A 57,093-nucleotide genomic window follows, 5' to 3' on the forward strand; every position below is an offset into this window, starting at 1 on the left:
TTCGTAAGCCACCACCACTTCGCTGATGCAGTGACCATTGAGGTGGATCACAGCCGCCAGTTGACGCTTGACCACAACCTCGGTCTGCCCAGCTTCGCGCTCCTGAAGAGTCTCGCCCACGCAGACGATAGGCGTGATACCTGCCGCCAGTGCGCGCTGCGCTTTCTCGGCGACCACCACGTCGGTTTCACCATGGTATTGGCGGCGCTCTGAATGCCCCACCAGCGCGTACCGCACACCAAAGTCTTTCAACATGGCGGCCGACACCTCTCCGGTGTAGGCACCTGCTTCGTGCTGCGATACATCCTGGGCAGCCACCGCCACCAAAGACCCCAACGCAGCAGCCTGCACCTGCGCCAGATAGGGCGCCGGCACCGCAACGGCCACGTCACAAACCGCGTCAGCCAGCCCCGCCAAGATGCCTTTCAGCAAAGCATCGTTGGCAGCCAGACTGCCGTTCATCTTCCAGTTGCCTGCGATGAGTTTTCTCTTGTTTTTCATGATTACCACGTCAAAACAATCTTGCCAATGTGCTGATTTGACTCCATCAGCGCGTGGGCCTTAGCAGCCTCTGTCGCCGCAAATGTGCTGTGAATGACGGGCCGCACACGCCCCGCCACCAGCAGAGGCCACACATGCTCGCGCAATGCACGCGCAATCGCCCCCTTGAATGCCACAGAACGCGGACGCAAGGTGGAGCCAGTAATGGTCAGCCGGCGGCGCAGCACCAAACCCGCATTGAAGTCGCTCTTGATGCCACCCTGCACCGCAATGATGACAATGCGGCCGTCCTCAGCCAGGCACTGCACCTCGCGCGCCACGTAGTCACCTGCCACCATGTCCAGCACCACATCCACGCCTTTGCCCTGCGTAATGCGATTGGCTTCTGCCACAAAATCCTGCGTCTTGTAGTTGATGGCCTCGTGGGCCCCCAGCTGCAGGCATGCCGCACACTTTTCGTCGCTACCTGCAGTTGCAATGACCGTTGCCCCAAAGGCCCGCGCCAATTGAACAGCCGTCACACCAATACCACTGGTACCGCCTTGCACCAGCAGGCTTTCACCCGCCTGCAGATGCCCCCGGTCGAACACATTGCTCCACACGGTGAAGAACGTCTCGGGCAGTGATGCAGCCTCGACATCGCTAAAGCCATCAGGCACCGGCAGGCACTGCACCACAGGCGCCACGCACCATTGGGCATAACCACCACCCGCCACCAGCGCACAGACGCGGTCACCCACCCGGATACCCGCGTCGGCCATGGCTGCAGCATCCCCCGACTCCACCACTCCCGCGACTTCCAGCCCCGGCAGGTCAGACGTGCCGGACGGAGGGGCATAGTGCCCCATCCGCTGAAGCACATCGGGGCGATTGATACCGCTGGCAGCGACACGGATCAGCAGCTCACCGACACCCGGCTGCGGCACGGGGCGTTCACCCAGGCGCAAGACCTCGGGCCCGCCAAAGGAAGTGATCTCGACAGCACGCATATTGCGATTCATGGGACGGTTAATTTTTGAGTGATTTTGGCTACCAGCGCTTTATTTAAAAGCGCAAGCAGCTACAAAATCAATAGCAAAAATCCGATCAGCCGACGATCTGCCCTGAACCGCTGTCCGAAGGCAAGGACTGTTGCTGTTGCTGCTGATCCGCTGGCTGACGCCCCCCGTCACGACCGTGGTCGCGGCGTGGTTCGCGGTCGCCGCGCTCTGCTGGAGCAGGACGGTCGCTGCCGCCGGCAGGACGATCGGCCAGCACCTTCATCGACAGCTTGACGCGGCCCTTCTCGTCGGTTTCCATGACCTTGACCTTCACGATCTGGCCTTCGGTCAGGTAGTCACCCACGCGCTCAACGCGCTCGTGGGCAATCTGGCTGATGTGCAGCAGACCATCCTTGCCGGGCAGCAGATTGATCAGTGCGCCGAAGTCCAGGATCTTGGTCACAGGGCCTTCGTAGATCTTGCCAATTTCAACTTCGGCCGTGATCTGCTCGATGCGCTTCTTGGCCTCGTCGGCCTTGGCTGCGTCAGTGGCGGCGATGGTGATGGTGCCGTCTTCCTCGATGTTGATCTGGCAGCCGGTTTCTTCGGTCAGCGCACGGATCACCGCGCCGCCCTTGCCGATCACGTCACGGATCTTCTCGGGGTTGATCTTCATCGTGTAAAGCTTGGGTGCAAAGTTCGACACCTCGGTCTTGGCTTCACCCATGGCCTCTTGCATCTTGCCCAGGATGTGCATGCGCGCTTCCTTGGCCTGGGCCAGGGCTACCTGCATGATTTCCTTGGTGATGCCCTGGATCTTGATGTCCATCTGCAGCGCGGTAATACCGGCCGTGGTGCCCGCCACCTTGAAGTCCATGTCACCCAAATGATCTTCATCACCCAGAATGTCGGTCAACACGGCAAAACGGTTGGCATCCTTGATCAGGCCCATGGCGATACCCGCCACATGCGCCTTCATCGGAACGCCCGCGTCCATCAGCGACAGGCAGCCACCGCAGACCGATGCCATCGACGACGAGCCGTTGGATTCGGTGATTTCGGACACCACGCGCATGGTGTAGGGGAATTCTTCCTTCGTCGGTAACACGGCAATCAGAGCGCGCTTGGCCAGACGACCATGGCCGATTTCGCGGCGCTTGGTCGAACCCATGCGACCCACTTCACCGGTGGCGAAGGGAGGCATGTTGTAGTGCATCATGAAGCGGTCTTCATACTCGCCAGCCAGCGCATCAATGCGCTGAGCGTCGCGCTCGGTGCCCAGCGTGGTCACCACCAGCGCCTGGGTTTCGCCACGCGTGAAGAGCGACGAGCCATGGGCGCGAGGCAGTACGCTGCCACGGATTTCGATAGGGCGCACGGTGCGCGTGTCGCGGCCATCAATGCGGGGCTCACCAGCCAGGATCTGGCTGCGAACGATGCCGGCTTCGATATCGAACAGCATGCCTTCAACCTTGACAGCGTCAAACTCGACACCCTCAGCCTTCAAGGCTGCCATCACGGCCGCATAAGCTTCGCGGCAAGCCTGCGTGCGGGCTTGCTTGTTGCGGATCTGGTAGGCAGCGCGCAGCTTGTCGTCGGCCAGGGCCACCACCTTGGCGATCAGTGTTTCGTCCTTGGCAGGGGCTTCCCACTGCCATACGGGCTTGCCAGCATCGCGCACCAGTTCGTGGATGGCGTTGATGGCCACATTGCCTTGCTCGTGGCCAAACACCACGGCGCCGAGCATGATTTCTTCGGACAACTGCTGGGCTTCAGACTCCACCATCAGCACGGCGGCCTCGGTACCCGCCACCACCAGATCCATCTGCGAGTTCTTGCGCGCAGTCTGACCAGGGTTGAGCACGTATTCGCCGTTGATGTAGCCCACGCGTGCGGCGCCGATAGGACCGTTGAACGGGATGCCAGAGATGGCCAGGGCTGCACTCGTAGCGATCAGGGCTGCGATGTCAGCGTCCACCTCTGGGTTCAGCGACACCGTGTGGATCACCACATGCACTTCGTTGAAGAAACCTTCGGGGAACAGCGGGCGGATCGGACGGTCGATCAGACGGCTGGTCAGGGTTTCGTGCTCGCTGGGCTTGGCTTCGCGCTTGAAGAAGCTGCCAGGGATCTTGCCTGCAGCGTAGGTCTTCTCGATGTAGTCCACCGTCAGGGGGAAGAAGTCCTGTCCTGGCTTGGCACCCTTGGATGCCACCACGGTGGCCAGCACCACGGTGTCATCAATGTTCACCAGCACAGCGCCGGAGGCTTGGCGGGCGATCTCACCCGTTTCCATGATGACGGTCTTGTCACCCCACTGGAAGGTCTTGGTGACTTTGTTGAAAATGCTCATGTTCAGCTCCTGTTTTAATAGCTGGTAGTGCTCTACCAGATTGGCTTGGAGAGCAATTCAGAACACGATGCCATTCCAGGGAACCTGCACACCAACCCATGGCGGCAACTTCATTGGAATGACACAGCTTCGCTCTGTTTTGCGACTCCGAAGTAAAAAACGCCTGAGCTAGCGGACTAACCCAGGCGTTTTCGCATGCGATTGCAATTACTTGCGCAGACCCAGCTTGGCGATCAGCGCGGTGTAACGGTCAGCGTCCTTGGCCTTCAGGTAGTCCAGCAGCTTGCGACGACGGCTCACCATGCGCAGCAGGCCACGGCGACCATGGTGGTCCTTGGCATGCGTCTTGAAGTGGGGGGTCAGTTCGTTGATGCGGGCGGTCAGCAGGGCCACCTGCACTTCTGGGCTACCAGTGTCATTGGCAGCACGGGCGTTCGCCTTGACGACTTCGGCCTTGATAGAGGATGCGATCATTGTTTTTCCTTGATAAGGCCCGCAAAGGAAGCTGGGCCGTGGTTTTTACTTGCGCCAGCGGCTGGAACGGCTGCGAGCGTGCATTTTGCATGGTGCAAAACCATATGATTATAGCGTCTGGACAACAGGCCTTGCAAAGCTGCCAGCAATCCCGAACACTTGGCTCGCCCGCACCATCCGAGAATTAAGAGGACATCATGACAAAAAGCCGTATTCCTCGCCCATACATCCACATCCGTTTTTTAGGCCTGCCCTCGAACCTCCTGCCAATCCTGGCTGCCAGCGCTGTCGCCCTAAGCCTCGCATCGCACTCTGATACGACATATGCCAAAGGCGCCACGCACAACAACAATTCCGCACCCACCGCGCCCGGAAAGAAAAAAGGCGTGAGGAAAGTCACCTACCAACGCAGCACGTCCGAAGAGTCCAACTCGGAACGCGACCGCCGGATGTACCGCGAATGCAAAGGACTGCACAACGCAGGGGCCTGCAGAGGGTATACACGCTAGGCCAGTAGGAGGAAAGATCGGATAGCAAGCTTGGCGACGCGGCCCACCGCCTCAAGACTCTTCAGATGACCCCTCAGCCAAGCCATATTGCCGCTCATCCCTATCACACTGCCATTTGTCACCGACGCCGTCGCGGCGCGCCAGAATACTCCGTAGGATCCCAGCTATGCATATGCTGCGCCCATCTTTGGAAACGCCACACAACCTGACACAAAATGGCTTCACGGCCATTGAGTTGATGGTCGTGGTTTCGATTGTTGCCATCTTGGCGGCGCTAGCAACCCCGAGCTTCACGCCACTGATTGAACGATGGCGCGTCCGCAGTGCTGCTGAAGACCTGACATCAACAATTTACTACGCACGCTCAGAAGCTATTAAGCGCGGCGGCGGCATTACTGTTGAAGCGCTTGGTGAATGGGGGGATGGCTGGAGAGTTGTACATACTCGGGGTGGTATGACCACCAACCTGCAAACTAGCCCCGCCGCCCCAAAAGTCACTATGACGCAAAGCAGTGCCGCGAGCACGCTCTATGCGGATCGTTGGGGAATGATTTCTGAAACCAGCGGTGGCGCCCCTGTCATTGGGATGAATTTTTCGCTTCACCCCAGCGGTAAAAGCACCACCGACACCAGCGCCATCCGGCTTTGCGTTGGGGGGAGCGGGCGCGTTGCACAAATCAAACAAGGCGCTTCCTGCCCCTAAACTGAAAATTCTGGCGTTCATGCACACGCACTTTCAACCATTGGTACGGGCTCCACGCTTGGTGGGGGGCTTTACCGCCATTGAACTCATGGTGGTCGTATCCATTATTGCTATCTTGGCCGCTTTAGCTGTGCCGAGCTTTAACCCTCTCATCGAGAGGTGGCGCGTACGCGAATCTGCAGAACAACTTCAATCCACTTTGGCTTTTGCGCGGTCCGAAGCCATCAAGCGCGGCGGTCGAGTGGCAATCCAGAAGATTCCAAACAACACAAACGGATGCTCTACGGCCAGTAATGCCGCAGACTGGGACTGCGGCTGGATCGTTTGCCACGACGCCAACAGCAATGGCACTTGCAATGCTGCGGAAACCGTGCTGCAACGCGTGGAATCCGCTGCCAAGGTGCACGTCTCCCGCACGAGCGGCGGCGCAAGTATCAAACTGAACCGCTGGGGTCTTGTGGATGGGGCGTGGCTGGGTTTCAACCTGGTCCCACTGAACAAGACCATTTCCCATGCCGCCGCGCGTGGCGTCTGCATGAGTTCCGGCGGCCGCGTACGCATCATCCCCCAGGAAGCAATTCCATGCGACAGCTGACATCCATGAGCTCCTCACAATTACCGCGGCAGTCCCAGAGGGGAATTTCGCTGATCGAGTCCCTAGTAGCCATTGTCATCGCTGCTTTGGGCATCCTGGGTGTCTTGGGTGTGCAGATGCGCACCATGAGCGATACCAGCACCACCGTGCGCCGTGCGCAAGCCATTCGTCTAATCGAGGATCTGGGGGAGCGCCTGAAAACGAACCCGAATGCGTTATCTAATATCGCCAGCTATACCAGTGCGTTCGGGAACACCCCCCCGGTTCCCACAGGCCCTGCGGGTTGCCAGACTGTTGGGAACGGCTGTAACGCCACACAACTGGCTGCTTACGATGTTGCTATCTGGAAGCTAGCCGTCCGTAATGCGCTTCCTCTAGGTCAGGCGAGCCTCTTCGTACCTCCTTCAGAGGGCGGCGTTGCCGCCGGGCAAAGACGGCAATTGGGGGTGATGATTGCTTGGCGGGAAAACGAGCGAGCCACAACTACGGGGACCGGCGGATACAAGGATGACATCGACGCCACTAAGGTGCGTGCAGCCGATGGCTCCTTGAGTATTGGCGGCGGGACAGACACCACAACAAACGCCTGCCCCGACAATTTCACCTGCCACCTGCAATACATCCCGGTGCCGGGCCGTTGCGCACCCTACGCCCCCGGCGCCAACACACCGGTCTACTACTGCCCTGGGCCCTGATATGTCATCCAGAATCACAGCTTCGAGCACCAGCTCTGCGGGACTCTCACTGAATAAATCACGTCGGAATCCTCATGCTCACCCGCGTGCGCAGCAAGGCATCACGCTGGTAGAGCTCATGGTGGGCATCGCTATTGGCCTGCTCGTAATTGCCGTGGCCATGGGTGCCCTTATGGTTTCGCGCAGCGTTTCGGGCACAGTGAGCGACGCCAGCAGTATCCAGCAACAAGCCGCTTTTGCGATGCGCACAATCGGACTCCAACTGCGGCAAGCGGGCTCCCTGCGTCTTAATCTCGACCCCGGTACCACCGTTACGCCAGAGCGCTACATGGTGCCGGTGGCGTTTGAAACTATCGTGCCAGGGGGATCGTCGATGGAGAGCTTTGATCCCGCCAGTAACACAGTCCTGGGCACATCTACTCCGATGACATTGACGGCAGGCTTTCGGCGGTACACCGAACCCGTATTCGGGAGCGCAGCCGAACAATCGCTATCGCGCAACTGTCTTGGTGGACCCGGAGACGGCGCCTCCGTTACAGACCAACGCCTGGAAAGCATCTTCGAACTCAATGACTCTATTCTGCGCTGCACTGGCAATGGCACAGGACCTCAACCTATTGTGCAGAACGTAGCCAATTTTCAGGTGCGTTACCTACTGCAAGACAGTGCCACCACGCCCGGCATCCCCACAATTACACGAGTCACTGCAGACGACATTGATGGCTCGGTAAACACTTGGGCTCGTGTACAGGCAGTAGAAGTGTGCCTCGTGCTCTATGGCGCTGAACCTATTGATCTACCCGTTGGTAGCAACTACACCGATTGCGACGGCAGCGCAGTAGACATGAGCACCTTGACCGGCCCTCGTGCCAAGCGCATGCACATTGCCTACCGAAACACCTTCCAACTGCGCAGCCAAGGGCTGATCGGCTCGGTGCTCTAACATTCTTCGAGAAACCATCATGCAAGGCACGTCCTTCAGCCGCCCTCGCCCACAAGAGCGCGGGGTAGCATTGTTCGTTGTCATCGTCTTCGTCATGCTCTCCATGCTACTGGCACTGTGGGCATCACGCACTTCGCTTTTCAACGAGTTACTCGTCGGCAACGACGCTGACTACCAACGCGCTTTTGAGGCTGCGCAAGCCCTTTTGCAAGACGCCGAGCTGGACATTCGCCGTGAGAACGCTGATGGAACTGCTTGCACAACGTTGGCCGATCCCAGTAGGTGCCGTGACGTTATCGCCTCGGCCCCCAAAATCCCAGTGAGTCTTTCTGAAACTCGACAACTGCTTGACGATCTTGACCAAAAAGCCACGAAGTGTGACCGAGGCCTGTGCACGAAGCGTGTAGGCCGTCAAGACTTCTGGAACTACACCAGCGCTACCACCCCCGTACCTGCAGCGCTACAACCCGGCGAGGTCAAGCTCGAAGATATGACGCAACCAACCGTTGGTGCGCGTTATGGGCAATATACCGGGGCAACCCTGGGAACCACTAGCTCCCCTTCAAACCCCATCCTAGCGGATACAACTAGCAACAGTAGCGGTGGATGGTATTGGATCGAAATATTGCCCTACGACGAGAGCAGCAAGAACAAGGGACTCATCGTTAGCGCATCGGGCATTAGCACCGACAACCTGCTGAGGTTGAACTTGGTACCTAATGTGGTGTATCGCATTACCGCTCTTGCTTATGGCCGCAAGCCGGGAACCATGGCGGTATTGCAGCAGACTTATGCCCGTCAGCTCCACAAGGGAGACCATCCTGAATAATTTTCAAAAATATAGCCTGTATCGCTTTCCCATTAAGCGCGCACGCTTCTTTTGACCAGCATCCCTCTTCAAGGAGCAGCTATGCCCCGCCGCAATTTACCTCATTTTCGGAAAACCGTCCTCGCTCTTGCTGTCACTGCTGTGTTGGCACCCCATGGAGTCTGGGCATTGGATTTGGCGCAATCTCCGCCTGGCAGCGTTGAGCCGTATGTGCGGCCCAATGTCATCATTTCTGTGGACGATTCAGGCAGTATGGGTTGGGCAGTTGGAACGGGTAGCAATACAGGCTCCACCACTGCTCCCAATCCCGACGGCAGCTGGTACAAGAACGCACCCCGCATGAACGTGCTGAAATACGCAATGCGCGCCACGTTCGACCCCACGCACCCAAAATTCGATCCGTCGTTGTTGCCAGACAAGAAAATTCGCGTGGCATGGCAGGCAATGTGGAGTAAACATGATACGGGTGCAAAGAACGTCGACAGCACAACGATGAAGACGAACTCTATGCGCACCCTGGAGGGGACGCATCGCAGTAACTTGGTTAACTTCATCAATGGACTGACGCCCTACGACAATACGGCCTCGCACCTTATGTTTAAGCAGGCAGACGGTTACATGCGCCGTCCCCTCGGTACGAATAGTGCGTGGGCCAGTGATCCCGGCACCAAGGGAGCTCCATATCTAGCTTGCCGTCGCACGTATCACATCATGATGTCCGATGGACGCTGGAATAATGCTATATCCGATGTTACTGACACCAACTATCGCGATAACGCGACAAATCTAACCTTACCCGATGGAGTTGTGTATGGCGGCACTTCTTCGGATCAAGCAAAAACGCGTCTGTATCGCGATACGACTAGTCAAACGTTAGCGGACTGGGCTTTTCATAGTTGGGCCAAACCCATGCAAGCCACGGGAATGACGGGCACGATGGAGGCGGCTGCCGATTACCGGAAAGCACCCTCCACCGAAAATTTTGGTAATGACCTGACGGGCAAACCCGCAATCCTCGATCGCTACTGGAACCCGCGCTACAACCCCGCTACTTGGCCTCACATGGTGACTTACACCATCGGCTTTAGTAACGATGCCGTTACTTGGCCCGGAGCACCCACCATTGTGGCGCCTACACAGAAACTCCCCTTTGGCTACGACAACAGCTTTCTGGACTTGGTGACGGGCAACAAGACTTGGCCCAATATGGGCGACGAAAATAGACGCGCTCTCGATATGTGGCACGCGGCTCTAAATGGTCGAGGCCGATTTTATGCAGTCGAAAAAGGTGAGGACTTACAGAAAGCGTTTCGTGAAATTTTTCAACAAATTAACACCGCCACAGACCCCGACTTAAGCGCCAGTGCCACAAGCGGTTCCAATGTATCGCGCAGCGAAGTTGGGAAATACACAGCTTCTTACGAACCCAGCAAGGCTTGGAAAGGCGCCATTACTGCCGACAGGGTGAAAACCGACGGCACAACCATCCCCGACCCCTCATGGGATGGAAAAACCACCGCTGACAGGCTTGACACGCTTGCCAGTGTGGCTAGCCGCCTCATCTTAAGTTGGAACGACAAATGGGAAACCACCAAGCCCAAAGGTGGCATGCCATTCAAGTGGGCGTCCGACGAGAGCAATCTGAGCACGGCACAAAAGCTCTGGCTACAAAAGGATGTGACAGGCACTGACGGTGGAGCCTCTAAGGGTCAGGAACGCTTGGAATACATTCGCGGCGAGCGCAGCAAGGAAGGCTCAGAAATTAGCGGTTACACCGTCACAAAACCCTACCGCGAACGTCAAAGCCGCCAAGGCGACATCATTAACTCTGACGTGTGGTATGTCGGCGCTCCCACCGGCGACTCTCTGCTCAAAGGGTATGCCGCGTTTGCTCGTACTAATAAAAATCGCCCTGGCATGCTGTATGTCGGCGGCAACGATGGCATGCTGCACGGCTTCGCAGCTAACGAGAGTGCTACAGGAGCCAAAGACGGTGGCGCCGAGAAAATCGCTTATGTTCCACGAGGCGTTCTGCCATCTCTGACGCAACTGACAGACCCCTCCTACAACAACTCTCACAAATATTTTGTTGACGGGTCACCGATGACAGGAGATGTGGATATGAATGGAGGGATCCAGGACCCGGCCGATCCCAACTATGCGACCTATGTCCCTGACTGGCGTACGCTGCTGGTGGGAACCCTGGGGCTGGGGGGTAAAGGGTACTATGTGCTTGATGTGACGAACCCCACTGCCACTGGTACGCTCAGCTTTACGGAAAGTAATGCGTCGGCATTGGTAAAACTGGATCGAACCCGTGGCAGCAGCGAACCAGCACCTAACTGCGCAGCGATGACTGGCGCCGAGAAAATTGCTTGCGAAACTGCTGTTGAAGAAGATAAGGACATCGGTTTCATCGTAGCCAAGCCCGTTCTTGACGATAACGATGCCATGCGAACCACGCAAATTACCCGCATGAGCAACAACCGTTGGGCTGCGGTGATGGGTAATGGCTACAACAGCACCAATCAACGTCCAGTGCTGCTTATTCAGTATCTGGACGGCGCCAAGGAACTAATACGCATTCCCACCACCACCGATGCACCCGGCACCGGCAACGCAGTAGACAATGGCTTGGCCGCCCCCCGCGTCGTGGACATCAACGGCGATGGCCGCGTCGACATAGCTTACGCCGGAGACAACAGGGGCAATTTGTGGAAGTTTGACCTCACCAGCGCAGCCCCTGCCGACTGGAAAGTCGCCTTTAGTGGGAGTCCGCTTTTCACAGCACGCGGCCCGGCGGCTTTGAATGGCGTAACTCGCACGAAAATCCAGCCTATCTCTGCCCCGCCCACAGTACGCGCAAACGACCGCACCATGCAGATCGGTAGCGGGGCATCCGCCAAAACCGTCCGCGTAGGCGGCATGATGGTGGCGTTTGGAACTGGCCGTAATGCCGGCAAGGACGACCCGTCTAGCGTAGACGTACAAAGTCTTTACTCAGTGCTCGATAACACACGTTACCGCGAAGTCTCAACTGGCTTGGGTAAGCGTTTGGAGGTGCATCCTGGTGGTATTGGAACTTGCCCTGGACCCGACTGCGTGCCCGTACCCGCAGCCCTGGGTACTGGTGTCACCGTAGCCAAACTCGCTCAACGCCAATTCATTGAAGTAGATGGTGGCGACTACGGAGCCATCGAAGAAGTGAGCGCTCTGAAGAGGGATACATGGGCAGAGTTCAATGGTTGGTACATCGACCTCCCCGCCGTCGGAGAGCGACTGCTCAAACCGATGCCGTACTACGATGCCAGCAACCTATTGACTGTGTGGTCGCAAGTGCCAGCCAAAGGATCTGATGTTGACCCGAACGTGGAGAGCTGCGACTCCACTTCAGTAGACGCCGAGCGGCAATACCGCACATTCATCAATATCATGGACGGTAAGAGTCCGGCCGTGCAAATTGTGGACAAGAACAAAGATGGCAAGTTCAATATGGCTGATGGCGACGGTGTCATGGTCGGATCTGGACCCGATGCCAAGTACATCAGTATTTCTCGGGCGAAAGTTGCCAAGGGACCACACAGCATCATCAAGAAAGATAAATTCGAAAACGTAGATATTGACGCGAAGAACAATAAAGAAAATCTTGCCGCCATGCCCGAACAGTCGTTGCGTCCGAGCTGGCGCCAGATACAGTGACGAAGAACGTATGACACACCAAGTGAGCAAGACCACCATGCGACAAAATGGCTTTACTATCATTGAACTCATGATTGTGGTGGCCATTGTGGGCATACTGAGTGCCATTGCCATCCCCAGCTACACCGAATATGTGCGTCGCGGTCATCGGGCAGATGCCCGGGCAGGCTTGTTGCAAGCTCAACTGTGGCTAGAGAGAGCTGCTACCGCCACGGGCGTCTATCCCACTGGGGCTTTGCCAGCCAATTTCACTTGGACTGCCGATCCTCAAAAGCGCTACACCATAGGGTTTCAGCCCGGCAATACCAATTCCACATTCACATTGGTGGCTACTCGCAAAGCTGGGCCGCAGGCAGGAGACCAGTGTGGCGACTTCACATTGACTCACACTGGCACACGAAGTGCGATTAACATGGGCCCGGGCATTACTGCCGCTGAGTGCTGGAATAAGTAGCCCTAAGCTACCATCTGGGGTGTAATGCAATCTTCGGTGCCTTCCCCTATGACCCATGCGCTTGAGATCGCCACTCAAGCGCTTTTTCTTTCAACCCCGAATCCCCGCGTGGGCTGTGTGCTCGCAGGCCCCAATGGTGAAGTCATTGGCCAGGGCTTTACCCAGCAAGCGGGTGGGCCGCACGCTGAAGTCATGGCCCTGCGCGACGCCAGCGGCAAGGGGTTCGACACGGCAGGCGCCACAGCCTATGTGACGCTGGAGCCCTGTTCCCACCATGGGCGAACCGGCCCCTGCTGCGATGCACTAATCCAAGCGGGTGTTGCCAAAGTGGTGGCCTCGTTGGCGGACCCAAACCCTTTGGTGGGCGGGCGCGGGTTTGACCGGCTGCGTGCGGCAGGGGTGGAGGTCGTGGTCGGCCCGGGGGCTGAAGAATCCCGAGAACTCAACATTGGTTTTTTCAGCCGCATGATCCGGGGCACGCCATGGGTGCGGCTGAAAGTTGCAAGCTCGCTGGATGGCACCACCGCCCTGAACAATGGCGCCAGCCAGTGGATCACGTCACGCGCTGCGCGGGCGGATGGACACGCGTGGAGGGCCAGGGCGTGCGCTGTATTGACGGGCATTGGCACCGTGCTGGATGACAACCCCCGGCTAGACGTCCGCGAAGTTCCCACGCCACGCCAGCCCCATGTGGTGGTGGTGGACAGCCAGTTGCAATTGCCTACCGACGCCAATCTGCTGATGAAAGGGCGCGATTGTTATGTCTACACAGCCTCCGACAACGAAACCAAGAAAGCAGCTTTGCAAGCCTGTGGGGCTACGGTGATCCACCTGCCCAATGCGAACGGCAAGGTCGATCTTTCGGCAATGCTCCAGGACCTGGGCCAACGGGGCATCAACGAGCTGCATGTAGAGGCTGGGCACAAGCTCAATGGCTCTCTGGTCCGAGAAGGCCTGGTCGATGAGCTGTTGCTGTACCTAGCACCACGGCTTTTGGGTGCGGGACGGGGAATTGCAGACTTTGGCCCGTTGACGGCCTTGGCCGATGGGCTGGCGCTGGAATTCAAGTCCGTAGAGACCTTGGGCGCGGACTTGCGTGTTGTGGCACGGGTGCAGGGACGCGACAGTTTCTAACTCCCCCACCCCACACTCCCGGCAGGCACGGGCTTCGCCATGCGGAAGGTAAAAAATGGGTGGGGCAACGACCGAACAACAGCAGCTGGTGGGCTCTGCGGGCGCAGCCCAGTGGGAAGTGCCTGCAAAACAATGCAAGCCCCCAGCCGCAAGGGGCGCTCACCCGCGCAGCACAAAGATGACCCGCCACCACCACCCAGCTCAGCCCACCTCAGCAGAAGACGACAGCCTCGGCAAGGCGGCTGCGTTTTGATACTAAAAAAACTCTCACAAAGACACCAGCGCCAAACTCGCTCAAAACTTGGGCTTTGCACAAGCCAGATACCTCGCAACTTTCACTGGATGGCAGTTGCGCGCTCGCGCCGTCGTCATCCCTGCTGGGCGGCGACGACCCTCGCGGCACGGCCCATTGTCACCTCTCCTCCCCAGTCCTTTTCGCACCACACCAAAACAGTGCAAAACAACGCACCATTCTTTGGCGCGATTTTTGCTTCAACTTGGTGCAAATCTGGTAGCTAGGTTCGAAACGCACCAGAACAGATCAACCAATCGCGCGAGGACGTTATGGAAGCACTCAAACAGGGCACTGATGCCCTGTTCATTCTTCTGGGGGCCATCATGGTGCTGGCCATGCATGCAGGGTTTGCCTTTCTGGAACTGGGCACGGTTCGCAAAAAGAACCAGGTGAATGCGCTGGTCAAGATCCTGGTGGACTTTTCGGTGTCCACCGTGGTGTATTTTGTGGTGGGCTACAGCGTGGCCTATGGCACGCATTTCTTCGTGGGTGCGGAATCGCTGGCGCAGCAGAACGGCTACGCACTGGTCAAGTTCTTCTTCCTGCTCACTTTTGCGGCTGCCATTCCGGCGATTGTGTCGGGCGGGATCGCGGAGCGGGCCAAGTTCTGGCCCCAGCTGATGGCCACGGCGGTCATTGTGGGGTTTGTGTATCCGTTCTTTGAAGGCATTGCCTGGAACCAGCACTTCGGGGTGCAGGCCTGGATCAAGGGACTGACGGGCGAAGAGTTCCACGACTTTGCGGGCTCCATCGTCGTGCATGCCATGGGCGGGTGGATCGCCCTGCCGGCCGTGATCCTGCTGGGCTCGCGTTCCAACCGCTACCGTAAAGATGGCGCCATCTCTGCCCACCCGCCTTCCAACATCCCGTTTTTGGCGCTGGGCGCCTGGGTGCTGGTGGTGGGATGGTTCGGCTTCAATGTGATGAGCGCACAGACCGTGGACAAACTCTCCGGCCTGGTAGCGGTGAACTCGCTGATGGCCATGGTGGGCGGCACGTTGGCGGCGTTGGTGCTGGGCAAGAACGACCCGGGCTTCGTGCACAACGGCCCGCTGGCCGGGCTGGTGGCTGTGTGCGCGGGGTCGGACCTGATGCACCCGCTGGGAGCGCTGGTGGTCGGTGCCGTGGCAGGAGCAATCTTTGTGGTGATGTTCACGCTCACCCAGAACCGCTGGAAGATCGATGACGTGCTCGGCGTGTGGCCGTTGCATGGCCTGTGCGGCACATGGGGCGGGCTGGCAGCAGGCATTTTCGGCAGCAAGGCGCTGGGTGGGCTCGGTGGTGTGAGCTTCTCGGCCCAGTTGATCGGCAGCACCCTGGGCGTGGCCTGGGCGCTGGTGGGTGGCCTGGTGGTGTATGGCATTCTCAAGAGCACGGTGGGCCTGCGGCTCACGCAGGAAGAAGAATTTGACGGGGCTGACCTGTCGATCCACAAGATCAGCGCCACGCCAGACCGCGAAGTGAGCTGGTAAGCCCGGTGAGATGCTGAGGAGGCGGCTACCAGCCTGGGCAGCCACTGTGGCGGAGTTGGCGCCGCGTCTGACAAGCGCAGCCACCGCCACACGGTCACAATCGCGCCATGCATTTATCGACCCCTGCCATTCCAGCGTTTCTGGGCAACACGGCCCGCTACGGCTGGCTGGCGCTTTTGGCCGCCATCGTCGCAGGCGCAACCAGCGGCTGCGCCGGCCTGCCCAAGGACGTGGAGCGGCCGGTGTCGAGCGCCCTGGCCTCCCCCGCAGGGACGCCCCTGGGCCAACTCGTGGAGGATCGCCGGGCATCGGCAGGCGGCCGCCACCCCTCGGGGTTCCTGCTGCTCAGCGGGCCACAGGCAGCCTACAGCAGCCGCCTGGCGCTGGTAGATGCCGCGCAGAAAACGCTGGACCTGCAGTACTACGCCATCCATGCCGACGCCAGCACCGAGCGCCTGCTACTCAGCGTGGTGGCCGCAGCCCGGCGCGGCGTGCGGGTGCGGGTGCTGCTGGACGATTTTCACAGCGTGGGCCGCGATGCGCAGGTGATGCGCTTGGCCTTTGTACCCAACATCGAGATGCGCATGTTCAACCCGCTCACCGGGGCACGGGGCTCGCCGCTGGGGCGCATGTTCAGCGCGTTGAGCGACTTTTCGCGGGTGCAGCAGCGCATGCACAACAAGCTCTTCATCGCCGACAACGCCATGGGCGTCACCGGGGGCCGCAACCTGGGGGACGCCTATTTCGGCAATGCCGACTCCGGCAATTTTGTGGACCTGGACGTGCTGGCAGCAGGGCCTGTGGTGCAGGATCTCTCCCGCAGTTTCGACAGCTATTGGAACAACGAGCGCGCCTACCCCGTGCAATCGCTGGTCACGCGGGAGGAACTGGACATTCTGCGCGAGCGCATGCGCAACTCGGATGCCGTGCAGCGCGAGCGTATCGCAGGCCAGGGTGGCGCCCTGGCACTGGACAGCCAGCCCGTGCAAGACGGCCGGCGAACCACCGCCGCCCAGCGTGCGCGCATCTGGGACTACCAGCCCATGGACCTGGCGCAAGCGCAGTTCACCTGGGCCCCTGCGGCGGTGCTGGTGGACAAGCCTGCCAAGATTCCGCCCGATGGCACCTCCCTGGCCGCGCTGCCTGAAAAGCCCCCGGCCCGGGCCACCCCCCTCGCCGTCGTGTCGCGGGGCGCTGCGCGTGCGCCAGCCAAGGCCCCCACCGAAGCCCTGACCGTGGCGGCCGGTGCCGCTGCCACCCCCGAATCGTCAGCGTCCAATCCCGCCAACGGCATCCCATCGGCCACTGCAGCAGTGTCTACCCCCGACCCTGCAACTCTTGATGCCCAGACCGATACCGTGGTGGATGGACTGCTGCACCTCATGGGACAGGCGCGGCGCGATCTGCTCATCATTTCGCCCTACTTCGTGCCAGGGCCCGACATGAAGCAGGCCTTTGCAGCCGCACGCGCGCGGGGCGTTCGGGTGCGGGTGCTCACCAACTCGCTGGCCTCCAACGATGCACCCATTGCCCACGCAGGCTATGCGCGCCACCGGCCCGATCTGCTGGCCATGGGCGTCGAGCTGTACGAAATGCGCAGCGAGCTCACGGGCGTGCTGCGCGGAGCACTGGGCTCCACGGGCAGCACGGGGGGGCGTGATGGGACCAGCGGTGCGGCCAGTTCTGTCGGCAGCTCACGCGCCATGCTGCACTCCAAGATTCTGATCATGGACGGCCGCCTGCTGGTGGTGGGTTCGATGAACCTGGACATTCGCTCGCAGCGGCAGAACACGGAGATCGCGCTGCTGATCCGCAGCAGCGACCTGTCACGCCGCGCCACCACGCAGATCGAAGCGGCATTGCGCGAATCCGCCTGGCATGTGCAGTTGCGCGATGGCGGCCAACTGGTGTGGCATGCCCCCGAGGGCAGCGGCCTGCCAGATGCCACCACCGAACCCGATGCCAGCGCGCCACTGCGGCTGATGCTGCAACTGCTGGGCCCGCTGGCGCCGGATCACCTGCTCTAGGGATGGCCTGCATAACTCCCTGCGGTCGGTGATAGCGCGGTCTCGGGCGGTCCGCTGCGTTGCTTTTCTTGCCAATAGCACCGCTATTGGCTGCAAAAAGACGCCTTGCGGTCTGTCCCGATCCGCACTACCACCGACTCGCGAGGGTTATGCAGGACATCCCTAGATCAACCCTCGGCTGGCTGCAATGCATCCACCCACGCGGTGATCGCCCGCTGGTCCGTCATCGTGCGCACGTGCTGGTAGGCGACCTCAGCCTCCGGGAAGCGCCTGCGCAGGAGGTTGAGCCATTGTTTGAGCCGCCCCGCCCGCTGGCGCGGTTCCAAGTCGTCACACACCAGTTGCCAGAAGGCCGCCAGGTGCGGCAGCAGGTCGGCCCAGACCACCGTGTCCGCGCCGGGCAGCCCCGCATCCGAAGCGCGGATGGCCCGGGCCAGGCCGGGGTCAGCCACCATGCCGCGCCCGAGCATCAGCGCATCGCAGCCCGACACTTCGCGGCAGCGCTGGGCGTCGGCCACGGTCCAGATCTCGCCATTGGCCACCACGGGGATGCCGACCGCAGCGCGGATGGTGGGGATGTGCTCCCAATACGCTGGGGGCCGGTAGCCATCGGCCTTGGTGCGGGCATGCACCACCAGTTCGGCAGCGCCACCCGCCTGCATGGCCTGCGCACATTCGCGCATCAGCCCGGTGTCGTTGAAACCCAGGCGCATCTTGGCGGACACAGGCAAATGCGAGGGCACTGCGCGACGCACAGCGGCCACCACGGTGGCGATGCGTTCGGGCTCCTGCAGCAGCGCCGCGCCCCCGCCGTGGCGGTTGACTACCTTGGCCGGGCAACCAAAGTTCAAGTCGATCCCCTCCGGCCCCAGGGCTGCCAGGCGTGCGGCATTCTCAGCCATGCAGACGGGATCAGAGCCCAGCAGCTGCGCACGCACCGGTACACCGGCCAGCGTGCGGCTGCCGTTGTGCAACTCCGGCACGTAGCGCAGAAACACCTTGTCCGGCAGCAGCGTGCCAGTAATGCGGATGAACTCCGAGACGCAGCGGTCCACCCCGCCCACGCGGGTCAGCACATCACGCAGCACAAAATCCAGGAGCCCCTCCATGGGGGCAAGCAGCAAGGTCATCGCGAGAAAGGCCGCCGGGCCCAGCACCCCAGCACAGAGCGCGGCCCGCACACAGCCAAAATATGAATCACAAAGGGCCCTAGCGCTTGATGGATAAGCGCAAGAAGCTATTAAATATATAGCAAACGCCGCTTTCGCAGCCATGCTACGACCAGGGGCAGCCCGCCATTGTGCGGCAGCGAGGTCATCACAGCGTCATGGCGGCTTGCTGCAATCACCGCCATTCACCCGTGAATGGAGAACCCCATGCTGCTACAAAAAACCGAAAAAGCCCGCCTGGAACTCTTGCCCGGCGTCCGCACCCTGAGCCTGCGGGAGCGTTCTCTGCTGCTCCTGGTGGATGGCAAGCCGCTGTCCGACTTGCAGGCCATGTACAACGGCATCGGCGCTCAGATTGTCGACAACCTCATGCGCCAGGGTTACCTGGCCGGCCCGGCCGAGCTACCGCCGCCCTCCGCCGCGCAAACCGCTGCACACAACAAGCCATCCATCCAGCGCCCGGAGCCCGGCGATGCCCTGCGCTCGCTGGCCGGCGCACGCATGTACCTGTTCGACACCTGCGAGCGTCTGTTTGTGCGCCGCGACCCCGTGCTGGCGCAGCAGTTTCGCGAGGCGCTGCGCGCCGCCAAGGACCGCGCGAGCATGCTGGACGTGGGCGAAGCCATGTTTGAAGAAGTAGCGCTGGCCGCGGGGGCCGAACGTGCTGCCAGCCTGCGCGAAAGGTTCGAGCAGTTGCTGCCTTCTGCGCCTTCGGCCTCCGAGCCGTTTGACTCGACCCAACCCTCAGCACTGGCTTGAGGGGCTGGGCGGATTTTCTGAAAGTGATACCGTGATCAGGCCGCAGCCAGCCGCCACAACGAAGTGACCTCCGCAGCACGGGCAGCGTGCAGGGCATCCCCCGCATCGGCCGCCTTGGCATGGTGCGGCTTCACATCGTGCCGGCCACGCACCACCAGCCCCGCATCGGCAATCCATTCGAGCAGTTGCGCGCGTGGGCGCAGGCCCAGGTGTTCGGCCAAGTCCGACAGGATCAGCCAGCCCTCGCCGCCAGGCTCCAGATGGTCGGACAAACCCGCCAGAAAGCCTTTGAGCATGCGGCTGCCTTCGTCGTACACCGCGTGCTCAATGGGCGAACTGGCCCGTGCGGGCACCCACGGGGGGTTGCACACCACCAGGGGTGCGCGGCCAGGCGGAAACAGGTCGGCCTGCAGCAGCTCAATCTGTGGCATGACACCGAGGCGCTGCAGGTTCTCCCGCGCGCAGGCCAGGGCGCGCGGGTCCTGGTCGGTGGCCACCACGCGCTGCACCCCACGGCGTGCCAGCACGGCAGACAGCACCCCCGTGCCCACACCAATGTCAAAGGCCAATGTCTTGCTAGGCAGAGCCGTGTCGGCCACCAGGCCCACGTATTCGCCGCGCACGGGCGAGAACACGCCGTAGTGCGGGTGGATGCGGTTGAGCGGTGGAGCGCCAAGCGCTGGCACTTCTACCCCCTTTTTGCGCCATTCGTGCGCGCCCACCAGGCCCAGCAGCTCACGCAGCGTGGCCACCGAGCGCTCGCCCGTGGCCGTGCCCCAGGCTTCGGTACAGGCCTGGCGCCAATCGGGCGCGCGGCGCAGGTCAATGGTGTAGTCGCCTTCGAGCGGGATGAGCACCGACGCCAGCACCCGCGCGCGCTGCGCCTGCGCCTGGCGGTGCAGGTGAAAGGCCTCGGCGGGGGTGGCGGCAGCAGCTTTTTCGGCGGCCTTGGCGGCGGACTTGCGGGGTTTGGCCGATTTGCCCGCCTTGCCGGACTTGGCATCGGCCCGGCGCATCAGCGCCTGCAGCAGCATGCGGGCGTTCTGGAAGTCGCCCTGCCACAGCAGACCCGAGCCTTCACAGGCCATGCGGTAGGCTGTGTCGGCGGCCAAGGTATCGTCGGCGGTGACAACCCGGCGCGGGGCCGGGGCACCACTCTCAGAGCGCCACTGGGCTTGTTGAATCTGGCCCTGGCGGCTCCATTCGATCATTGAGTGCCTTTGCGTGACTACGCGTTGATGGGGCGCTTCAGGCGCACTTCTTCGATCTTGACGCCCCCCACCACAGCCGTCTTGGCGGTGGAGAGTTCGCGCTTGAAGCCCGCCAGTTCGTGGAACCGGATGGCGCGCTCGTTGCGCAGCGGCACCCACGCCGTAACGTTGGTGCAACCTTCTTCCTGCAGGCCGTCGCGGGCAGCATCCCACAGAGCCAGACCCACGCCTTGGTTCCAGTGGGTAGGTGCGGCGTAGATGGCCCAGATTTCACCAGTGGTGGGGCGGGATTTTTCATCGCGCGAGCGGTCGTAGCCGACAAAACCGACGATCTTCTCGCCGTCCACGGCCACCTGGACCTGGGGCTCGCAATATTCAATGGCCTCGCGCCAGTAAGCCTGGCGCTTTTCGACCGACATGGATTTCAACTGCTCGTCTGGCACCAGCCCTTTGTAGACCTCTTGGGCTGAGACGGTATGGATCTGGGCAATGGCTTTGGCATCGCGAAGCGTGGCGGGACGAACCTGGATACTGGACATGAAAAAACCGAACGAAAACAGGGAAAGAAAAAACGAAAGGACCGGCATTGTCGCCGCAAACGGTTTTTCCCCCTGTCCGGCCCCCTCGCAAACCCTCTGCGGGGCCCTCTCAAATGCCTGTGTACGTAGCATTGCGGCGCCGGTAAAGCGGCTGCCGCTGCGGGCTGCGCCGCAAGCAACACCCAGCAGCGGGCGCCAAGCAGGATCTCAGGCCAGCGCCATGGAGCCCGAGAGCGAAGTCCCCGCCGCACCGGCTGCCGCCGCTGCACGCTGCACCAGCGCACGCTTGTTGCGGGGGCGCGGCACATGCACGGCAGGAGGCGCGCCGTTGATGGCCGAGAGCCCCAGCACCAGCGTGACGGTGCGCGAACACCCTTCCTCGCGCTCGTCGCTCGCATAGGCGCGGTAGCTGCCGTTGCCTTGCCCGTGGCGACGCTGCACCGTGTGGAAAGCCACACGCACGCCGCTGACGCGGTGGCCCCCAAAAGGCAGCACGCGCAGCCGCGCATCGCAGTCCAGCGCCAGCCCCAGATTGCCATCGCGGTTGATGAGATCGGTGCGGATGGCACGCCATGTCTGCCCCTCGTCCATCGAAAACTGCCAGGTGCCTGCCTGGGCGTCCAGGTGCTCGATCACCACGCCAGCCGACGCCTGCGTGCCCGGGCAGTTTTCTTCCACGATCTGGGCCAGCGTGTTGCCCCCCAGCCCCGTGCTGCCCTGCGGCGAAGCGATGGCCCCCGGTCGTCGTTCGCCGTGGTGGCGGGACACATCGGAAGCGGCTGAACCTGGGTGAAGTGCATTGGCAGTCATGAGAAACCCTTTGAAAAACGAAGGTTGCGCATTGATGGATGGTTGGTACGCACCCCCTCAGGTGCTTTTCAATGCTTGACGGAAAGTCTAGAAAGTGCACAACGGAGCGTCCATCGCACAAATGGACTAGTCCGCAACAGTGTGTTGTGCGCAATACTTGCTCATGACTTACGCAAAACAGAGCTCAGGCAAACGGTTCATCCCAAGGCAAGGCGGGTGTTGCATCCCGGTTTGCGCCGGGGCTGTTGCTGTATGACTGCCCGCCTTTTGCTGGTGGACGACCACAACCTGTTTCGCACCGGGCTGCGCCTGATCGTGCAGGACCACCCCCGCGTGGGCACGATTGCCGAGGCGGGCTCGATTGCCGAAGCCTGCGCGCTGCAACTGGCCGATGCCGACCTGGTGCTGCTGGACATCCAGCTGCCCGGCATGAGCGGCCTGGATGGGCTGCGCCTGTTGCGCCAGGCCTGCCCCCGGGCGCGCATCGTGCTGGTCTCGGCCAGCGTGGCGCCCGATGCGATCCATGAAGCGCGCGCCCGTGGCGCCGATGGTTTCCTGCCCAAATCCGCCAGCGCCGAAGACATCCTGGAGGCCATTTCGTGCGCCTTGTCGGGGCAGCCGTGTTTTCCGATCAACAGCGGCAACAGCGCCACCACGCGCGGGCCGGACACGCCGTCGCTGACCGCTCGCCAGCTCGACGTGCTGTCGCTGCTGTGCACCGGCAAGCCCAACAAGGTCATCGCACGCGACCTGGGCCTGAGCGAAAACACCGTGCGTGTGCACGTGGCGGCCATCTTTGCGCAGCTGGGCGTCAACAGTCGCAGCGCCGCCTTGCTGGCGGCCCAGCGCCTCGGCCTGTCCACCCCCCAGCTCCATGACCCCCTCTGAGGCCCTGCCGGTGCAGCCGGATGCCGCCCAGCCCCCCACCCGCTGGGGGTGGCCGGCGTGGGAGCGCGATGAGGTGCTGCGCGAGCAGGTGGCCCTGCTGCGGCACAACTTTCCGATGACGCTGCTCGCGTCGCTGGCCACCGCGCTTGGCACGTTGTGGGTCATGGCGCGGGTGGCCGAGCCCCAGGCCATCACGGTGTGGCTGGTGTCCCACGCACTCGTGGTGGCCGGGGTGTACCTCACGCTGCGCAGCATTGCGCCTTTCACCGACCCGGCGCAGCAGGCGGCGCGCAAACTGATCGCCTGCATGGCCGCCATGGGGCTGAGCTGGGGCAGCCTGGGGTATGTGGTGCTCTACTGGGGCACCCCTGAAAGTGTCATCTACGCCATCGGCATCATCAGCACGGTGTCGTCGGGTGCACTCGGGCTGGGGGCCCCGCTGTACCGCGCCTATGTCACCTACCTCACCTGTGCCATCGGCGGCGTGATGATGGCGGTGGCGCTGGCTGGCGGGCCTGTGATGTGGCCCGCGCTGTTTCTCACCGGTGTCTACTACGCGCTCACGGGCATGCAGGCGCGCACCGCCGACCGGGCCACACGGCGCAGCATTGCGCTCAAGCTGGAAAACGACCGGCTGGTGAGCCAGCTGCGCGCCGAATCGCAACGCGCCCTCGCGGCCCAGGAGGCCGCCGAGAAGGCCGACCGCGACAAATCCCGTTTCCTGGCCGCTGCCAGCCACGACCTGCGCCAGCCCTTGCACGCGATGGGCCTGTTCCTCGAATCGCTGCAGCGCAGCCCGCTCAACGACCACCAACTCACCGTGCTGGGGCATGCCCATGCCGCCTCGGGCGCGGCGGCCGAGATGCTGACCACCCTGCTCGACTATTCGCGGCTGGAAGCCGGTGTGGTGAAGGTGCGGCCCGATGCCTTTGCCGTGCAGCCGCTGCTGACGGCGCTGGAGCAGGAGTTCGGCGTACAGGCCGACACGGCGGGGCTGGTGTACCGCACGCGGGAGACTTCGGCAGCGGCCTTTGCCGACCGCTCGCTGGTCGGGCTGGTCATGCACAACTTCATCTCCAACGCGCTGCGCTACACCGCCAAAGGCGGTGTGCTGATTGCTTGCCGCACGCGCGGCAAGCGCCTGGCGCTGGAGGTCTGGGACACGGGGCCGGGCATCCCCCGGAGCCAGTGGGACAACATCTTCAAGGAGTTCCACCAACTCGGAAACCCCGAGCGCGACCGCCGCAAAGGTCTGGGGCTGGGGCTGGCCATCGTGCAGCGACTTGCGCGCGAGATGAACACCTCGGTCGAGGTGCTGTCGCAGCCGGGGCGGGGTTCGGTGTTCCGGCTGTGGCTTGACCGCTGGCAGGGTGCACTGGAGGACGACACCGCGCCTGCGCCCGATACCGTCAGCCTCGTGGGCCTGAAGGTGCTGGCCATTGACGACGATGAGGCCGTGCGCCTCGGCATGCAATCGCTGCTGCACAGCTGGGGCTGCCACTGCATCACCGCAGAATCGAGCGCCGATGCGCTCGAATGCCTGGAAGACATCACACCCGACATCATCATCACGGACTTCCGCCTGCGCCACGAAGAGACCGGCAAGCAGGTGCTGCAGGCCCTGCGCGCCTACCTGGGCACCAGCGTGCCCGCCATCATCATGACGGGGGATACGTCACCCCAGCGCCTGCGCGATGCGCAGTCCACCTCGGCCCTGCTCCTGCACAAGCCGGTGTCTACCGGCCAGCTGCGCGATGCCATGGTGCAGCTCATCACCCAGCCGCAGCCCGTGCCACCGGACAGCATGCCGCAGGACGACGACGAGGGGACGGCTACAACCAGCGCCGCAGCAGCCCCATGACCTGGTCAAACCGGGCGCCATAGGGCGGGTAGAACAGCGAGCCCATGGACCAGCGCGACTGCACCAGCACCGACTTCTGGTGGCAAAAACGCAGGAAGCCTTGCTCGCCGTGGTAGGCGCCCCAGCCACTGTCACCCACGCCGCCAAAGGGCAAGTTGTCGTGCGCAATGTGCATCAGCGTGTCGTTCACCGTCACGCCGCCGCTCACGGTGCGGCGCAGCACATCGTCGCGCACGGCCTCGCTCTGGCCAAACCAGTACAGCGCCAGCGGGCGCGGCCCGGTGTTGATGTGGGCAATGGCATCGTCCAGCCGTTCGTACGAGATCACGGGCAGGATGGGCCCAAAAATCTCTTCCTGCATGAGCTGCATCTGCGACGTAGCGCCAAACACCAGCGTGGGCAGCATCTGACGGCTGGCGCCGTCGCCCAGGGTGCCCACCGTGTTCACAACGGGCTTGCCAGCAGCGGGGTCAATGGTCTGCACTTCGGCCCCCTGCGTCTGGGCCTGCTGCAGCATGGTGCGCAGGCGGGCGTGGTGGCGCGGCGTGATGATGGACGCGTAGTCGGCGTTGCCCTCGATGGTGGGAAACAGGCGCGCCACGGCAGCCCGGTAGGCCTGGGCAAACTCACCCTCACGGCCGCGCGGCAGCAGCACATAGTCGGGAGCAATGCAGGTTTGCCCTGCGTTGAGCAGCTTGCCGTGCGCAATCTTGAGCGCCGCATCCGCCATGTCGCAGTGACCATCGATGATGCAGGGCGACTTGCCACCCAGCTCCAGCGTGGTGGGTGTCAGGTTCTGCGCCGCCGCCTGCGCCACCTTGCGGCCCACGGCGGTCGAGCCGGTAAACACCAGATGATCGAACGGCAGGGAGGCAAACAGGGCCGAAAGGTTGGCATCGCCCTGCACCACACAGAACTCGTCGGGTGAAAAAAACTGGGCCACCAGCAACGCCAGCTGGGCCGAGGTGTGGGGTGTCAGCTCGCTGGGCTTGAGCATCACGCGATTGCCCGCCGCCAGCGCCGTGATGGCGGGCGCCAGGGCCAGCTGCACCGGGTAGTTCCACGGGGCAATCACGCCCACAACGCCCAGCGGCTGGCGCTGGATGTGCGCACTGGCGGGCTGCAGGAAGATGGGCGTGCGAACCTTGCGGGGCTTCATCCACCTGGCCAGGTGGCTCAGCGTGTGCGACAGCAGGGTGCGCAGCACAAAGAAGTCGGCCACTTCGGTCAGGCGCGGAGACCGCATGCCAAAGTCGGCCTGCACGGCCGCTGCCAGCACCGGGCCATGCTCATTGAGCATCTTGGAGATGCGCAGCAGCCGCTCGCGGCGCACCAGCAGCGGCACATCCACATGCGCGCGGCTGGCCTGGCGTTGAAGATCGAAATGGGCGTGGATATCGGCGGGTGTCATGGTTGGATCATAGAAGACACCCCGACAGGCGCGTCACGAAAAAAGCAGAGGCGACACCGGTGCAGGCTCCCTGTGGCTCCGCGCTGGATGGGGCATGGTACGGGGCAGCGCCCGGTCAGGAGCGCCCCCTTCAGCGCACTTCGCGCGCCTCGACGTCGGTGACCTCAGCGGCGCCAGGCAGGATGCCACCTCGGCGCGATGCTGCGGTCTCTTCGCTGGCGTCAGGCGCCGCTGGCGCGGCGCCACGGCGGCCTGCGGACCAGCGCTCGGTAGAGCGAAACACCGTGCTGAAGCCCGTGCGCGGGTCCATGCGCATGACCCACGGGGTCACGGGGCGGCCAGTCAGGCGAGCCCAGCCCGCGCGCAACGCCCAGACCAGCGCGAGCACCATCACCGCCACCAGCAGGCTGGCAAACAGCACCAAGCCCATGGCGACGACCACTACCCGCAGCAAAAGGCGCACAACGCCCGCAACAAAATCATTCAAACGTCACCTCTCCTTCACATCTGGGAAGAGGGGAAAAGGGGTTACCCCCTTCTCCCCTGGTCCCGATCAACCCTGCGGCGCGGCGCTGAACTGGAACACCCCCGGTTCCAGCACCGGGTTCACGCTCACAGCGATCACGCTCTTGGGAGGGAACTGTCCCTCCAAGAGCAGCTTGGACAGCGGGTTCTCAATGCGCTGCTGGATCGCCCGCTTGAGCGGCCGCGCACCAAACACCGGGTCGAACCCCACCTTGGCCAATTCTGCCAAGGCAGCATCGGACACCTGCAACTCCAAATCCATCTTCGCCAGCCGGGTTTGCAGCAGTTGCAGCTGGATCTTGGCGATGGAGGCGATGTGCTGCGCATCGAGCGCGTGGAACACCACGGTCTCGTCGATGCGGTTCAAAAACTCGGGCCGGAAGTGGTTCTTGAGCTCGCCCCACACCGCTTCCTTGATGTCGTCAGAGTCCTGCCCCACCATGGCCTGGATCAGGTGCGAGCCGATGTTGCTCGTCATCACAATCACCGTGTTCTTGAAGTCCACCGTGCGGCCCTGACCGTCCGTCAGACGGCCATCGTCCAGCACCTGCAGCAGCACGTTGAACACGTCGGGGTGCGCTTTCTCCACCTCGTCGAGCAGCAGCACGCTGTAGGGCTTGCGGCGCACGGCCTCGGTCAGGTAGCCGCCCTCTTCATAGCCCACATAGCCGGGCGGTGCACCGATCAGGCGGGCCACGGAGTGCTTCTCCATGAACTCGCTCATGTCGATGCGGATCAGGTGGTCTTCGCTGTCGAACAAAAAGCCCGCCAGCGCCTTGCACAGCTCGGTCTTGCCCACGCCCGTGGGGCCGAGGAACAGGAACGAGCCCGTGGGCCGGTTGGGATCGGACAGGCCCGAGCGCGAGCGGCGGATGGCGTTGGCCACCGCAGCAATCGCCTCTTGCTGGCCCACCACGCGCTCGTGCAGCTTGGTCTCCATCTGCAAGAGCTTGTCCTTTTCGCCTTGCATCATCTTGGCCACGGGAATGCCCGTGGCGCGGCTCACCACCTCGGCGATTTCTTCGGCACCGACTTGTGTGCGGAGCAGGCGGCGCGCGGCAGGGGCGCCGTCCTTGCCCGCCTCTTGCGCCTGCGCTTCCTTCAGCTGCTTTTCCAGCTCGGGCAGCTTGCCGTACTGCAGCTCGGCCACCTTGTTGAAGTCGCCCTTGCGGGTGAATTCTTCGATCTGGAATTTGAGCTTGTCGATGGCCTCGCGCACATGCGCGCTGCCCTGCGCCTGGGCTTTTTCGGACTGCCAGATTTCGTCGTAATCGGCGATTTCCTTTTGCAGCTTGGTGATCTCTTCCTCAATGAGCGCAAAGCGTTTTTGCGAGGACTCATCCTTCTCGCGGCGCACGGCTTCGCGTTCGATCTGCAGCTGGATCAGGCGGCGGTCGAGCTTGTCCATCACCTCGGGCTTGGAGTCCATCTCGATCTTGATCTTGGACGCGGCCTCGTCGATCAGGTCGATCGCCTTGTCGGGCAGAAAGCGGTCGGTGATGTAGCGGTGGCTCAGCTCGGCCGCGGCCACGATCGCCGGGTCGGTGATGTCCACGCCATGGTGCACTTCGTACTTTTCCTGCAGGCCGCGCAGGATGGCGATGGTGGCTTCCACCGTGGGCTCGCCCACCAGGATCTTCTGGAAGCGGCGCTCCAGCGCAGCGTCCTTTTCGATGTATTTGCGGTACTCGTCCAGCGTGGTCGCGCCCACGCAATGCAGCTCGCCGCGCGCCAGGGCGGGCTTGAGCATGTTGCCCGCATCCATCGCGCCTTCGCCCTTGCCCGCGCCCACCATGGTGTGCAACTCGTCGATGAAGACGATGGTCTGGCCTTCGTCCTTGGCCAGCTCGTTCAGCACGCTTTTGAGGCGCTCTTCAAACTCGCCGCGGAACTTGGCGCCTGCGAGCAACGCAGCCATGTCGAGCGACAGCACGCGCTTGCCCTTGAGGCTCTCGGGCACCTCGCCCGCCACAATGCGCTGGGCCAGGCCTTCAACGATGGCGGTCTTGCCCACGCCGGGCTCGCCGATGAGCACGGGGTTGTTCTTGGTGCGGCGCTGCAGCACCTGGATGGCGCGGCGGATTTCATCGTCGCGCCCGATCACAGGGTCGAGCTTGCCCATACGGGCTCGCTCGGTCAGGTCCAAACAGTATTTGGCCAGGGCGCCGCGCTGGCCTTCGGCCTCGGCGCTGTCCATCTTCTGGCCGCCGCGCACGGCCTCAATCGCAGCCTCCAGGCTCTTGCGCGTGAGGCCGTTGTCCTTGGCGATCTTGGCGGCTTCGCCCTTGCTGTCGATCACGGCCAGCAAAAACAGCTCGCTGGCAATGAACTGGTCGCCGCGCTTGATGGCCTCTTTCTCCGTCGCTTGCAGCACGCGGCCCAGCTCGGGGCCGCCCTGCACCTGGTCATTGCCCTGTACCTGGGGCAAACGCTTGACGGCGGCTTCCGCCGCTGCCAGCAGGCCGGGCACGTTGGCGCCCGCACGCTGCAGCAGCGCCTTGGGTCCGTCGTCCTGCTTGAGCATGGCCACGAGCATGTGCACGGGCTCGATGTAGGCGTGGTCGTTGCCCAGCGCAATGCTCTGTGCATCGCTCAGGGCTTCCTGGAACTTGGTGGTGAATTTGTCGAGACGCATGTGGATGTCCTCCGAATTGCGCTGCACTTGGGGCAAATCTTCTGGAATTTCAAGACGACGCCCCAGCGCAGGCCTTGCGCCAGATCAATCTTCGCCCAGGCGCCCTGATGCCTTGAACCGATTCATTTGATCACCGCCGGCTCAGATCGCCTGCGCTGAGCCCGCAAAGCAAAAAAGCGCAGGCGGAATACCGCCTGCGCTTTTTTCAGGGTCCGCGAGAAATTACTTGGCGGGAACGACGATCACGGTATCGCCCTTTTTGCCATCGGCTCCCGTATCGCCCGTGGCACCGGTAGCACCAGTGGAACCCTTGGCACCGTCATAACCGGGAGCACCCGAAGAACCCGTAGCGCCAGTGGCACCCGTTTCGCCCGCAGGGCCTGGAACGGCCACCGTGGCACCGGTCGAGCCGGTTGCGCCCGTGGCGCCAGCAGGGCCTGCCGGGCCCGGGACCACAACCACGGGGGCAGTAGCGGGAGGGGTCACAACCGTTTTCTCGCAAGCGGCAAGACCAAAAGTAACGATAAGTGCAGCGAGCAGCAGGGATTTTTTCATGGGAAGCCTTGTAGGAGATGAAGCGCACGCGAAGATGAAACTGTGCGGAGAGTTTCTTTCTGGCTGCAACTGTGGCGTTCAACAGTCACTGCCAGCGGTAGCGCTAATTTATCGATGCCCCCCCTGCCGCCTTGTAGGACGGCCCGACGACTGCTTGTGGTTCCTGGCGATGCCTCACCGCAACCCAGTGAGCCGACGAACTCCTGGTGCAGATGAAACCTTCCATCCGCCCCATTCACAATCACTACAAAATTTATAGCTGCCATCGCTTTACCAATAAGCGCTAGCGGCCAATTTCTTTCAAAATCTTGTTTGAGCCACCGCTCCAACAAACCGCGCAGACGTGCGTCGGCCGCTCCGCAACGCCAGCAACCCCAGCAGCGCGGCCAGCCCACCCAGGCCCCAGGTCGACAGGGTGGGGATGGCCGCCGGGCTGGGCGCCAGCAGCACGGGGACCACCGGGTCGTTGATGGTGCCGTCCTGCGCGCCAAAGCTGTTGTCGCCCCAGCCACCGTCCGTCACGTCGTAGGTCACGGTGTTGCCGCTGATCTGCAGGTTCACGGGGTCGTAGTAACGGCTGGACAAGGGGCTGTCGGGTGTGGGGCCGTACTTCTTCACCGTGAAGCCCGTGAGGTCTGGAAAGGTCACCGCCACACGCACCGTCTCACCCGGCTGGCAGTTGATGAGCCGCAGGCGGAACGCCCCGTGCGGCAAAGTGGCGCCGGGGTACGGCGCCGGTGCCGCCACCGGGCCGGTGCCCGCCAGGTCCAGCTGGCAACCCGCGCTGCCATCCACCACGCCCACGTTGACCGGCCCCGACCCGGTGTTCGTGGGTGTGGGCAGGGTTTCAAAACGCGCCTGCACAGTGCAAGCGGCCGTCACCGCTGCCGTGGTGTAGGTGCTGCCCGCCAGCGTGCCGCCGCAGCCCGTGACGGCCGCAATGCGGTAGCCCGCAGCGGGCGTGACGGTGAAGGCGCCCGTTTGGCCTTCGGCCACGTTGACGGCCCCAGCCGGATTGATGCTGCCGCCCGCTCCCGCTGTGGCGGTGACCGTGTGCAGGGCGGGTTGACTCCGTTCCACGGTGACGGTGTAGGTGCGCCGGGCCACGCCGTTCTCAGCCACCACGTCCACCTGGATGACATTGGCACCGACCGCAAGCGGCAGCGGCGCAGTCGCCATTCCGCTGGTCACCACCACACCGTTGACCGTGATGGACGCCCCGGCCTGCGCCGCCACCGGTGTCAGCGACAGCTGGGCCACCCCATGGGGCACCGTGGCGGTATACGCCGTCACGCCACCGGCAAATGCCGGGCTGAGCGCCCCCTGCGACAACGCCAGCGACGCGAGCGCGGCATTGGGGGATGGCGAGGCATTCACCAGCACGGTGATGCCCCCCAGACCATTGGCGATGGCAATGTCCAACAGGCCGTCCCTGTTGAAGTCGGCAACCACCATCTGCTCGGGCGTGCCGCCCACAAACCGCAGGAGCGGCGCACCCAGCCCACCCGGGGCGCCCTGACCACGCACGATGGCAAGCTCGCCCGAAGCTGCGTCAGCGGCCACCAGATCGGGCCCGCCATCGCCATCAAAGTCAGAGGCGGCAAGAACGCTGGCAGAGATTCCCGCGCCGTAGGTGCCGACCATGCTCAGCGCCTGCCCGGGCGCGGCAGCCAACGAGGCAATCTGCACTCCTGCGGAGGCAAACACCCCTGCCCGGCCCGTCTGGCTCCAACCGGCAATCGCGCTCAGGGCGCCTACGCCCGCCGGCACATAGACGGGATCGCCCGGATACGAGGCTGAGGACAGCGAGGTGCCCACGGTGCCCACGGACGTTGCGGCCACGATGTCGGCACGGCCGTCCTGGTCGACATCCAGCGGGGCAAACCCCTTCACGTCATCCCACGACGCCACATCCAACATTTCGATGGAGCCCTGCGGGCTCACGCCGACCCACTGGATGCCTTCGTAAACACCTGCCGTCTCTGGCGCCCACACGGCCGCGTACGCGGGGTAGCCAGCCCCCCGGAAATTGCCAATCACCACTGACCGCGGGGCCAGGCCAATGAAGGACCGCTGCCCGGCCACCGTGAAGGTGCCCCGGCCATTGCCGAGGAAGACCATGATCGTCTTGTCAACCTCGTTCACCACGGCCAGGTCCGCATGCCCGTCCCCATTGAGATCGCCAGCAGCCACGGATCCCGCGCCCGCACCGGCATCAAGCCGGGTGCTGAATTCAAATCCACCAGCACCATTGCCACGCATGATCCAGACAGCATCATCGTCACGGTGCGTCACGGCGACGTCGGCGCGCCCGTCTTCATCAAAATCGGCGACGGCTATCGCCTGGGTGTAACGCTCTGGGATTCCGTAGGCACGTGCTGCAGCGAATCGGCCCGCGCCGTCTCCCCGCAGGTTGGCCAGGTAGCCACGTTGGTCGTCCAATACGACGATGTCTGGATGCCCGTCGCCACTGAAATCCGCCACTGCCGGGGGGCTGGCAGATTCGCCCACCGGGTATTCCAGCCCCTGGGCACTGAATCCGCCGCCGGCAAGGCCCGGCACAACCACCACCGTGCCGCTAAAGCGGGACAGCACCACGTCGGCCCGGCCATCGCCCGTGGCGTCCACGATCTGCCCGCCGCTGAAGCGCCCAAAGGCAGGGCCCACCCCTCTGCGCGAAAAGCCACCCTGCCCATCTCCGAGCAGGAGGACAGGGCTGGCGGAGGTGTTCTGCACAAGTGCCAGGATGTCCAGGTGGCCGTCGCCATTGGCATCCCCTGCGGCCACAAACGGGACGTACTCGTCACCGGTCACGCGCTGGGCCGCCGCAAAACCGCCCGCGCCATTGCCCAGCAGCAAAAACACACCGTCGCCCGACCCCGCAACAATGTCCACATGACCGTCCTCGTTCCAGTCGCCCGAAACAACATGGCGCCCTGCAACACCCAAACCGATGTCAGTGCGGGGGCGACCGTCAAACCGCCCGTCACCATCACCCCACAAGACGGAGACGCCTTTTTGCGCCCCGGAAAAGACGGCAATGGCCAGGTCGAGCCGCCCGTCACCGTCGAAATCCGCCACTGTCAGATCGCGCGGATTGAGCCCCGCACCAAAAGTGACCGGAGCAGACAAACCACCGCTGCCATCCCCCAGGTGAATCGTGGCGGTTCCGTTGTTGAAGCTGGTCACGGCAACATCCAGATGCCCGTCGCCATTGAAATCCGCCGCCGCCACGCCATAGGGAGCAGAGCCCACGCTGAATGCTCCCGCCTCGGAAAAACCTGCAACCCCGCCTGTGTTAAGCAGGATCTTGACGGTACTGCCCAGGCGATCCACCACCACGAGGTCGGGCCGGCCGTCTTCATTGAAGTCTCCCGTCGCCATCTCACTGGGAAGCCCACCCAGGCGCAAACTGGTCGCGGCCCCGAAAGCCAGATCAGCACGGGCCTGCCCAGAGACCGCCAGGCACAAACCGACGACGGCCAGGCTCAGCCTCCACGCGCGCCACAGCGCTCGTGCTACAGATTTCATGAAGAATTCCTCCCTGTTCAGGCCCTATCTGGGCAGGAGGCGATTCTCGAAATGGACGTGGCTGCGCACAAGTCCAAACATTGCATGGATGTGAATGACGTGCCCGGCAGGATGCGTATCCGCAACGCCGCAGGGCGCCCGCTGCAGCGACTGTCTAGGCGTTGTTCGCCACAATGCCCCAGCGCGCCAGCGCCGCGTCGTCAGACACGCGGGCATCCACCCAGCGCGCGCCCTGGGCGGTTTCTTCCTTCTTCCAGAACGGCGCCTGGGTCTTGAGGTAGTCCATCAAGAACTCGCAGGCCTGAAAACTCTGCCCCCGGTGGGCACTGGTCACCGCCACCAGCACGATCTGGTCGAGCGGCTGCAGCAGGCCCACGCGGTGGATCACGCGGGCGCCAAAAATATCGAAGCGCCGAAAGGCCTCGTCCACCATGGCTTCGATGGATTTTTCGGTCATGCCGGGGTAGTGCTCCAGCTCCATGGACGACACCTGGTCGCCCTCGTTGCGATCCCGCACTGTGCCCACAAAGCTGCACACTGCGCCGATGCCTTTGTTTTCGCGGCGCAGCGCAGCGACTTCGGTGGACAGGTCGAAGTCCTCGGTCTGGATGGAAACGCGGGGCAGGGTCATGGCAAAAAACTCTCTACGGGGCGTGTGGAAGTCAGACAAAAAGAGTCTTCAGGGCGAGCGGTGCAACCGGGGCGCGGCCAGCAGGGCACGCTCTTCTTCCACCACCTTGTTCAACTGCGCCAGTGCGGGCGACGGAGGCAACTGGGCCAGCAGGGTCTGCAGGCGCGTGACGTCACCGACGGTGGGCGCGACCTTGATCTGTGCGATGGCGGCGGGCAGGTTGCCGCCCCGGACCAGCGCCAGCACCTTGGTGGGCCATTCACTTTTGTTGCGTGCCATAAATAGGTCAAAAGGTTTGTCTGTACGATTCGCCCGCACTGTACCCGTACTTGCTCGCACCACAGCCACCCCTGCACCTTAAGCCCATGGCCACACAAACGATTCAGACCGCTCATTACAAGCTCTACCCGTCCCCGCGCAATACGGTCCGCAACGTGTTCGAGCACCAGGTGTTCGTGCCCCACCCCTACGCCCTCATCGACCTGGATGTGATGGAGCTGGCGGGCAAAACCACCCTGTTTGGCGCCTGCCGCCTGTCGGACATGAAAATGGGCCAGGTGGTGACCTTTGAGTTGGCGTCAGACCAGGCCAAGTTCGAGCGCCTGTTCACGCCGGACTGAATCAGCAACCCTGCACCGCAACACGCCCCATGGACCTGCAAGAATCCTTCGAGGCGCTCGACTCCCGAGCCCCGGACACCTATGCCCAGGCCGTAGAGGCCTATTGCGACGGCATTTTGCGGCTGCACTGGAACGAGCGCCTCATCAACAAGATCTTTGGCCGGGCACTCCAGTCGCATGCGGCGGGGCGGCTGGTGGTGCAGCACTACCAATGGCAATTGCGGGGGGCCCCCCGGCCCACACTGGCACTGCTGCAGCGGCGCATGCCCGGGGGCGCGCGCACGCTGGCCACGTTCTTTGCAGTGCTGCGCCTTGCCGGTATGGTGGCGGTGGACATTGACCCCGACGACCGCCGGGTGCGCTACCTGGTGCCCACCCCCCGGCTGCTGGACGGCCTGCGCACCTGGGTGCGGCACCACCTGCACTGCGCTGAGGCCCTGGGCGCCCTGCCCCCAGGCCATGCACAGCGACTGGACAGCGATACGGACTACTTTGCCGCCTTTCTGGCCGGGGCCGACCACATCCTGGATCGCCTGGCCGAAACCCGGGGCCGGTTTGGCGGCTGGGACTGGTTTGACCAGCGCGACGGCGGTGGCCGCATTGCCATGCTGCTGTTGCGCGAACACTGCCGGGTGCACCGCCCTGGAGAAGAAGGGTCCACGCCGTTTCCCCTGCGGGCCAGCGAGCTTGCGCAGCGCCTGGGTTTTTCGCACTCGCATGTGCGCAACCTGGTCAATGAAGCCACAGCGCAGGGCCACCTCACCCAGGACGCGCCCCGGGGCCTCGTCGCGCTCACACCCCGCTTTCAGGCGGAGCTGCAAATCTGGCTGCAGCACCTGCTGGGCTGGTTTGCAGAGACAGCGGCCATGGCGCAGCACCACCTGCACGCCCGCTCACAAGCACCCACGCACAATAAGGCCGCTGGTGTGCACAACCCCTGACTGCACCGCTCTGGCGGGCTTTTTTACTGCCCCCGAACCGCGCCCACCACCCAACAAGCCATGTACGACGACAACCAGATCCACGTGCCGCCCTCCTTCATGGCGGTGTACACCGACACCCGAGGGCGCCTGACGGAAAAGGCGGACGGCGTGCGCGCCCGCTACGAACTGTGCGAAGACCTGGCAGGCCACCTGGTGGAGCACGCGCAGACGCTGTACCACGTGCAGGCGCCTTCCGAGACCGAGATCCTGCAGCGCATCCACGCGGGGCTGTGCACGGCCGAATCTGGCGTGGCGGTGGCCGAAGCGACATGGATCGTCACCCGGCTGGCCGAGCTGCTGGTGTGGCAATGCCCCGTGCTGGTGCCGCCGCAGCCTGAATCAGCAGCCAACGGTGCCCAGCCACCGCAGGCAGGCTGACCAACCTTGGGACACGGTGGGCACTTGGCTATACTGCGGCCCATGTCCACGCACACCCCCTTTGCCATGACCGCCGCACCTGCGGTGGCGTTGCAGTGCGTGGGCAAAACCAAAAAACCAGAGCTCATCTGACCGGAGCTGTGGTTCCGTCCGGATGAGCGACGGAACCACCTGGTAGAGAAATTTCCTTTTCTCGTTTCACTCCCCGGCATTCCGCGCGCGCTCCCTCCGGACGGTTCTTCCCCTGGTCGAACCCTGAAAGGACGCTTCGCATGTCTGCCACCGATACCGCTACCTCCCACCAGCCGCTGTTCAGCGGGCTCTGGATCGCCTTGGTCACACCGTTCAAGGACGGCGCCGTGGACCACCCGGCCCTTGCCGCCCTCACCACCCGGCTGCGTGCCGACGGCGTTGCGGGCTTCGTTGCCTGCGGCTCGACCGGTGAGGCCGCAGCCCTCGACAAGGCCGAGCAACTGCAGGTACTGGAGACCGTGCTCAGCGCCGCCCAGGGTTTGCCCGTGGTGATGGGCGTATCGGGCTACCACCAGGGCCAGGTGCTGGAACAGGTGCGGACCCTTGCACACTACCCGGTTGCAGGCCTGCTGGTGTCCGCCCCGCACTACATCCGCCCCTCGCAGGAGGGCCTGCTGCACTGGTTCCGCACCCTGGCCGACGCCAGCGCGGTGCCCCTGCTGATCTACGACATTCCGTACCGCACGGGCGCCACGCTCACCACCGAGACGCTGCTGGCGCTGGCGGCGCATCCGCGCATCCAGGCCATCAAGGACTGCGGCGGCAACACGGCCAAGACGCAGGCCCTGATCGCCGATGGACGGCTGCAGGTGCTGACCGGTGAAGACGCGCAGATCTTCCATACGCTGGCCCTCGGCGGTGCAGGCGCCATCTCTGCCTGTGCACACTGGCAGACGCCGCGTTTTGTGGAGTTGATGGCATTGCTGCGCCTGGGCGACCTGCCTGCAGCCCGCCACTTGTGGCAGGCCTTGCAACCCTGGGTGGAAGCGTGTTTTGCAGAGCCCAACCCTGCCCCGCTCAAGGCCATGCTGGCGCATGCAGGGTGGATGCGCAGCGAACTGCGCGCGCCGATGATGCCGGCCTCGGAGGCGCTGCAGGATCGTTTGAAGGCGCTTTGAGGTGACGTGCCAGAGCGTGCGAGAACGCCCCGGCTAACCGCCCGTCACCGGCGGGAAAAACGCCACCTCGGCCCCATCGGCCAGGGTGGCGGATTCATCGCTCAAGGTCTGGTTGAGCGCCATGCGCACAGCCCGGCCACGCGCGAGGCTGCTGGCATGGGCGCCGCCACGTGCAATGAGCTCATCGCGCAGCGCACCCAGCGTGGTGGCAGCGGTATCGACCGCCTCGCTGCCTTGCCCAATGGCCTCGCGGATGGAGGCAAAGTAGCGCACGGTGACCGTCATGACAAAAGCTCCGAAAAGGCAATGAACCGCACCGTGTCGCCGGATGCAATCGTCTGGCCCGCCGGGTTGTCCACCACACCATCACCCCAGGCGGCCGAAGTGAGCACGCCCGAACTCTGGTTGTGAAACAGATCCAGCCCACCTGCCGCGTTGTGGCGCACGCGCAGAAACTCGCGGCGTTTATCGGCCTTGGGCCAGGTGAAATCAGCGCGAGCAGCTATGGGTTGAGGAGCAACGTCCACCACACCCTGCAGCCGCAGCACAAACGGGCGCACCAGCAGCGCAAAGGTCAGAAAGCTCGACACCGGGTTGCCGGGCAGGCCCATGAAGTGGGCAGCACCACCGTCACGCGGGATCTGGCCATAGGCAAACGGCTTGCCGGGCTTCATGGCGATCTGCCACAGGTCGAGCGTGCCCAGCGACTCGACGGCGGGCTTGATGTGGTCTTCCTCGCCCACACTCACGCCGCCGCTGGTCAGGATCAGGTCGTGTGCGCTGCTGGCTTGGCGCAGGGCGTCGATGGTGGCGTCGCGCCGGTCGGGCACGATGCCAAAGTCCGTCACCTCGCAGCCCAGGCGCAGCAGCATGGCGCGCAGGAAGAAGCGGTTGCTGTTGTAAATGGCACCAGGGCGCATTTGCTCAGGCGGCACCTCGCCGGGCATGACCAGTTCATCGCCCGTGGAGAACAGCGCCACGCGGGGGCGGCGGGCCACCTGCAGTTCGTGCAAGCCGATGCTGGCGGCCAGGCCCAGCTCGGCCGGGGTCAGGCGTGTGCCGGCCGACAGCACCACGGCACCACGGGTGATGTCCTCGCCCGCGCGGCGGATCCACTGGCCCTGTGGGGGCACGGCGTTGATGCGCACCAGGCCCAGGCCGTCGCCCGTGGCGAGGGCTTCGCAGTCTTCCTGCATCAGGATGGCATCCGCCCCCTCGGGCACTGGCGCGCCAGTGAAGATGCGAGCGGCGGTGCCCGGCATGAGCGGATCACCCGCGCTGCCCGCAGCAATGCGCTGCGAAACAGGCAAGGTGATCGGCAGCGCCACACCCACGGCCGCCACATCGGCGCAGCGCACGGCGTAGCCGTCCATGGAGCTGTTGTCCTGCGGCGGCACCTGCAGGGCCGAAACACAGTTTTGCGCCAGCACGCGGCCGTCCGCGTCAAACGTGGTAACCGTCTCGGTCCCTGGCAACGGTGTGGCCTTGGCCAACAGGTCGGCCAGCGCCTCGTCGAGCGGCTTCAGGGGCTTCATTGGGGGGCGCATGGCACCAGGCCTCCGTGCAGATCCCAGTTGTACTCAAAGCGGTGTTCGTATTGGAGCAGCCAGTCCACCACCTGCGCCGGGCTGTTGAGGTCCAGCAGGGGCAACTGGGTGGGCACAGGCAGGCCCTGCGGTGCATCGGTGGCCACGGCGACCACAAAATCGTCTTCGGGGTAGCGCACAGGCTTGGCCACCTGGCCGGGTTCGGGGGCACGCCAGACCTCGATCTTGAGCAGGTCGCTGTCCTTGAAGCCCTCCACCAGCACCCAGTCCACGCCCTGGTACAGCTCGGCCAGCAGGTGGTGCACGCTGAGCGTGGCGGGCTGCTCGAACTCGCGCACCAGCATCAGGCGCTTGTCCGATGCCGCGACCACCTCGAAGGCCCCTGCCTCGCGGTGGCGGTAGGTGTCCTTGCCCGGGTGGTCGATGTCGAAACTATGGTGGGCATGTTTGACCACCGACACGCGCAACCCCCGCAGCCGCAGCTCGGGGATCAACTGCTCGACCAGCGTGGTCTTGCCACTGCCGGAAAAACCGGCAAAACCGACAACCTTCATCCACTGCTCCTTGGTTAGCTATTGTATTTATAGCTGCTAACGCTTACCAGACAAGCGCCAGGGGCATTTTTAGTTCAAACCCAGTATCCTGAGCCGCTCCCGCATCCGCATCCGCAGCGACAGAGCGGCTACGGATTGCCCACCCTAGAGGGCGGGCGTGCAGTGGCGCTCGATGTATTGCTTGACCAACTGCACGTTGGCAGGCATCACCTGCACGCGCTTGGGCAGGTCTTCGATGCCCGCGAACTTGGCGGGCCGCTCGGGCGCATGGCCCAGGGCTTCGACGATGGTCTCGGCAAACTTGATGGGCAGCGCGGTCTCCAGCACGATCATGGGCACCTTGGGGTCCTGGTGGTGTTCGCGCGCCACCTTCACGCCGTCGGCCGTGTGGGTGTCGATGGTGACGCCGTGGCGCTCGAAGTTGTCCTTGATGGTGGCCAGGCGGTCGGCGTGGGTGCTCTTGCCGCTTTCAAAACCGTACTTGGTGGCGGCTTCGGCAAACAGCGGTTCGGCGCTCAAGTCAAACCGGCCATAGGCGGGCAGCGCTTTGGCAAACAACGCGTTGGTGCGCTGGCCGTTGCGGCCCAGCAGGTCAAAAATGAACCGCTCGAAGTTGCTCGCCTTGCTGATGTCCATCGAGGGGCTCGATGTCTCGTGCGTGTCGGCAGCCGCGCGCACGCGGTAGGCGCCAGTGCGGAAGAACTCGTCGAGCACGTCGTTCTCGTTCGTGGCCACCACCAGCTTGTCAATGGGCAGGCCCATCATGCGCGCCACATGGCCTGCACACACGTTGCCAAAGTTGCCGCTGGGCACCGTGAAGCTGACCTTCTGGTCGTTGGTCTCGGTGGCCTGGATGTAGCCCGCGAAGTAGTACACCACCTGTGCCAGCAGGCGCGCCCAGTTGATGGAGTTGACGGTGCCAATCTTGTACTTGCGCTTGAAGGCCAGGTCGTTGCTGACGGCCTTGACGATGTCCTGGCAGTCGTCGAACACGCCTTCGATGGCGATGTTGTGGATGTTCTCGTCCTGCAGGCTGAACATTTGCGCCTGCTGGAACGCGCTCATTCGGCCGTGCGGGCTGGTCATGAAGACGCGCACGCCCTTTTTGCCGCGCATGGCGTACTCGGCCGCGCTGCCGGTGTCGCCGCTGGTGGCGCCCAGGATGTTGAGTTCTTCACCGCGGCGGTTCAGTTCGTATTCGAACAGGTTGCCCAGCAATTGCATCGCCATGTCCTTGAAGGCCAGCGTGGGGCCGTTGGACAGGGCTTCGAGCCACAGGCCGTCTTCGAGGTGGCGCAGGGGCACGATCTCGCCCGTGCCAAACACCTCGGCGGTGTACGTCTTGGCGCACAGGGCCTTCAGATCAGCGGCGGGGATGTCATCGATGTAGAGCGACAGGATCTGGAACGCCAGCTCGGCGTAGCCTTGCTCGTGGTAAGCCTTGCGCAGCTTTGTCAGCATCGCGTCGCTGACCTGCGGGTAGTGCTCGGGCAGGTACAGGCCGCCATCGGGCGCCAGGCCTTCGAGCAGGATGTCGCAGAAATGCTTGCGGTCGGCGTGGCCGCGTGTGGAGATGTACAGCATCAGTTCAGTTCCTCCTTGCGGATGCGCGTGATGGGCGCCAGCACCGTGGGCAGGGCCTGCATCTGGGCGATCACGGCGTCCATGGTGCCTTCGCGGGTGTCGTGGGTCAGGATGATCAGGTCCGTTTGCGTAGATCCTTCACCACCGACTTCGTCAGCCTCACGCTGCAATACTGCGTCGATGCTCACACCGGCCTCGGCCAACAGGCCGGTGACCTTGGCCAGCACACCGGCCTGGTCGGCCACGCGCAGGCGCAGGTAGTAGCTGGTGACCACTTCGCTCATCGGCAGCACGGGCAGCGTGTCCATGGCATCGGCCAGCGTGTTGGCCTGGAAGGCCAGGTGCGGCACGCGGTGCTCAGGGTCGGCCGTGTGCAGGCGCGCGATATCCACCAGGTCGGCAATGACGGCGCTGGCGGTGGGCTCGCTGCCCGCACCCTTGCCGTAGTACAGCGTGGTGCCCACGGCGTCGCCCTGCACCACCACGGCGTTCATGGCGCCTTCGACGTTGGCGATCAGGCGCTTGGAGGGCACGAGGCTCGGGTGAACGCGCAGTTCGATGCCCTTGTCCGCGCGCTTCGTGATGCCCAGCAGCTTGATGCGGTAGCCCAGTTGCTCGGCGTACTTGATGTCGGCCGCGCCGAGCTTGGTGATGCCTTCGACATAGGCCTTGTCAAACTGCACGGGGATGCCAAACGCAATGGCACTCATCAGCGTGACCTTGTGCGCGGCGTCCACGCCTTCGATGTCGAAGGTGGGGTCGGCCTCGGCGTAGCCCAGGCGCTGTGCTTCCTTGAGCACCACATCAAAGTCCAGCCCCTTGCTGCGCATCTCGGACAGGATGAAATTGGTGGTGCCGTTGATGATGCCGGCGATCCACTGGATGCGGTTGGCGGTGAGGCCTTCGCGCAGCGCCTTGATGATGGGGATGCCCCCCGCCACGGCTGCCTCAAAGGCCACCATCACGCCCTTGGCCGATGCAGCCGCGAAGATCTCGGTGCCGTGCACGGCCAGCAGCGCCTTGTTGGCGGTGACCACGTGCTTGCCAGCGGCGATGGCTTCGAGCACGAGCGCGCGGGCGATGCCATAGCCACCAATCAGCTCGATGACGATGTCGATGTCGGGGTTGGCAATGATGGCGCGGGCGTCATTGACGACCTGGATGTCAGCACCCACTACCGCTTTGGCGCGCTCCACGTCAAGATCGGCCACCATGGTGATCTCAATGCCACGGCCAGCGCGGCGGCTGATCTCGTCCTGGTTGCGCGCGAGCACGTTGAACACGCCGCTGCCGACGGTGCCGATGCCCAGAAGGCCTACTTGGATGGGTTTCATGGGATTTTTGTCAGTCAAAATGGGCTCTGGCGCTTATCCATCAAGCGCTAGCAGCTATGAAAAAATGAGTTTCTGCACCACTCAATGTGCAAGTTACGCAGCCGCCGCCATTTGTACGCGCTTGCGGTATTGCTCCAGGAAGCGCGCCACGCGGCCGATGGCGTCGCGCAGATCGTCTTCGTGTGGCAGGAACACGATGCGGAAATGGTCCGGCGCCGCCCAGTTGAAGCCTGTGCCCTGCACCAGCATGACCTTGGTCTCCTGCAGCAGCTCCAGGAAGAACTGCTGGTCGTCCTCGATGGGATACACGGCAGGGTCGAGGCGCGGAAACATGTAGAGCGCCGCCTGGGGCTTCACGCAGGTCACGCCCGGGATGGCCGTGATCAGCTCGTACGCCAGATCACGTTGCTTGCGCAGGCGGCCGCCCTCGCCCACCAGCTCGTTGATGCTCTGGTAGCCGCCAAGCGCGGTCTGCACCGCCCACTGGCCGGGCACGTTGGCGCACAGGCGCATGTTCGAGAGCATGTTCAGGCCCTCGATGTAGTCCTTGGCGGGCTTCTTGTCGCCCGACACCACCATCCAGCCCGCGCGGTAGCCACACGAGCGGTAGCTCTTGGACAGCGAATTGAAGGTGAGTGTGAGCACATCCTCGCTCAGCGAGCCAATGGCCGTGTGCTTGGCGCCGTCGTACAGCACCTTGTCATACACCTCGTCGGCAAAGATGACCAGGCCATGCTCGCGTGCAATGGCGACGATGCCCTTGAGCAATTCGTCCGAATACAGAGCGCCCGTCGGGTTGTTGGGGTTGATGACCACGATTCCCTTGGTGCGGGGCGTGATCTTGGCGCGGATATCCTGAAGGTTGGGCATCCAGCCATTGGCTTCATCGCACACATAGTGCACGGGCGTGCCGCCCGACAGGCTGGCGGCGGCGGTCCACAGGGGGTAGTCGGGCGAAGGCAGCAGCAGCTCGTCGCCGTTGTCCAGCAGCGCATTGGTGGCCATCACGATCAGCTCGCTGGCGCCGTTGCCCAAGTAGATGTCGTCCAGCATCACACCCTTGATGCCCTGCTTTTGGGTCTCGTGCATGACGGCCTTGCGCGCCGCAAAGATACCCTTGCTGTCCGAGTAACCCGCCGAGTTGGGCAGGTTGCGGATCATGTCCAGCTGAATCTCTTCCGGCGCATCAAAACCGAACACCGCCAGGTTGCCGATGTTGAGCTTGATGATCTTGTGGCCGTCTTCCTCCATCTGCTTGGCCGCGTCCATGATGGGCCCCCGGATGTCATAGCAGACGTTGGCGAGCTTGGCGGATTTTTGGACGGTTTTCATGCGCTGACGGTGGTGCAGTGGGGTCAGGTGGCGGCCAGAGCGGCTGGCACCTTGGCGAAACCTATAATTTGACCACAGATCACAAGCGCGCCCGGGCCCTGCGCCGGGCCTACCCGCAGCGCCACCGCCTGCAACCGACGCCAACACCCATGAAATTCCAGCCCGACCGCTCGAACGCACAAACCATCAGCGGCTACGGCCCCGGCTGGATCGGCGTGGATGCCGAGAAGATCACGCACAGCGTCATCATCGGCTCGTCGGGGCTGCGCCAGGCCTGGCCCTGCACGCGCTTTGAAGACCTGACCCCCGAACACTTCGCGCAATTGGCAGCCCTGGAGACAGAGCTGGTCATTTTTGGCAGCGGCACACGCAACCGGTTCCCGCCACCGGCGTGGCTGGCGCCGCTCATCGCCCGCCGGCTGGGGCTGGAAACCATGGACACCCCCGCCGCCTGCCGCACGTACAACATTCTGGCCAGTGAAGGGCGCAACGTGGTGGCAGCACTGATTCTGGAAGCCTGAGCTGCAGGCCCGCAACCGCCGCGGCAAGCTGCAAATCCGGCGCTTGCACCTATGCAAGGCCTTGCCTAAATGCCCGCCACTGCGGGCCGGACACACTGTCTTACATTTGGCCGAAGAGTGAATTCGGGGTAAAATCGCCGGTTGCGGTCGGGGGCACCACCAAGAGCAATAACACACTAGCTCCCCCGGCTTACCAACGACTACATCCTGAGAGATTGAAGTGATATGGCGATCGTTGTCAACAAACCCCTCCCTGAATTTGAAGCCAACGCTACCGGTGGACTCAAGGTCTCCAACACCTCCCACCTTGGCCAAATTCTGGTTCTCTACTTCTATCCCAAGGACAACACGCCTGGCTGCACTACGGAGGCCATGCAGTTTCGCGACAAGTACAAGGACTTCGTGAAGGCAGGCGCTGCCGTGTTCGGCGTGTCCCGCGACAACATGAAGTCGCACGACGAATTCAAGGAAAAGCTGGAACTGCCCTTCGAACTCATCGCCGACACCGAAGAAAAGATGTGCCACATGTTCGGTGTGGTCAAGAACAAGATCATGTACGGCAAGAAGGTCAAGGGCATTGAGCGCAGCACCTTCCTGATCGGCCCCGATGGCCTGCTGGTGCAAGAGTGGCGCGGCCTCAAGGTTCCCGGCCACGTGGACGAGGTCCTGAAAGCCGTCAAATCCATCAAGGCCCTGAAAAAGGCCGCCTGATCTGCACATTGGGGCATCGGCGCGACACCCCGCTTGTTTTGCCCAGGCAAGACATCCGGAGTAGGCATAATGGTTTTATGCCCCTGGTTATCGCAACGCTTGCCCTCCTCCAAAAAGCCGCCTTGGCCTCCAGGCGGCTTTTTGCTTTCTGACCCACCCGTTACCCCTTTACCGACCGAGGCCCTGCCACCATGCCCCTGCCCCCCGCCCCCAGCCGGCGCGCTGCACTCCTCGCGCCAGAAGCCTTTGAAGTCGCAGCCCGCCCCCGCGTAGCTACCACCTCGGCGAACGAAGCCGTTGCTACGCCCCAGCGCACCGCCACCGCTACAGCCCCCACCCGCGCCGGACGCAAGGCAGACAGCGTGGCCTCGTCGCTGGCAGCGCCTGACACAGCTCCATTGGTCCAGATTGAGACCCGAGCACGCACACCCCAATCCTCCGCCGCCCCCGTGGCCCGAAGCACCGGCACGCGCAAGGCACGCAGCACCGACACACCTGCCGCCGTCACCGCCAGCACCACCCCGGCCACCGCGACCACCACACGCACCCGCAAATCCGCACCGCAAGGTCCGACCAAGCTCTTTGTGCTGGACACCAACGTGCTCCTGCATGACCCAACCAGCCTCTTCCGCTTTGAAGAGCACGACATCTTCCTACCAATGATCGTGCTGGAAGAACTGGACGGCCACAAGAAGGGCATGACCGAAGTGGCCCGCAATGGCCGCCAAGCCAGCCGCACCCTGGATGCGCTGGCTGCCGCCCAGGGCGCCGACATGGCCAAGGGCCTCAAGCTCGACTCCACAGGCCAGCGTGCTGCGGGTGGCCACCTGTTCTTCCAGACGGTGCCACTGGATTACAGCCTGCCCACCAGCCTGCCCCCGGGCAAAGCCGACAACCAGATCCTGGGCGTGGTCGAAGCCCTGCGCAAGCTGCACGCACCGCGCGAAGTGGTGCTGGTCTCCAAAGACATCAACATGCGCGTCAAAGCCCGCGCGCTGGGCCTGACTGCCGAGGACTACCAGAACGACAAGACGCTGGAAGATGGCGACCTGCTCTACGCTGGCGTGCTGGCCCTGCCCCCCGACTTCTGGGCCAAGAGCGGCAAGAACGTGGAAAGCTGGCAAAGCGGCGCCCACACCTATTACCGCATTGGCGGCCCCATCGTGCCGCAGCTGATGATCAATCAGTTCGTGTACTTCGAAGCCCCCGGCGAGCCCAGCCTGTTTGCGCGCGTGAGCGAAATCCGCGAGAAAACAGCGGTACTACAGACCCTGAAGGACTACGGTTCGGCCAAAAATGCCGTGTGGGGCGTGACCACGCGCAACCGCGAACAGAACTACGCCATGAACCTGCTCATGGACCCCGAGATCGACTTCGTGACCCTGACCGGCACGGCCGGCACCGGCAAGACCCTGCTCGCCCTGGCTGCAGGCCTGACCCAGGTGCTGGACGATCGCCGCTACACCGAGATCATCATGACCCGCGCCACGGTGAGCGTGGGCGAGGACATCGGCTTTTTGCCCGGCACCGAAGAAGAAAAGATGGGCCCCTGGATGGGCGCGCTGGACGACAACCTGGAGTTTTTGGCCAAGGGCGACGGCGGCAATGCTGGCGAGTGGGGCCGCGCTGCCACCAACGAGCTGATCCGCAGCCGCATCAAGATCAAGAGCATGAACTTCATGCGCGGGCGCACCTTCCTGAACAAGTATGTGATCATAGATGAGGCGCAGAACCTGACGCCCAAGCAAATGAAGACGCTGATCACCCGCGCCGGTCCCGGCACCAAGATCATCTGCATGGGCAACCTCGCGCAGATCGACACGCCGTACCTGACCGAAGGGTCCTCCGGGCTTACCTACGCCGTGGACCGCTTCAAGGGCTGGCCGCACAGCGGGCACATCACGCTGGCGCGCGGCGAACGCTCGCGCTTGGCAGATTTCGCCAGCGAGGTACTCTGAGTTGGCTGCAGGCTGGGTTGCAGCACTGAAGCTGGTGCCCTGGGGCGACGTCATCGAGGCGACGCCCCAGATTCTCCAGGCGGCCAAGAAGCTGCTGAGCACCACCCGAAAAGGGAAGGCTGAAGCTGCTGCAGGAGCACTCGAAGGCGCTGGGGGCGAACCCGCCATTCCCGTGGCCTTGCAGCTGCAACATCTGCGCGAGCGGGTGGCAATGCTGGAGCAGGAGCAACAGGAATCCGCCGTGCTGATCCAGTCACTGGCCGAACAGAATGCCCAAGTGGTGCAGGCGGTAGAAGTGCTGCGCCAACGCCAGCAACGGCTCACTGTGGCTGTGGGTGTTCTTGCCGTGGGATGTGCGGGTTTGCTGGTGTGGGTGCTGCGACCCTAACGGAACTCCGACCAACACCATCTGCCCCGGCCAAAAAATCCTAAATTGATAGCTACTTGCGCTTACCCAATAAGCGCTAGTGGCTATTTTTATTAGAAATCGTCGCCCGAACCCATCGCCAGGTTCTCGAAGCGCGTCTGGTTCTTCTGGAAGAACAGCTTCACGGTACCCGTGGGGCCGTTCCGCTGCTTGCCGATGATGACCTCGGCCACGTTGGGCTCCTTGGAGTCCTTGTTGTAGTAGTCGTCGCGGTAGATGAACATGATGATGTCGGCATCCTGCTCGATAGCGCCCGACTCGCGCAGGTCGGACATCATGGGGCGCTTGTCGGTGCGCTGCTCCACCGAGCGGTTGAGCTGAGACAGCGCGATCACCGGGCACTGCAGTTCCTTGGCCAGCATCTTGAGGCCCCGGGAAATTTCACCCAGCTCGGTCGCCCGGTTGTCCGAACTGGCCGCCGAACCAGAGCCGCTCATCAGCTGCAAATAGTCGACCACGATCAGGCCCAGCTTGCCGCACTGGCGCGCCAGGCGCCGCGCGTTGGCGCGCAATTCGCCGGGCGTGAGGCCCGGGGTCTCATCAATGTGCAGCGAGACGGTGCGCAGTTTTTCAATCGCCTCGGTCAGGCGCGGCCACTCGTCATCGGTGAGCTTGCCGGTGCGCAGATTGCCCTGGTTCACCCGGCCAATCGAACCCACGATACGCACCGCCAGCTGGGCGGCGCCCATTTCCATCGAGAAGATGGCGACCGGCAGGCCCTCATTGAGCGCCACGTGCTCGGCAATGTTCACCGCGAACGAGGTCTTGCCCATGGAGGGGCGCGCTGCCAGCACCACCATGTCGCCCGCCTGCAGACCTGAGGTCATGCGGTCCAGGTCCGCAAAGCCTGTGGGCACACCCGTCACATCCACAGGGTTGTCTGCCATCTCCTGCACGCGATCGAGCAGGTCGATCACCAGCGTATCCAGCGACTGGAAACCCTGCTTGGTACGCGAGCCTTCCTCGCCAATGGCAAAAATCTTGGACTCGGCCTCGTCCAGAATCCGTTCGACCGTCTTGCCTTGCGGGTTGAACGCGTTGGTGGAAATTTCGTCGCTGGCCGTGACCAGCTTGCGCAGGATGGCACGCTCGCGCACGATTTCCGCATAACGGCGGATGTTGCTGGCGCTGGGTACGTATTGCGCCAGATTGTTCAGATAGGCCAGCCCGCCCATCTCTTGCACTTTGCCCAGGTTCTGCAGGTGCTCGAACACGGTGATCACGTCGGCCGGCTTGCTGGCGTTGATCAGTGAGCCGATGGCCGAGTAGATCATCTGGTGCTCATGGCGGTAGAAATGGCTTTCTACCAGCAGGTCGCCCACGCGGTCCCAGGCGTTGTTGTCCAGCAGCAACCCTCCCAGCACGCTGGACTCCGCTTCTATCGAGTGCGGCGGCACGCGCAACTGGGCGATTTCACGGTCGGGCACCGGCGTGAAGCCATCGTCAAGGGGCGGAAAAACAGCAGACATGGAATCCTCGGAGCTAACCCGGCATGCTAGCGCCCGTGCGGCGCGCCGTCATGGCACAAGTCTGTGGATAAAGTTGGGGCAACCAGTGGGTAACCATGTACAAACCAGAGCCGCACAAAAACAAAAGCCGCCCGAAGGCGGCTTTGCGTGAAACACCGAAGTGAATCTCAGGCGGTTTCGCCGTAGACCGACACGGTCACGTCCACCACCACATCGGTGTGCAGAGCCACACTGACAGTGCTTTCGCTCACGACCTTGATTGGGCCGTTGGGCAGGCGGATTTGCGACTTGGCAACCTTGTAGCCTTGCTTGCTCAGCTCTTCGGCGATGTCGTGGTTGGTCACGGAACCAAACAGACGACCGTCCACGCCAGCCTTTTGCGTCAGCTTGACGGTGGTGCCAGCCAGCTTTTCGCCTTGGGCTTGAGCTTCTGCCAGCTTGGCAGCTGCGGCCTTTTCGAGTTCAGCGCGCTTGGCTTCGAACTCTGCCTTGGCGGCTTCCGTGGCGCGACGGGCGCGGCCAGCGGGGATCAGGAAGTTGCGGGCGTAGCCGTCTTTAACCTTGACGATTTCACCGAGGTTGCCGAGGTTCACAACCTTGTCGAGCAGGATGATTTGCATGGGTTGTGCTCCTTAGATCTTGTGCTGGTCGCTGTAAGGCACCAAGGCCAGGAAGCGAGCGCGCTTGATGGCGGTGTTCAGCTGACGCTGGAAGATGGCGCGCGTGCCGGTCAGGCGTGCGGGGATGATCTTGCCGTTTTCGGCGATGAAGTCGCGCAGCGTATCGACATCCTTGTAGTCGATTTCTTCAACACCGGTCACCGTGAAGCGGCAAAAGCGCTTGCGCTTGAACAGCAGGGACTGGGTGTTGCGCTTTGGGCGCTTGTCTTTGTTGAACTTCTTGAACGTGGCCATTGCGGACCCCTTGAAAATTAATTTTGTTGAATATCCTGGATGTGCAGTACTGCGGTCTTGCCATTGCGCGGGTTGGCCAGAAATCCATGGAAAGTCCAGAGACTTCCGATGTTCTGCCGTGCCAGTCGCTCGGCCATCGCTCCAAAGGCAATGGCTTTCATGGCAGCCTTGACTTCGCGGGGGTGGCCTGCCTCGGTTTGCTGGGACTCGTGCTCGAGGCGCAGCGTAAGGGCAGGCAATCCGGCGGGCGTGTAGCGCAGGGGTTCAGCCTCTGCGATACATGCGGTCAAGGCGACGCGGTTCTCCACTCCAACGGGCTAGATCAGCGCTCGGCGCGATCTGGGCGCTCGCCGCGCTCACCACCGGCCGCTGCATATTCAGCTTGGCTGGCCTTGCGGGCTTCTTCGCGCTCGACGGTCTTCATCATGGAAGATGGGCCCGTATCGGCCTTCTTCTTCTGAACCGTCAGGTGGCGCAGCACGGCGTCGTTGAACTTGAAGGCGTGCTCCAGTTCAGCCATCACGGCCTGATCGGCTTCGATGTTCACGCACAGGTAATGGGCCTTGGCCAGCTTGTTGATCAGGTACGCCAGTTGACGGCGGCCCCAGTCTTCCACGCGGTGCACCTTCCCACCGCCAGCGGTGATCATGCCCTTGTAGCGCTCCAGCATGGCTGGCACTTGCTCGCTTTGATCCGGATGGATCAACAAAATGATTTCGTAATGACGCATGCATACTCCTTTTGGGTAAGACCACCCACTGCGTCTTGAAGTGGTGTGGCAAGGGAAAGCCTGCGATTATAGCCCGGCCTGCGTCGCTTGTACACTCAGTGCTTCGCCGTCCCTGTCCAGGCGTACAAAAAGATGGCATAGATGTCTCCAGCCCCTTGCAAAACCAGTGGCTGGGCCGACATGCAATACAACAATCCGCGATGCATACGGGGCCCGAGAGACCATACCCATGGTGCAGACCTTGATTTGTGGTGTCACGCCCCCAGATCCCGCGCGTACCGTTCATTTACTTCCAGACCAAGACATGTCCGACACCAGCCAAACCACCCCCGCACAGAGCGCCCCCGCCCCCGAAGAAGTCGAAGCCGCCATGGCTGCCCACGCCTCTGACGAGCTGGCACGCCTGCAGGGCGAGTTGGCCGAGCTCAAGGCCAAAAGCGCTGATCTGGCCGACCAGTTCCTGCGCGCCAAGGCCGAGGCCGAGAACGCCCGCCGCCGCGCCGAAGACGAGGTTTCCAAGGCCCGCAAATTCGGTATCGAGAGCTTTGCCGAGAGCCTGCTGCCCGTGGCTGACAGCCTGGATGCCGCCCTGGCCATCAAGGAAGCCACGCCCCAGCAGCTGCGCGAAGGCGCCGACGCCACCCTGCGCCAGCTGACGTCGGCACTGGAGCGCAACAAGGTGATTGCCATCAACCCGGCCGCTGGCGTCAAGTTCGATCCGCACCAGCACCAGGCCATCAGCGTGGTACCTGCCGAGCAGGAAGCCAACACCGTGGTGGCTGTGCTGCAAAAGGGCTATGTGATCGCCGAGCGCGTGCTGCGTCCGGCCCTGGTCACGGTGACGGCTCCCAAGTAAGCCTCAAAAAAATCGACCCGGAAGACTTGAACCACACCAAGTTATCCACAAGTTACTAGCCATCCAAACCATTCAAGCATTCGGAGAAAAATCATGGGAAGAATCATCGGCATTGACCTGGGTACGACCAACAGCTGCGTCTCCATCATGGAGGGCAACACGACCCGCGTGATCGAAAACAGCGAAGGAGCACGCACCACGCCCTCCATCGTGGCCTACCAGGAAGACGGCGAGATCCTCGTCGGTGCCTCGGCCAAGCGCCAGGCCGTGACCAACCCCAAGAACACGCTGTACGCCGTCAAGCGCCTGATCGGCCGCAAGTTCACCGAAAAAGAAGTACAAAAGGACATCGACCTGATGCCCTACAAGATCGTGGCCGCCGACAACGGCGACGCATGGATCGAAGTGCGCGGCAACAAGCTGTCGGCCCAGCAAGTGTCTGCCGACATCCTGCGCAAGATGAAGAAGACGGCTGAAGACTACCTGGGCGAGCCCGTGACGGAAGCCGTCATCACCGTGCCCGCGTACTTCAACGACGCACAGCGCCAGGCCACCAAGGACGCTGGCCGCATTGCGGGCCTGGACGTCAAGCGCATCATCAACGAGCCTACCGCCGCGGCCCTGGCCTTCGGCCTGGACAAGCAGGAAAAGGGCGACCGCAAGATCGCGGTGTATGACCTGGGTGGAGGCACGTTCGACGTGTCCATCATCGAAATCGCCGACGTGGACGGCGAAAAGCAGTTCGAAGTGCTGTCGACCAACGGCGACACCTTCCTGGGCGGCGAAGACTTCGACCAGCGCATCATCGACTTCATCATTGACGAGTTCAAGAAGGAGTCGGGCGTCAACCTCAAGAATGACGTGCTGGCCCTGCAGCGCCTGAAGGAAGCGGCCGAGAAAGCCAAGATCGAACTGTCGAACTCGGCCTCGACAGACATCAACCTGCCCTACATCACGGCAGACGCATCGGGCCCCAAGCACCTGAACATCAAGCTGACCCGCGCCAAGCTGGAACAACTGGTGGAGGAGCTGATCGAGCGCACCATCGCTCCTTGCCGCATGGCCATCAAGGACGCTGGCGTGTCGGTGTCTGACATCCATGACGTGATCCTGGTCGGCGGCATGACCCGGATGCCCAAGGTGCAGGAAAAGGTCAAGGAATTCTTCGGCAAGGACCCCCGCAAGGACGTGAACCCTGATGAAGCCGTGGCCGTGGGCGCCGCCATCCAGGGCCAGGTGCTGTCGGGTGACCGCAAAGACGTGCTGCTGCTGGACGTGACACCCCTGTCGCTGGGTATCGAAACCCTGGGCGGTGTCATGACCAAGATGATCACGAAGAACACGACCATCCCGACGAAGTTCGCACAGACCTTCTCAACGGCCGATGACAACCAGCCTGCCGTGACCATCAAGGTCTACCAGGGCGAGCGCGAAATCGCTACCGGCAACAAGCTGCTGGGCGAATTCAACCTGGAAGGCATTCCACCGGCAGCCCGCGGCGTTCCGCAGATCGAAGTGTCGTTCGACATCGACGCCAACGGCATCTTGCACGTGGGCGCCAAGGACAAAGGCACGGGCAAGGAAAACAAGATCACCATCAAGGCCAACTCGGGCCTGTCGGAAGAAGAAATCCAGCAGATGGTGAAGGACGCCGAGCTGAACGCAGCCGACGACAAGAAGAAGCTGGAGCTGGTGCAAGCCCGCAACCAGGGTGAAGCCGCCGTGCACAGCGTGAACAAGAGCCTGGCCGAACACAGCGACAAGCTCGACGCAGGTGAAAAAGACGCGATCACTGCCGCAGTCAAGGCGCTGGAAGAAGCCTTGAAGGGCGAAGACAAGGCCGCGATTGACGAAAAGACCACGGCGCTGATGGCTGCCAGCCAGAAGCTGGGCGAAAAGATGTACGCCGAGTCCCAGGCAGCGCAAGCTGCTCAGGCAGCCGGGGGTGCTGAGGCCGCAGGCGCGTCGGCTGGCGGCGCGTCCGCCAAGCCCGCAGACGACGACAACGTCGTCGATGCCGAGGTGAAGGAAGTCAAGAAGGGCTGAGCACGCCGCCGTTGACCCCAGCCGCCGCGCGGGGCCCTTGACGGGGCTTGCGCGGCGTTCCTGTTCCAACCGGGCTCAGAATGACCATGTCCAAAAGAGACTTTTACGAAATCCTGGGCGTTCCCAAGAACGCCTCGGACGAAGAAATCAAGAAGGCCTATCGCAAGCTGGCGATGAAGCACCACCCCGACCGCAACCAGGGTGACGCAGCCAAGCCTGCCGAAGAGAAGTTCAAGGAGGCCAAGGAGGCCTACGAGATGCTCTCCGACCCGCAAAAACGCGCGGCCTACGACCAGTACGGCCACGCCGGGGTGGACCCCAACATGCGCGGCCCCGGCGGCGCGGGGGCGGAGGGCTTTGGTGGTTTTGCCGAGGCCTTTGGCGACATCTTCGGCGACATGTTTGGCCAGCAGGGCGGGCGTGGGCGCGGTGCCGGCGGCCGACAGGTGTACCGGGGCAGCGACCTCAGCTACGCCATGGAGATCACGCTGGAAGAAGCCGCGCGCGGCAAGGATGCGCAGATCCGCATCCCCTCGTGGGAGAGCTGCGACACCTGCCACGGCAGCGGTGCCAAGCCCGGCACCAGTGCCAAGACCTGTGGCACCTGCCAGGGCGCAGGCACGGTACAGATGCGCCAGGGCTTCTTCAGCGTGCAGCAGACCTGCCCCCACTGCCGCGGCACGGGCAAGATCATTCCCGAGCCGTGCACCACCTGCCACGGTCAGGGCAAGCTCAAGAAGCAAAAGACGCTGGAAGTGAAGATCCCTGCGGGCATCGACGACGGCATGCGCATCCGCTCCACCGGCAACGGCGAGCCGGGCACCAACGGCGGCCCGCCGGGTGACCTGTACATCGAAATCCGCCTGAAGAAACACGACATCTTCGAGCGCGATGGCGACGACCTGCACTGCCAGGTGCCTGTGAGCTTCATCACGGCAGCACTCGGCGGCGAGATCGAAGTGCCCACGCTGGCTGGCAAGGCAGCGATCGACATTCCTGAAGGCACCCAGGCCGGCAAGCAGTTCCGCCTGCGTGGCAAGGGCATCAAGGGCGTGCGTGCCAGCTACCCGGGCGATCTGTACTGCCACATCGCAGTCGAGACACCCGTCAAGCTGACCGAGCACCAGCGCAAGCTGCTGCGCGAACTGGAAGATTCGCTCAAGAAGGGCGGCGCCCGCCACTCGCCCAGCGGCGAGAGTTGGACGGACCGGCTGAAGAACTTCTTCAGCTGACCGCGCACCGGCATCCCATCGAAAACCGCTTGTGGCCTTTTGGCCCAGGCGGTTTTTTCTTGACGCAGGGCAAGAAACTCCCTTAGGCCCGTGCGATGCACGCACAGCGCAGTAGGATGGGTCGCATCGATGATCACCCGGGAGCTTGGGCACATGAACGTCAACATCACCTTCCTGGGCGGCTCCGGCACGGTCACCGGCTCCAAGTACCTGGTGCGTTACAACGGCAAGAGCCTCCTGGTCGATTGCGGCCTGTTCCAGGGCTACAAGCAGTTGCGCCTGCGCAACTGGCAGCCTCTGCCCGTCACGCCGCACCAGATCGACGCCGTGGTGCTGACCCATGCCCACCTGGATCACAGCGGCTACCTGCCGCTGCTGGCGCGCGACGGCTACACCGACGCCATCCACTGCACACCGGGCACACGCGACCTGTGCACCATCCTGCTGCCCGACAGCGGGCACCTGCAGGAAGAAGACGCGGCCTTTCTCAACCGCCACCAGCTCAGCAGCCACAGCCCCGCCCTGCCCCTGTACACCCGGCTCGACGCGCTGCACTGCCTCAAGCAGTTCCAGATCCACCCATTTCACAAGGCGTTTGAGCCCCTGCCCGGCTGGCGTGTGACGTTTTCGCCCGCAGGCCACATCCTTGGTGCAGCCAGCGTGCTGCTGGAGGTGGGAGGCAGGCGCATTCTGTTTTCGGGCGACCTGGGGCGGCCCGATGACCTGCTCATGAACCCGCCTGACGCGCCGCCCCAGGCCGACACCGTGCTCATCGAGTCCACCTACGGCGACCGCGAGCACCCGCCCGAAGGCCCGCTCGATGAACTGGGCCCCGCCCTGCAGCGCCTGGCAGCGCGTGGCGGTATTGCCGTGGTGCCGGTGTTTGCCGTGGGGCGTGCGCAGGTCGTGCTGCACGCGATTGGCCTGCTCAAGGCGCAGGGTGTGGTGCCCGCATCGCTCAAGGTGTTTCTGGACAGCCCCATGGCCGTCAGTACCACGGGGCTGTTCCAGCACCACATGCAGGAACACCGCCTGAGCGGCCGCGAGGTGCAGGCACTGGAGCATGGCGCCACCATGGTCCAGACGCCAGAGCAATCCAAGGGGCTGGCCAAGCTTCATGGCCCCATGGTCATCCTGTCGGCCAGCGGCATGGCCACCGGGGGGCGCGTGCTGCACCACCTGGCACTGCACGCAGGCGACCACCGCAACATGATCATCCTGACCGGCCACCAGGCCCCAGGCACCCGTGGTGCGCGGCTGGCAGAGGGCGAAAAAACCATCCGTATCCACGGCCAGGACGTGGCCGTGCGGGCCGAGGTGGTTCGGCTGTCCTCTGCATCAGCCCATGCAGACGGCAACCAGCTCATCGCCTGGCTGCGCAGCATGGGGCACGCGCCGGACAAGGTGTACGTGGTGCATGGTGAAATGGGCGCGGCCGATCTGCTGCGTCAGCGCATTGAACATGAGCTGCGCTGGCGTGCCGCTGTGCCAGAGCACGCCAGCACCTGCACCGCCTGAGCGACGGTAGCTTTCTGGGCCTCAGCGGTTCTACCCTCGCGCAGAAGGGCAGTGCCGCCATCGCGTATCGCGATGTCAAAGCGGTAATAATGGGGAGAAAATAGGCAACCTTCTCATTTCGAGAAGCTAAAACCCCATGAAAAGCTCCGAGCGCAGTTTTGCGCGCCGTATCGACCTAACCTCGCTGCAACTGTTTGTGGCGGTGTGCGAGCTCGGCAGCATTGGCCGCGCGGCTGAGCGCGAATTCATTGCGGCATCGGCCGTCAGCAAGCGCCTGTCGGACCTGGAAACCGCCGTGGACACCGCCCTGCTCTACCGCCACAGCCGGGGCGTCACGCTCACACCCGCAGGCGAGAGCCTGCTGCACCATGCGCGCACCGTGCTGTTTGGCCTCGAACGCATGCAGGGCGAGTTGAGCGAATACGCCGACGGCGTGCGCGGCCATGTCCGCATGCACGCCAACATCTCGGCCATCTTCCAGTTCCTGCCCGAAGACCTGGGCGCCTTTGCGCGCGAGCACAGCCAGATCAAGATCGACCTGCAGGAGCACCTCTCCAGCGACGTGCTGCATGCCGTGCAGGAGGGCGCCGCCGACCTGGGCATCTGCAACATCGGCATGGCCAGTGGCAACGGTGCCCTGGAATTGCAAAGCCGCCCTTACCGCGCCGACAATCTGGTGCTCGTTGTACCCCTGGCGCACGGCCTGTCTGCGCTGGACGCTATCAATTTTGAAGAAGTTCTGGACTGGGACATCGTGGGCCTGCATGCCAACAGCAGCATCAGCCTGGCCATGCGCGCCGCCGCCGCCGCCGCCGGGCGCCCGCTGCGACAGCGCATCCAGGTCACAGGGCTCGATGCCATGTGCCGCATGATCGACAACGGACTGGGCGTGGGCCTGCTGCCCGACCGGGCATTTGCGCTGATGCGCGGCGTGGGCAACCTGCAAGCCATCCCGCTGACCGATGCCTGGGCCCACCGCGAGCTGCGCGTGGTGGCTCGCGACTTCGACGCCCTGCCCGTCACGGCCCGTTTGCTGGTGG

General features: G+C 63.0%; 52 protein-coding genes (2 of these 52 running past the window's edge). 26 read left to right on the top strand and 26 right to left on the bottom strand.

Going from position 1 to position 57,093, the window contains the following annotated elements; all coding sequences use genetic code 11:
* From tpiA to rpsO, 4 genes are all read right to left on the bottom strand, one after another.
* A protein-coding gene (gene tpiA / locus ACT89O_RS17555; RefSeq protein WP_055393221.1) for a triose-phosphate isomerase crosses the window boundary here: on the bottom strand, nucleotides 1-501 show its 5' portion. Its footprint begins 249 nt before the window's first position; the window shows 501 of its 750 coding nt (coding positions 1-501); its start codon is at nucleotides 499-501; the stop codon falls past the left edge of the window.
* Nucleotides 502-503: 2 nt separating this feature from the next.
* Entirely contained in the window at nucleotides 504-1,490 is a 987-nt protein-coding gene (locus tag ACT89O_RS17560; RefSeq protein WP_228899718.1) for an NAD(P)H-quinone oxidoreductase, read from the bottom strand.
* A gap of 97 nt (nucleotides 1,491-1,587) precedes the next feature.
* The gene (gene pnp / locus ACT89O_RS17565) at nucleotides 1,588-3,834 is read right to left on the bottom strand and encodes a polyribonucleotide nucleotidyltransferase (protein ID WP_228899345.1); all 2,247 of its coding nucleotides are present in this window, start codon (nucleotides 3,832-3,834) and stop codon (nucleotides 1,588-1,590) included.
* 207 nt (nucleotides 3,835-4,041) lie between these two features.
* Nucleotides 4,042-4,308 (bottom strand): 30S ribosomal protein S15, encoded by a 267-nt coding sequence (gene rpsO, locus ACT89O_RS17570; RefSeq protein ID WP_005793232.1) that lies wholly within the window; start codon nucleotides 4,306-4,308, stop codon nucleotides 4,042-4,044.
* A 675-nt stretch (nucleotides 4,309-4,983) separates the two neighbouring features.
* Here rpsO and ACT89O_RS17575 point away from each other — a divergent pair.
* The 10 genes from ACT89O_RS17575 to ACT89O_RS17620 all read left to right on the top strand — a co-directional run bounded on the left by ACT89O_RS17575 (nucleotide 4,984) and on the right by ACT89O_RS17620 (nucleotide 17,663).
* A complete protein-coding gene (locus ACT89O_RS17575; protein ID WP_487260716.1) occupies nucleotides 4,984-5,520 on the top strand; it encodes a GspH/FimT family pseudopilin in 537 nt (178 codons plus the stop codon).
* Nucleotides 5,521-5,539: 19 nt separating this feature from the next.
* Entirely contained in the window at nucleotides 5,540-6,115 is a 576-nt protein-coding gene (locus ACT89O_RS17580; protein ID WP_487262879.1) for a GspH/FimT family pseudopilin, read from the top strand.
* 5 nt (nucleotides 6,116-6,120) lie between these two features.
* Nucleotides 6,121-6,810 carry a type IV pilus modification protein PilV gene (gene pilV / locus ACT89O_RS17585; protein WP_487260717.1) on the top strand — a complete coding sequence of 230 codons (690 nt, stop codon included), beginning with the start codon at nucleotides 6,121-6,123 and terminating at the stop codon, nucleotides 6,808-6,810.
* A 1-nt stretch (nucleotide 6,811) separates the two neighbouring features.
* Nucleotides 6,812-7,753 (top strand): PilW family protein, encoded by a 942-nt coding sequence (locus ACT89O_RS17590; RefSeq protein WP_487260718.1) that lies wholly within the window; start codon nucleotides 6,812-6,814, stop codon nucleotides 7,751-7,753.
* 19 nt (nucleotides 7,754-7,772) lie between these two features.
* Nucleotides 7,773-8,582 (top strand): pilus assembly PilX family protein, encoded by an 810-nt coding sequence (locus ACT89O_RS17595; protein ID WP_487260719.1) that lies wholly within the window; start codon nucleotides 7,773-7,775, stop codon nucleotides 8,580-8,582.
* A 339-nt stretch (nucleotides 8,583-8,921) separates the two neighbouring features.
* Nucleotides 8,922-12,281, top strand: coding sequence for a pilus assembly protein (locus tag ACT89O_RS17600; RefSeq protein WP_487260720.1), 3,360 nt, complete (start codon nucleotides 8,922-8,924; stop codon nucleotides 12,279-12,281).
* A gap of 37 nt (nucleotides 12,282-12,318) precedes the next feature.
* Nucleotides 12,319-12,735, top strand: coding sequence for a type IV pilin protein (locus ACT89O_RS17605; protein ID WP_487262880.1), 417 nt, complete (start codon nucleotides 12,319-12,321; stop codon nucleotides 12,733-12,735).
* 48 nt (nucleotides 12,736-12,783) lie between these two features.
* A complete protein-coding gene (gene ribD, locus ACT89O_RS17610) occupies nucleotides 12,784-13,869 on the top strand; it encodes a bifunctional diaminohydroxyphosphoribosylaminopyrimidine deaminase/5-amino-6-(5-phosphoribosylamino)uracil reductase RibD (protein WP_487260721.1) in 1,086 nt (361 codons plus the stop codon).
* Between the two features lie 564 nt (nucleotides 13,870-14,433).
* On the top strand, nucleotides 14,434-15,636 hold the full coding sequence (locus tag ACT89O_RS17615; RefSeq protein ID WP_487260722.1) for an ammonium transporter: 1,203 nt from the start codon (nucleotides 14,434-14,436) through the stop codon (nucleotides 15,634-15,636).
* Nucleotides 15,637-15,743: 107 nt separating this feature from the next.
* On the top strand, nucleotides 15,744-17,663 hold the full coding sequence (locus ACT89O_RS17620) for a phospholipase D family protein (protein WP_487260723.1): 1,920 nt from the start codon (nucleotides 15,744-15,746) through the stop codon (nucleotides 17,661-17,663).
* Nucleotides 17,664-17,830: 167 nt separating this feature from the next.
* Here the strand turns inward: ACT89O_RS17620 and ACT89O_RS17625 are convergent, their stop codons facing one another.
* Nucleotides 17,831-18,793, bottom strand: coding sequence for a tRNA dihydrouridine synthase (locus tag ACT89O_RS17625; protein WP_487260724.1), 963 nt, complete (start codon nucleotides 18,791-18,793; stop codon nucleotides 17,831-17,833).
* Nucleotides 18,794-19,039: 246 nt separating this feature from the next.
* Between ACT89O_RS17625 and ACT89O_RS17630 the strand changes: the two genes are divergently transcribed.
* Nucleotides 19,040-19,591 (top strand): hypothetical protein, encoded by a 552-nt coding sequence (locus ACT89O_RS17630; protein WP_487260725.1) that lies wholly within the window; start codon nucleotides 19,040-19,042, stop codon nucleotides 19,589-19,591.
* A 35-nt stretch (nucleotides 19,592-19,626) separates the two neighbouring features.
* Here ACT89O_RS17630 and ACT89O_RS17635 read toward each other — a convergent pair whose 3' ends face one another.
* From ACT89O_RS17635 to ACT89O_RS17645, 3 genes are all read right to left on the bottom strand, one after another.
* Nucleotides 19,627-20,802 carry a methyltransferase gene (locus ACT89O_RS17635; protein WP_487260726.1) on the bottom strand — a complete coding sequence of 392 codons (1,176 nt, stop codon included), beginning with the start codon at nucleotides 20,800-20,802 and terminating at the stop codon, nucleotides 19,627-19,629.
* A gap of 17 nt (nucleotides 20,803-20,819) precedes the next feature.
* Nucleotides 20,820-21,341 (bottom strand): GNAT family N-acetyltransferase, encoded by a 522-nt coding sequence (locus tag ACT89O_RS17640; protein ID WP_055393295.1) that lies wholly within the window; start codon nucleotides 21,339-21,341, stop codon nucleotides 20,820-20,822.
* Nucleotides 21,342-21,548: 207 nt separating this feature from the next.
* On the bottom strand, nucleotides 21,549-22,151 hold the full coding sequence (locus ACT89O_RS17645; RefSeq protein ID WP_487260727.1) for a hypothetical protein: 603 nt from the start codon (nucleotides 22,149-22,151) through the stop codon (nucleotides 21,549-21,551).
* Between the two features lie 252 nt (nucleotides 22,152-22,403).
* Between ACT89O_RS17645 and ACT89O_RS17650 the strand changes: the two genes are divergently transcribed.
* Together ACT89O_RS17650 and ACT89O_RS17655 are read left to right on the top strand one after the other, a co-directional pair.
* Nucleotides 22,404-23,039: a response regulator gene (locus tag ACT89O_RS17650; RefSeq protein ID WP_487260728.1), complete on the top strand. Its 636-nt coding sequence runs from the start codon at nucleotides 22,404-22,406 to the stop codon at nucleotides 23,037-23,039.
* Nucleotides 23,026-24,900 carry an ATP-binding response regulator gene (locus ACT89O_RS17655; RefSeq protein ID WP_487260729.1) on the top strand — a complete coding sequence of 625 codons (1,875 nt, stop codon included), beginning with the start codon at nucleotides 23,026-23,028 and terminating at the stop codon, nucleotides 24,898-24,900. The genes ACT89O_RS17650 and ACT89O_RS17655 overlap by 14 nt, the downstream gene beginning before the upstream one ends.
* On the opposite strand, the gene ACT89O_RS17660 is transcribed toward ACT89O_RS17655, so the two are convergent.
* The 7 genes from ACT89O_RS17660 to ACT89O_RS17690 form a co-directional block, all read right to left on the bottom strand.
* Nucleotides 24,872-26,311 (bottom strand): coniferyl aldehyde dehydrogenase, encoded by a 1,440-nt coding sequence (locus ACT89O_RS17660; RefSeq protein ID WP_487260730.1) that lies wholly within the window; start codon nucleotides 26,309-26,311, stop codon nucleotides 24,872-24,874. The genes ACT89O_RS17655 and ACT89O_RS17660 overlap by 29 nt on opposite strands.
* A gap of 130 nt (nucleotides 26,312-26,441) precedes the next feature.
* The gene (locus ACT89O_RS17665) at nucleotides 26,442-26,798 is read right to left on the bottom strand and encodes a hypothetical protein (protein ID WP_121505790.1); all 357 of its coding nucleotides are present in this window, start codon (nucleotides 26,796-26,798) and stop codon (nucleotides 26,442-26,444) included.
* A gap of 66 nt (nucleotides 26,799-26,864) precedes the next feature.
* Entirely contained in the window at nucleotides 26,865-29,471 is a 2,607-nt protein-coding gene (clpB, locus tag ACT89O_RS17670; protein ID WP_121505789.1) for an ATP-dependent chaperone ClpB, read from the bottom strand.
* Between the two features lie 222 nt (nucleotides 29,472-29,693).
* Complete coding sequence (locus tag ACT89O_RS17675; RefSeq protein ID WP_487260731.1) at nucleotides 29,694-29,957, bottom strand: collagen-like protein; 264 nt, start codon at nucleotides 29,955-29,957, stop codon at nucleotides 29,694-29,696.
* A 369-nt stretch (nucleotides 29,958-30,326) separates the two neighbouring features.
* On the bottom strand, nucleotides 30,327-33,557 hold the full coding sequence (locus ACT89O_RS17680; RefSeq protein ID WP_487260732.1) for an IPTL-CTERM sorting domain-containing protein: 3,231 nt from the start codon (nucleotides 33,555-33,557) through the stop codon (nucleotides 30,327-30,329).
* 154 nt (nucleotides 33,558-33,711) lie between these two features.
* A complete protein-coding gene (locus tag ACT89O_RS17685) occupies nucleotides 33,712-34,188 on the bottom strand; it encodes a molybdenum cofactor biosynthesis protein MoaE (RefSeq protein WP_218300580.1) in 477 nt (158 codons plus the stop codon).
* Between the two features lie 48 nt (nucleotides 34,189-34,236).
* The gene (locus tag ACT89O_RS17690) at nucleotides 34,237-34,467 is read right to left on the bottom strand and encodes a hypothetical protein (protein ID WP_487256210.1); all 231 of its coding nucleotides are present in this window, start codon (nucleotides 34,465-34,467) and stop codon (nucleotides 34,237-34,239) included.
* An 86-nt stretch (nucleotides 34,468-34,553) separates the two neighbouring features.
* On the opposite strand from ACT89O_RS17690, the gene ACT89O_RS17695 reads away from it, so the two are divergent.
* The 4 genes from ACT89O_RS17695 to dapA all read left to right on the top strand — a co-directional run bounded on the left by ACT89O_RS17695 (nucleotide 34,554) and on the right by dapA (nucleotide 37,320).
* Nucleotides 34,554-34,808, top strand: a complete 255-nt coding sequence (locus ACT89O_RS17695; protein WP_055393174.1) for a hypothetical protein — start codon at nucleotides 34,554-34,556, stop codon at nucleotides 34,806-34,808.
* Between the two features lie 29 nt (nucleotides 34,809-34,837).
* Nucleotides 34,838-35,749 (top strand): hypothetical protein, encoded by a 912-nt coding sequence (locus tag ACT89O_RS17700; RefSeq protein WP_431149997.1) that lies wholly within the window; start codon nucleotides 34,838-34,840, stop codon nucleotides 35,747-35,749.
* A gap of 60 nt (nucleotides 35,750-35,809) precedes the next feature.
* A complete protein-coding gene (locus ACT89O_RS17705; protein ID WP_487260733.1) occupies nucleotides 35,810-36,169 on the top strand; it encodes a hypothetical protein in 360 nt (119 codons plus the stop codon).
* Nucleotides 36,170-36,441: 272 nt separating this feature from the next.
* Nucleotides 36,442-37,320 (top strand): 4-hydroxy-tetrahydrodipicolinate synthase, encoded by an 879-nt coding sequence (gene dapA, locus ACT89O_RS17710; RefSeq protein WP_228899304.1) that lies wholly within the window; start codon nucleotides 36,442-36,444, stop codon nucleotides 37,318-37,320.
* A 33-nt stretch (nucleotides 37,321-37,353) separates the two neighbouring features.
* Here the strand turns inward: dapA and moaD are convergent, their stop codons facing one another.
* From moaD to ACT89O_RS17740, 6 genes are all read right to left on the bottom strand, one after another.
* Nucleotides 37,354-37,605 (bottom strand): molybdopterin converting factor subunit 1, encoded by a 252-nt coding sequence (moaD, locus tag ACT89O_RS17715; RefSeq protein ID WP_055393166.1) that lies wholly within the window; start codon nucleotides 37,603-37,605, stop codon nucleotides 37,354-37,356.
* Complete coding sequence (locus tag ACT89O_RS17720) at nucleotides 37,602-38,867, bottom strand: molybdopterin molybdotransferase MoeA (RefSeq protein WP_487260734.1); 1,266 nt, start codon at nucleotides 38,865-38,867, stop codon at nucleotides 37,602-37,604. The genes moaD and ACT89O_RS17720 overlap by 4 nt, the downstream gene beginning before the upstream one ends.
* Nucleotides 38,852-39,421 carry a molybdopterin-guanine dinucleotide biosynthesis protein B gene (gene mobB / locus ACT89O_RS17725; protein ID WP_121420733.1) on the bottom strand — a complete coding sequence of 190 codons (570 nt, stop codon included), beginning with the start codon at nucleotides 39,419-39,421 and terminating at the stop codon, nucleotides 38,852-38,854. Before mobB ends, ACT89O_RS17720 begins: the two co-directional genes overlap by 16 nt.
* A gap of 144 nt (nucleotides 39,422-39,565) precedes the next feature.
* Nucleotides 39,566-41,005: a threonine synthase gene (gene thrC / locus ACT89O_RS17730; RefSeq protein ID WP_055393160.1), complete on the bottom strand. Its 1,440-nt coding sequence runs from the start codon at nucleotides 41,003-41,005 to the stop codon at nucleotides 39,566-39,568.
* Entirely contained in the window at nucleotides 41,005-42,339 is a 1,335-nt protein-coding gene (locus ACT89O_RS17735) for a homoserine dehydrogenase (RefSeq protein WP_121420735.1), read from the bottom strand. Before ACT89O_RS17735 ends, thrC begins: the two co-directional genes overlap by 1 nt.
* Nucleotides 42,340-42,432: 93 nt before the next feature.
* Nucleotides 42,433-43,671, bottom strand: coding sequence for a pyridoxal phosphate-dependent aminotransferase (locus ACT89O_RS17740; protein ID WP_121420736.1), 1,239 nt, complete (start codon nucleotides 43,669-43,671; stop codon nucleotides 42,433-42,435).
* A gap of 149 nt (nucleotides 43,672-43,820) precedes the next feature.
* Between ACT89O_RS17740 and ACT89O_RS17745 the strand changes: the two genes are divergently transcribed.
* From ACT89O_RS17745 to ACT89O_RS17760, 4 genes are all read left to right on the top strand, one after another.
* Entirely contained in the window at nucleotides 43,821-44,192 is a 372-nt protein-coding gene (locus tag ACT89O_RS17745; RefSeq protein ID WP_055393291.1) for an Mth938-like domain-containing protein, read from the top strand.
* A gap of 225 nt (nucleotides 44,193-44,417) precedes the next feature.
* Nucleotides 44,418-44,903 carry a peroxiredoxin gene (locus tag ACT89O_RS17750; RefSeq protein ID WP_055393154.1) on the top strand — a complete coding sequence of 162 codons (486 nt, stop codon included), beginning with the start codon at nucleotides 44,418-44,420 and terminating at the stop codon, nucleotides 44,901-44,903.
* A gap of 191 nt (nucleotides 44,904-45,094) precedes the next feature.
* Entirely contained in the window at nucleotides 45,095-46,861 is a 1,767-nt protein-coding gene (locus tag ACT89O_RS17755; RefSeq protein ID WP_487260735.1) for a PhoH family protein, read from the top strand.
* A gap of 1 nt (nucleotide 46,862) precedes the next feature.
* Nucleotides 46,863-47,249 (top strand): hypothetical protein, encoded by a 387-nt coding sequence (locus ACT89O_RS17760; RefSeq protein ID WP_487260736.1) that lies wholly within the window; start codon nucleotides 46,863-46,865, stop codon nucleotides 47,247-47,249.
* A 92-nt stretch (nucleotides 47,250-47,341) separates the two neighbouring features.
* Here the strand turns inward: ACT89O_RS17760 and dnaB are convergent, their stop codons facing one another.
* The 5 genes from dnaB to rpsF form a co-directional block, all read right to left on the bottom strand.
* Complete coding sequence (gene dnaB, locus ACT89O_RS17765) at nucleotides 47,342-48,757, bottom strand: replicative DNA helicase (protein WP_487260737.1); 1,416 nt, start codon at nucleotides 48,755-48,757, stop codon at nucleotides 47,342-47,344.
* Between the two features lie 167 nt (nucleotides 48,758-48,924).
* Nucleotides 48,925-49,377, bottom strand: coding sequence for a 50S ribosomal protein L9 (rplI, locus tag ACT89O_RS17770; protein ID WP_055399385.1), 453 nt, complete (start codon nucleotides 49,375-49,377; stop codon nucleotides 48,925-48,927).
* Between the two features lie 12 nt (nucleotides 49,378-49,389).
* A complete protein-coding gene (gene rpsR, locus ACT89O_RS17775; protein WP_005795932.1) occupies nucleotides 49,390-49,671 on the bottom strand; it encodes a 30S ribosomal protein S18 in 282 nt (93 codons plus the stop codon).
* Nucleotides 49,672-49,688: 17 nt separating this feature from the next.
* Nucleotides 49,689-49,979 (bottom strand): primosomal replication protein N, encoded by a 291-nt coding sequence (gene priB / locus ACT89O_RS17780; protein ID WP_121420739.1) that lies wholly within the window; start codon nucleotides 49,977-49,979, stop codon nucleotides 49,689-49,691.
* Nucleotides 49,980-49,993: 14 nt separating this feature from the next.
* Entirely contained in the window at nucleotides 49,994-50,401 is a 408-nt protein-coding gene (gene rpsF / locus ACT89O_RS17785) for a 30S ribosomal protein S6 (RefSeq protein WP_055399389.1), read from the bottom strand.
* 304 nt (nucleotides 50,402-50,705) lie between these two features.
* Between rpsF and grpE the strand changes: the two genes are divergently transcribed.
* From grpE to ACT89O_RS17810, 5 genes are all read left to right on the top strand, one after another.
* Entirely contained in the window at nucleotides 50,706-51,257 is a 552-nt protein-coding gene (gene grpE, locus ACT89O_RS17790) for a nucleotide exchange factor GrpE (RefSeq protein ID WP_487260738.1), read from the top strand.
* Nucleotides 51,258-51,350: 93 nt separating this feature from the next.
* A complete protein-coding gene (dnaK, locus tag ACT89O_RS17795) occupies nucleotides 51,351-53,303 on the top strand; it encodes a molecular chaperone DnaK (protein ID WP_487260739.1) in 1,953 nt (650 codons plus the stop codon).
* 86 nt (nucleotides 53,304-53,389) lie between these two features.
* Nucleotides 53,390-54,535: a molecular chaperone DnaJ gene (gene dnaJ / locus ACT89O_RS17800; protein ID WP_055399485.1), complete on the top strand. Its 1,146-nt coding sequence runs from the start codon at nucleotides 53,390-53,392 to the stop codon at nucleotides 54,533-54,535.
* A 153-nt stretch (nucleotides 54,536-54,688) separates the two neighbouring features.
* Nucleotides 54,689-56,053 carry an MBL fold metallo-hydrolase gene (locus ACT89O_RS17805; RefSeq protein WP_487260740.1) on the top strand — a complete coding sequence of 455 codons (1,365 nt, stop codon included), beginning with the start codon at nucleotides 54,689-54,691 and terminating at the stop codon, nucleotides 56,051-56,053.
* Between the two features lie 136 nt (nucleotides 56,054-56,189).
* A protein-coding gene (locus ACT89O_RS17810) for a LysR family transcriptional regulator (protein ID WP_487260741.1) crosses the window boundary here: on the top strand, nucleotides 56,190-57,093 show its 5' portion. 53 nt of this gene lie beyond the right edge of the window; the window shows 904 of its 957 coding nt (coding positions 1-904); the start codon lies at nucleotides 56,190-56,192; its stop codon lies beyond the right edge, outside the window.

Source organism: Acidovorax sp. NN32 (assembly GCF_057597245.1).

Coding starts and splice junctions, on each gene's coding strand:
- ACT89O_RS17560 (WP_228899718.1), bottom strand. CDS start 1,490: ATGCGTGCTGTCGAGATCACTTCCTTTGGCGGGCCCGAGGTCTTGCGC.
- pnp (WP_228899345.1), bottom strand. CDS start 3,834: ATGAGCATTTTCAACAAAGTCACCAAGACCTTCCAGTGGGGTGACAAG.
- rpsO (WP_005793232.1), bottom strand. CDS start 4,308: ATGATCGCATCCTCTATCAAGGCCGAAGTCGTCAAGGCGAACGCCCGT.
- ACT89O_RS17575 (WP_487260716.1), top strand. CDS start 4,984: ATGCATATGCTGCGCCCATCTTTGGAAACGCCACACAACCTGACACAA.
- ACT89O_RS17580 (WP_487262879.1), top strand. CDS start 5,540: ATGCACACGCACTTTCAACCATTGGTACGGGCTCCACGCTTGGTGGGG.
- pilV (WP_487260717.1), top strand. CDS start 6,121: ATGAGCTCCTCACAATTACCGCGGCAGTCCCAGAGGGGAATTTCGCTG.
- ACT89O_RS17590 (WP_487260718.1), top strand. CDS start 6,812: ATGTCATCCAGAATCACAGCTTCGAGCACCAGCTCTGCGGGACTCTCA.
- ACT89O_RS17595 (WP_487260719.1), top strand. CDS start 7,773: ATGCAAGGCACGTCCTTCAGCCGCCCTCGCCCACAAGAGCGCGGGGTA.
- ACT89O_RS17600 (WP_487260720.1), top strand. CDS start 8,922: ATGAACGTGCTGAAATACGCAATGCGCGCCACGTTCGACCCCACGCAC.
- ACT89O_RS17605 (WP_487262880.1), top strand. CDS start 12,319: ATGCGACAAAATGGCTTTACTATCATTGAACTCATGATTGTGGTGGCC.
- ribD (WP_487260721.1), top strand. CDS start 12,784: ATGACCCATGCGCTTGAGATCGCCACTCAAGCGCTTTTTCTTTCAACC.
- ACT89O_RS17615 (WP_487260722.1), top strand. CDS start 14,434: ATGGAAGCACTCAAACAGGGCACTGATGCCCTGTTCATTCTTCTGGGG.
- ACT89O_RS17620 (WP_487260723.1), top strand. CDS start 15,744: ATGCATTTATCGACCCCTGCCATTCCAGCGTTTCTGGGCAACACGGCC.
- ACT89O_RS17625 (WP_487260724.1), bottom strand. CDS start 18,793: ATGACCTTGCTGCTTGCCCCCATGGAGGGGCTCCTGGATTTTGTGCTG.
- ACT89O_RS17630 (WP_487260725.1), top strand. CDS start 19,040: ATGCTGCTACAAAAAACCGAAAAAGCCCGCCTGGAACTCTTGCCCGGC.
- ACT89O_RS17635 (WP_487260726.1), bottom strand. CDS start 20,802: ATGATCGAATGGAGCCGCCAGGGCCAGATTCAACAAGCCCAGTGGCGC.
- ACT89O_RS17640 (WP_055393295.1), bottom strand. CDS start 21,341: ATGTCCAGTATCCAGGTTCGTCCCGCCACGCTTCGCGATGCCAAAGCC.
- ACT89O_RS17645 (WP_487260727.1), bottom strand. CDS start 22,151: ATGACTGCCAATGCACTTCACCCAGGTTCAGCCGCTTCCGATGTGTCC.
- ACT89O_RS17650 (WP_487260728.1), top strand. CDS start 22,404: ATGACTGCCCGCCTTTTGCTGGTGGACGACCACAACCTGTTTCGCACC.
- ACT89O_RS17655 (WP_487260729.1), top strand. CDS start 23,026: ATGACCCCCTCTGAGGCCCTGCCGGTGCAGCCGGATGCCGCCCAGCCC.
- ACT89O_RS17660 (WP_487260730.1), bottom strand. CDS start 26,311: ATGACACCCGCCGATATCCACGCCCATTTCGATCTTCAACGCCAGGCC.
- clpB (WP_121505789.1), bottom strand. CDS start 29,471: ATGCGTCTCGACAAATTCACCACCAAGTTCCAGGAAGCCCTGAGCGAT.
- ACT89O_RS17680 (WP_487260732.1), bottom strand. CDS start 33,557: ATGAAATCTGTAGCACGAGCGCTGTGGCGCGCGTGGAGGCTGAGCCTG.
- ACT89O_RS17685 (WP_218300580.1), bottom strand. CDS start 34,188: ATGACCCTGCCCCGCGTTTCCATCCAGACCGAGGACTTCGACCTGTCC.
- ACT89O_RS17690 (WP_487256210.1), bottom strand. CDS start 34,467: ATGGCACGCAACAAAAGTGAATGGCCCACCAAGGTGCTGGCGCTGGTC.
- ACT89O_RS17695 (WP_055393174.1), top strand. CDS start 34,554: ATGGCCACACAAACGATTCAGACCGCTCATTACAAGCTCTACCCGTCC.
- ACT89O_RS17700 (WP_431149997.1), top strand. CDS start 34,838: ATGGACCTGCAAGAATCCTTCGAGGCGCTCGACTCCCGAGCCCCGGAC.
- ACT89O_RS17705 (WP_487260733.1), top strand. CDS start 35,810: ATGTACGACGACAACCAGATCCACGTGCCGCCCTCCTTCATGGCGGTG.
- dapA (WP_228899304.1), top strand. CDS start 36,442: ATGTCTGCCACCGATACCGCTACCTCCCACCAGCCGCTGTTCAGCGGG.
- moaD (WP_055393166.1), bottom strand. CDS start 37,605: ATGACGGTCACCGTGCGCTACTTTGCCTCCATCCGCGAGGCCATTGGG.
- ACT89O_RS17720 (WP_487260734.1), bottom strand. CDS start 38,867: ATGCGCCCCCCAATGAAGCCCCTGAAGCCGCTCGACGAGGCGCTGGCC.
- mobB (WP_121420733.1), bottom strand. CDS start 39,421: ATGAAGGTTGTCGGTTTTGCCGGTTTTTCCGGCAGTGGCAAGACCACG.
- thrC (WP_055393160.1), bottom strand. CDS start 41,005: ATGCTGTACATCTCCACACGCGGCCACGCCGACCGCAAGCATTTCTGC.
- ACT89O_RS17735 (WP_121420735.1), bottom strand. CDS start 42,339: ATGAAACCCATCCAAGTAGGCCTTCTGGGCATCGGCACCGTCGGCAGC.
- ACT89O_RS17740 (WP_121420736.1), bottom strand. CDS start 43,671: ATGAAAACCGTCCAAAAATCCGCCAAGCTCGCCAACGTCTGCTATGAC.
- ACT89O_RS17745 (WP_055393291.1), top strand. CDS start 43,821: ATGAAATTCCAGCCCGACCGCTCGAACGCACAAACCATCAGCGGCTAC.
- ACT89O_RS17750 (WP_055393154.1), top strand. CDS start 44,418: ATGGCGATCGTTGTCAACAAACCCCTCCCTGAATTTGAAGCCAACGCT.
- ACT89O_RS17755 (WP_487260735.1), top strand. CDS start 45,095: ATGCCCCTGCCCCCCGCCCCCAGCCGGCGCGCTGCACTCCTCGCGCCA.
- dnaB (WP_487260737.1), bottom strand. CDS start 48,757: ATGTCTGCTGTTTTTCCGCCCCTTGACGATGGCTTCACGCCGGTGCCC.
- rplI (WP_055399385.1), bottom strand. CDS start 49,377: ATGCAAATCATCCTGCTCGACAAGGTTGTGAACCTCGGCAACCTCGGT.
- rpsR (WP_005795932.1), bottom strand. CDS start 49,671: ATGGCCACGTTCAAGAAGTTCAACAAAGACAAGCGCCCAAAGCGCAAC.
- rpsF (WP_055399389.1), bottom strand. CDS start 50,401: ATGCGTCATTACGAAATCATTTTGTTGATCCATCCGGATCAAAGCGAG.
- grpE (WP_487260738.1), top strand. CDS start 50,706: ATGTCCGACACCAGCCAAACCACCCCCGCACAGAGCGCCCCCGCCCCC.
- dnaK (WP_487260739.1), top strand. CDS start 51,351: ATGGGAAGAATCATCGGCATTGACCTGGGTACGACCAACAGCTGCGTC.
- dnaJ (WP_055399485.1), top strand. CDS start 53,390: ATGTCCAAAAGAGACTTTTACGAAATCCTGGGCGTTCCCAAGAACGCC.
- ACT89O_RS17805 (WP_487260740.1), top strand. CDS start 54,689: ATGAACGTCAACATCACCTTCCTGGGCGGCTCCGGCACGGTCACCGGC.